Here is a 55,860-nt window from a genome sequence, read left to right on the forward strand (position 1 = left end):
ATTTAAAACGATAACGTAAAAACAGAGGCAGCCGCGTCAGCGGGGCCTCTGTTTACGTTGTCAGGCAGATGAGCTTTGAAGCCGTTTTTTTCGTTTAAAACCAACGGCAAGAGAGCCTCCGAATAGTCCGCCAAATAGAAGCAGAAGCGGGATGCTCAACTGAGCTAATGCGATGCCAAGTCCCATAATGCCGATTGTACCCGTACAAGCTAAAATGAAAAAGATAATATCAAACGAACGCATGTAAACGCCTCCTCTATTGGTTTAGTTTACGATAGATTGATCGGAAAGAAAAGCAGGCAGTTCAAAATACGAATCAGCGTTTTTCGTGTGAACAATATGTGAAGAAGTTAGGTCCCCTCTGGCAAATGTGCTATAGTATGGTAGGCAGTGATTTATATCTTAATATAGGAGTGTTATCATTATGCTTTTTGCCTCCCCAGAAGCGGCTCCTGCCCCTTCCATGACTCCGCTGGCGGAATTTTTAGGAGCGTCTGACCCCGAAAATTTTCTTACGGCCTTCCTTGTGCTGTATGTATTAACCAATGCTCTAAGTATTATTGTGTTTAATTTAGGTTTTGCCCGCAAGCTTCCGCTTTTAAAAAATGTCGTTATTTATGCACTAATGCTTTTCGGGAATATCTTTATTACATTTTTAGCTTTCACATTACCAATCATCGAATCCCTTTTTATCGCTGGCTTAGTGCTAGGTATTTATAAGCTTCAGCTTAGAAGACATAAAAAAGATGAAGAGGCACAACCGGAAGAGGACCGTAGCTGATACGGTCTTTTTTTATGGGCAGCATTCCTTACGACTAGAAATAATAAGCAAAACGTACCAGTCATCTCAAGCTTTACCGGTACGTTCTTTACTGATTTGACAGATACGCGTTGCCTGATTAAATATAATCATCTGTTTCTTCTGCAGCTTTATGCGAACGGAATTTACCTGTTTGATGGCGTTCCGCTGTCCGCTCCGAAATGCGGTCATGACAGTCCCGGCACATGTACGTGTGAATAGGACGGTTTCGCAGCTTCTTGGCTAAGGGGAGTGTAGAAGAGATCGTTTCAATTTTGTCACAAAGAACACATTTGACCCGCATGAAGTTCACCACCCAGTAATTTTTACTTGTTTAGTATACCATGCGTTTTCTATGAAAAATATGCGTTTGTCCGATTTGCAGGCAGGAAATTAGAGGTGAGTAAGCGAATAGAATGTAGTAAACGCGCTTAAGGCGCGTGTGAAGTGAGAAAAGGGGTGTTCACAATGGGAAACAGAATTGAGCAGGCACTTACTGAAGACCTGCTCCGGGAACTTCAGGAAGAACATTACGTAATGCTGGCGACGATCGATCAGGATACTAAAGGACCTAGCGTGAATGCAATATCCTGGATCTATGCTGTTGACCGAAATACCGTTCGTTTTGCGGTAGATCGGAAATCGAGAATTATTTCTAATATTTATGATAACCCTGCAGCCGTCATGACAGTGATTGCGGATGGTTCTACTTATGCGTTATCCGGCAATTCAAAAATGATCCAGGAAAAAATAGACGAAGTGCCGGTGAAGCTTTCTATGATGGAGCTTCATATTCAGGAAGTTAAAGACGTCATGTTTTATGGAGCAAGACTTACACATGAACCGAAGTTTGAAAAAACGTATGATGAAGATGCAGCAGCGAAGCTGGATAAACAGGTGATGGAAGCATTGCAGTCTGTTTAAACCAGCTGCGTATTTTGCAGTGGAGGGATTCATATGATCAAGACATATATCCTTGATACGAATGTGTTACTGCACGACCCTCTATCCATTCATTCCTTTGCAGAGAACAAGGTGGTGATTCCAGCCGTCGTGCTGGAGGAAATTGATACTAAAAAGAGATTGACGGATGAGATAGGCAGAAATGCCAGGGAGGTTGGCAGGCTCTTAGATAAGCTGAGGGAAACCGGCAAACTGCATGCGGGCGTACCGCTTGAGAACGGAGGCAGATTGACGGTAGAACTCAATCATAAATCAGCAGATCAGCTCGAAAAGCATGGCCTTGAAAAAACGAACGATAATCGTATTCTTGCTATTGCGCTGAATTTAAAGGAAGAGAGCGCTCACCCGGAATCGATCGTTCTCGTTACGAAGGATGCACTGCTCAGGGTCAAGGCGGATGCTTTGTATATAAAAGCGGAGGATTTTTTAACGGATCGCGTCGCACAGTTTGATCACATTTATAAAGGATACAGCGAAATGTATTTGGACAGCGAACTGATGAATGAGCTGTACGAAAAAAAATCTCTGTCCATCAAAGATGCCGGTACAGCTGAAACGTATCCTCATCACTTTTATTTGTTCAAAGATCCATCCCAGCCAAGTCGTTCAGCGCTCGGCATGGTGGATGAGCGCTCGCAGCGTGTAAATTTGTTTTTAGGCGATTCGGATGGTATCTGGGGGATCCGCCCCCGAAATGTTCAACAGCGTATGGCGATGGAATTGCTTACCCGCAAGGACATCCCGCTTGTTACGTTAGTGGGAAAGGCCGGAACTGGTAAAACGCTGCTATCTCTGGCGTGCGGTATGTTCCTGACAGAAGATGTTCAGGCCTATAAGAAACTGCTTGTAACGAGACCTGTCGTACCGGTTGGAAAGGATATTGGATATCTGCCAGGTGAAAAGGATGAAAAACTGCGACCGTGGATGCAGCCAATTTATGATAATCTGGAATTTTTGTTCAATACAAAAAAAGATACGGAATTAGAAGATATTCTGGCCGGCATGTCGTCTGTTCAGGTAGAGGCGTTAACGTACATCAGGGGAAGAAGCATTCCCGACCAGTATATTATCATTGACGAAGCGCAAAACCTGACAAAACATGAAGTGAAAACGATCATTACACGCGTTGGGGAAGGCAGTAAAATTGTTCTGATGGGCGATCCGAAACAAATTGATCATCCTTATCTGGATGAATACACAAACGGTCTTTCCTACGTCATTGAGCGAATGAAGCATGTCACCATATCCGGCCACATGAAATTTGAAAAAGGAGAGCGGTCCAGCCTGGCTCAGCTGGCTGCAGATTTGCTTTAAATACGAACAGGCGCCGGCAGTGAACCTGCCGGCGCCTGTTTAAATATGCTAATGTCACTCGGTTAAAACAGAGGTAACCTACATGACTTCAATTCGTTCAATGCCGGTGATTGGCTTTTCGCGGTTGGAGCCGTCGCTGAAAAAAAAGTGAACGGGTCCGTCCTCTGTAAGCGGACTGCCTTTATGAGAAAACTGAAGGATGCCGTTGCTTGCTTCGGTTAACGTCAGGTGAACCTCATCGCCTGAAGAGCGGATAAGCCTGACGGATTCAGCCTCATCATGAGGGGAGCTGTTCTGTAAAAAAGGACGGAGTCGTATGCCGAAAGATTTTTCTTTCATGTCCTTTTTACTGACCGTAATTTTATTTGTTTGCTGCTGGGGCACTGCTCCTTCTGTGCGCTGTCTATCAAATGCTTTTCCGAGCGCTGCGTAAGACTCGCTGCTGTCTTGTTCTACAGCCTGATCAAACGCTTTTTCCATGTCAATTCGACGCTCGTCAAATATCCATGTTCCGGGATCCAGCATCACAGGGTGCTTCACATTGCCTACTATTTTCACGAGCATTTCTGCCATAAATAGTCACCTTCCTTCTAATTCATAGTATAGCTTCCATATTAGAGCGTGTCATCCATCGATTCGCGAGTTGCATTTTTAGTGAATAACCGATAAGATAAACGTAAATCATGAATCGGTATATTCGGTCCGTGATCGTTCATATAGAGGAGGGATTCGCGTGTCAACTGAAATCCTGCCTGGTCAGAGTGAGAAGGCTTTTGCACTTCTGAAAGAGGATGCAGATAAAATAGTAAAACTAATTGAGGTTCAAATGAAAAACCTGACGATGCCTCAATGTCCGCTTTATGAGGAAGTTCTCGATACCCAAATGTTTGGTCTTTCACGGGAGATCGACTTTGCCATCCGGCTTGAATTAGTGTCGGAGGAGGAGGGGCGCCGTCTGCTTTCCCAGTTGGAGCAGCAGCTTTCTTCTTTGCATGAAGCAACGATGAAGGCTCGGGGCGGCAGCGTATAAAAAGGTGATGAACACTTTCTAAGGCGTAATAGCTGATTGAAAGTGTTTTTTTATGCAGGGAATTAGTGCTCCATCTGCAGCATGTTTGGTCCTTATTCCATAAGGGAACAGATACTAGTGTAAGACATAACGAATAGGAGTGAATGGGAACATGGCACACAAGCAGACTACCGAAATCTTAAACAGGCACGTAGCAAACTGGAACGTTATGTTCGTAAAGCTTCATAATTATCACTGGTATGTATCCGGGCCTAATTTTTTTACACTGCATGAAAAGTTTGAGGAGCTTTATGATGAGGCTCAGGAGCACATAGATGAGCTTGCTGAAAGGCTTCTTGCACTAAAAGGACGTCCGGTTGCATCAATGAAAGTATATCTGGAAACGTCTACGATTAATGAGGCGGAAGGGGAGCAGACTGCTGAAGAAATGGTGGAAGCTTTAGTCCATGATTTCACACAGCTCTCCGATGAGCTGAAAGAAGACATTGAAACGCTGGAGGATGACGCTGACGATGAAGCAACGGCTGACATGCTGATTGAAATCAGGCAGTCTGTTGAAAAGCATAATTGGATGCTCCGCGCATTTCTCGGAAAAAAATAAGCATGTAAAAGCACCGGTTCCAAATGGGACCGGTGCTTTTCATGATGTTGAAAAAGTCTTTCAACTTAAATGTTTATTCGTTTGATTGTATTTTTCTCTGCTTACCTAGCCTGCCGTGGGCTGGCCTTCAGCGATTTTCTCAGGGTGACCCAGTATGAAGGGAAGAAAGGCACGGCTTCACTCGGACTCAGGCTTCTTACAAGAAGCCTTCAAGACCCAGTCCGGCTCCGCTCGCACTTGTCATGCCGTTTAAGTTCGAACGGCTATGAGGCTTCACTCGGACACAGGCTTCTCACGAGAAGCCTTCAAAAGCCAGTCCGGCGCCAAAAGAATGACTTTCATCATCATTTTCGGGTGATACGAAGGCCGTCCATTGCGTGTATAACATGCATCAAAGGCTTCTTCCGGTATAGGTTCAATGAGATCATTTACCGCAAAGGCCACATCATGTTTTGGTAATGGAGAGGATAAATCCATCGGCAGAACGAGCTGATCCATGTTAAACTCTTTAAACAAAAGGATACCTCCGGTTTTGTTATGACTTGGTCGTTCTAACTTAACCTGAAGGTATCCTTTTTTTTATCGGGAAATCAAGACCGTACGGTCCTGATCATGGGTTGATCGTGAAAAGACAAGAGACGCCTGCGGGAAAAGCAAGGGCTGAAGATCCACCGCCGCTGTTTTTGCGGCGGTTAGCTGAAGCCTTGCCCGCGGCAAGCGATTGGCATTGGAAGGATCAACCCCCTCATACAGAAAGCCCTCACCAAAAATGGTAAGGGCTTCTTTTGATGCTGGTTTTGTCCCAGCCTCTTTTACATGTTAACGAATGCTGCTTCTGGAAGCAATGACCGCCATGTAGCTTAGCGATCCGAATAAAAGGCTGACAATCACAGCGTGTGCCATAGTCGCGTAGAGCGTAAATCCAGTGAAAATAACGACAGCTCCACTGGCAACCTGAGCAGTAATAAACATCATCGTGAGTACGCCGCTGTATAACAAAGGTTTGTTATTGAGGTGTGATTTTAACAACCTGATAAACATCATCAGAATGGTGATAAAGAGCAGTCCTGCTGCAACTCGATGTCCAAATTGAATACCGGTGCTTCCTGTAAGAGACGGAATCAGACTGCCGTTACACAGCGGCCAACCTGCACAGGCACCGCCTGAACCTGTATGTTTGACATATGCTCCAGTATAGACCACAGCATATGCGAAAATTAAATTACCGATCAGCGACCATCTTAAGCCTTTTGTAATTAAAGGCTTGGTTAAAGAAGCGGGCTTGCCATCTTCGAACGCCAAAATAGTCAGCAGCAGGACACTGGCAAATGAGATGAGGGAAAAACCAAAATGAAGCGCCATGACCGCGTCAGATTGTCCCCACACGACGGCAGCCGCACCAAGCAGTCCCTGAAAAATAATAAATGTTACCGCAAGAAATGCAAACAGCTTCGTCTCTCTTAAATGTCCAATAGTGCGCCAGCTCCAAATGCTGAGAGCAATAACCATTATGCCAAGTATTCCGGATACGAGCCGGTGCGTGTATTCAATTAACGTTTCTACAGCTGGATTTTCAGGTATCAGCTGTCCGTAACAAAGCGGCCATTCGGGACCGCAGGCGTCGCCTGAACCGGTTTGAGTAACGAGAGCGCCTTGGATAATAACGAGAAGCATTCCAAGAGTGGTAATGATTCCAAAAAACTTTAACATGCGATGCATGGTGTTCACCGTCTTTCCAATACAAAAATAAACAGCCACTTTGCTATGTCGGAATAATAAATTAGCGCGGCAGCCTAGCACATTCCTGTCTATCTTATCAAAATGAGGCCCTTAACAGGTAGCTTTCTTTCATAATAAATCAAATTATTAGCGATAAAATCAATTTCACATAATTGTCACAAAGCATGTGATAGATTTAGTAACAACTAAAAAATGTGATGAAAAAGAATAGGCGTTCCTTTATAATGTGATATGAACGGTGCAAACTGTCATCTTTTTTGTTATGCGTACGTTTTCAGCTTAACGAGCTGAAGCCGGACAGCATCTTGCATTCTTATTCTTTTTTTAGCGGATGCAGAAAAGGTGGCCAATACAGGGGGTGAACTAAAGATGAGTAAACTCAATGCAATTTCTTCAGCGGAGTCTGTGGCTGGTATAAAGGAATCAACAGAGTCAGCCGTTACGTGGAGAGACTATGTATCGATTTCAAAAACGGGTATTGTAATGTCCAATCTGATTACCGTGTTTGCAGGTCTCTATCTGGCTGCCTATTACACAGGGGCAACGCTTGCCGAGAGCTTCCTGCCTGCGTTAATGGCTGTAGCTGGATCCGCGTTGATCATTGCCGGTGGATGTGCGCTGAATAACTATATTGACCGGGATATTGATCACCTAATGGAGCGGACGAAAGACAGGCCTACTGTCAGCGGCAGGCTGACTGGAAAGCAGACGCTTACATATGGTCTAGCACTATCAATCGCCGGTACCGCGGCTCTTGCAGCGGCTTCATTAACAGCTGCTATGATCGGGGCTGCCGGTCTTATCATTTACGTTGTTCTTTATACAATGTGGACGAAACGGACGACGACGCTGAACACGATTGTTGGAAGCTTCGCCGGTGCTGTTCCACCGTTGATCGGGTGGGCAGCGATTGACCCTGGTCTCCATCCATATGCCTGGACGCTGTTTCTGATTATGTTTATCTGGCAGCCGCCGCACTTTCTGGCGCTGGCGATGCGCCGAAAAGATGAATATAAAGCGGCAGGTATTCCTATGCTGCCGGTAGTGGCTGGCAATGCATTAACAAAACGTCAAATCATCTGGTACGTAGCCGCACTGATTCCAGTTTCGCTTTTGATAGCTGATTTTGGAATTATCTACACAGCTGCTGCCGTCATGTTAGGCGGAGGATGGCTTGTTTACGGCCTGATCGGGCTGCGGACGAAAGATGACATGAAGTGGGCAACCGGTATGTTCATCTACTCCCTGAATTATCTCACGATCATGTTTGTGCTGATGGTTCTTGTACACATGTTCTAAAACTGGAAAAGAAAGCGGGGGTTATGACGCGATGAAGCACATGCTAAAACTGCTTCCATTCTCACTTATTCTGCTGCTGGCAGGATGCGGCATGGAAAATCTCTCCGCACTGGATCCGCGAGGACCGGTTGCCGAGATGCAGCTGTCTCTCATTCAGCTGTCACTTTACATCATGATATTTGTTATTGTGATCGTGTTTTCCATCTACGCATTTGTACTTATCCGCTTCCGTGAACGACCGGGTGATACCCATATCCCTAAGCAGGTTCACGGGAACAGGACGCTTGAATTTATCTGGACGACAATTCCAATCTTACTGCTGCTTCTTCTGGCAATTCCGAACGTTATGGATACGTTTACACTTGCAGATACCGGTATTCCGGATGAGGGTGTAGATGAAGAGCTGCTGGATGAAGACGAAGAGGTAGAAGATTACGTGGTAATTGAAGCCCACGGGCATCAATTCTGGTGGGAATTTATCTATCCTGAGCTAGGTGTAAACGCCGGGCAGGACATGTATATCCCAACAGACACGCGAGTTATCGTTGAACTCGAAGCAAGTGATGTTATTCATTCCTTCTGGGTGCCGGCACTTGCTGGTAAGCAGGATAACGTACCGGGAATTACAAACGATCTTTGGTTTGAAGCACCTGAAGAAGGAATTTACATGGGTAAATGTACAGAAATCTGCGGTCCGTCTCACTGGCTTATGGATTTCAAAGTCGTAGCTGTAGACCCTGATACATTTGACTCGTGGGCTGAAACAATGGCTGAACCTCCGGAAGAGCAGCTTGAGCCGGAAGGCGAAGTAGCGGTGGAAGGCCGTGACATCTTCGTAGAAAACTGTATTGCCTGTCACGCAATCGGTGATGAAGGTGGTAATACAGGGCCTAACTTCACGAATTACAGCGAACGAACAGTTGTAGCCGGCTTCCTTGAGTACTCGGATGACAATCTGCACGACTGGATCCGTGATCCTGATTCGCTCAAGCCGGGTAACGAAATGCCTGGATTCGGAGAAGAAGCCATCTCAGATGATGAAATGGATGCGCTGATTGAGTATATCAATACCCTGTCAGTGCTCGATGAATAACGCTTGAATAAAAGGGAGGTTACTATTCGTGGCGAACAGCTCACCTGCCAAAAAGAGCGTTCTCTGGGACTGGCTTACTACAGTCGACCATAAGAAAATCGGTATCATGTATTTTCTTGCGGGTCTTTTCTTCTTCGCTGTAGCAGGGCTGGAAGCGATTTTAATGCGCATCCAGCTCATGTTCCCGGAAATGAGCTTTTTAGGCGAACAAACATATAATGAATTATTAACCATGCACGGGACGACGATGCTCTTCCTTGCAGCAATGCCATTATTCTTTGGTTTTATGAACTTTGTTGTACCGCTTCAAATAGGAGCGAGAGACGTTGCATTTCCTTTCATCAACTCTCTTGGTTTCTGGCTGTTCCTGTTCGGGGGAATTATCCTGAACGTCAGCTGGTTTACAGGCGGTGCACCTGATGCAGCCTGGACATCTTATGTTCCGCTGTCGTCTGATTCACCCGGTCATGGGGTCGACTATTATGTAATGGGTCTTCAGGTCAGCGGTGCCGGTACACTCATGTCGGGGATTAACTTCCTCGTTACGATTGTTAACATGCGTGCTCCTGGTATGAGCATGATGAGAATGCCGCTGTTTACATGGAGTACATTTGTGACATCCATGCTGATTCTGTTTGCATTCCCTGCTCTTACTGTTGGGCTTCTGCTGCTCATGTTAGACAGGATATTCGGCGGGGCCTTCTTCGATGTTGCCATGGGTGGTAACGTCGTTATCTGGCAGCACTTATTCTGGATCTTCGGACACCCGGAAGTGTACATTCTTATTTTACCGGCATTCGGTATCTTCTCAGAGGTTATATCAACATTTGCGAAAAAGCGTTTGTTCGGATACTCTGCGATGGTCTTTGCAACGCTCATCATCGGTTTCCTCGGATTCATGGTATGGGCGCACCACATGTTTACCGTTGGTATGGGGCCGGTTGCGAATGCGATTTTTGCTGTAGCAACGATGGCTATTGCAGTACCGACTGGTATTAAAATCTTTAACTGGCTTCTGACATTATGGGGCGGACGAATCCGCTTTACGGTTGCCAATCTGTTTGCTCTCGCCTTCATCCCATCCTTTGTTATGGGCGGGGTTACGGGCGTCATGCTTGCAACAAGTGCTGCGAACTACCAGTTCCATGACACATACTTCGTTGTGGCACACTTCCACTATGTCATTATTGGTGGTTCTGTATTCGGTATTTTCGCAGGAACATTCTACTGGTGGCCGAAGATGTTTGGCTATCGCCTTAGCGAAGCTCTAGGAAAGTGGTTCTTCTGGTTATTCCTGATTGGCTTCCACATGACGTTCTTCGTGCAGCACTTCCTTGGTCTGATGGGGATGCCGCGCCGAGTGGCATCATACCTGGATGGTCAGAATCTTAACGACCTGAACTTCATCTCAACAATGGGTGCCTTCATGATGGGAACAGCGTTTATTCTTCTTGTTATCAACGTGTTGATTTCCAGAAAAAACACGGACAATACTCAAGATCCTTGGGACGGGCGCACGCTGGAATGGGCAACTACTTCTCCAGTACAGGAGTACAACTTTGCTCAGACACCGCTCGTCAGAGATCTTGATGCATTTTTCTACGAGAAAATGAATGGGGACGGCCGTATGAAAGCGGCGGAGCCATTAGGTGATATTCACATGCCAAACGGTTCAATTCTGCCGATCTTTATTGCACTGGGACTTTCCATTGCGAGCTTTGGCGTCATCTATTATTCATGGCCGGTCATTATTGGCGGTCTAGTCGTTACATTCTTCACGATGATGCTCCGCTCAGTTATTGAAGATCATGGCTATAACATCCCTGTTTCTGAAATTACCGGCGAAAAGGGGGAGGACAAATAATGGCTGATAATCAAGTAGTGGAGCCACAGGTTCTTCCGCCGAATCCCGAAAAAGCGACGCTGGAAGGCCGAAACAAGTTTTTAGGTTTTTGGTTTTTCCTTGGTGGTGAGACGGTTCTCTTCGGCTCCCTCTTCGGAACCTATCTCGGTCTGCGTACAAGCACCGAGGGAGGTCCTGGACCAAGCGAACTTTTCCACCTCGATCTCGTTTTTATTATGACGATGATCCTGTTAACAAGCTCACTTACGAGTGTGTTTGCCATCATCAATATGAAGCGGGGTAATTTTAACAAGCTTTTAATCTGGATGTGGGCAACTGTAGCACTCGGTGTTGCATTCCTTTCATTTGAGATTTATGAGTTCTACGATTATTATTTTAATTACGGACTCGGCTTTACTGTAAGTGCTTTTGCGTCCTCCTTCTATACACTGGTTGGGACGCACGGCGCGCACGTTGCGTTCGGTGTTGGCTGGATCACAACGCTTTTGATCCGCTACCGTAAAGCAGGCATTACGCTTGCGAACGCACCTAAGTTTTACACAGCGGTCCTTTACTGGCACTTTATCGATGTCGTATGGGTTTTCATCTTCACCGTTGTTTATCTTCTTGGAGCGGGGGGTTGATTAAATGGCACATGTAGATCCAAGTGCTCCGTTGGAAGGCAGACCTTCCAAGGAGACTGAACGGAAGCTGAAACGCGAATCTCGCACGCAGATTGTTTCATTCGTGTTTATGATTTTCATCACGTCAACGGCATTTCTAACGATTGCCAGCGACGCTATTCCTACAGGATTCGCAATTCCATTTATCCTTCTGCTGGCAGCAGTTCAAGTCGTCATGCAGCTTTACTACTTCATGCACATGAACGGCAAAGGCACCGGCTGGGTAAATGCAATGATCTGGTCCGGGCTATTCGTTGCTGCTATGACAGTGGCTGCTCTTATGCTGCTTATCGGTATTGTGAAATACTAGTTTTCACATTCAGGAGAGCGTGCCGCTACAAGCGGCACGCTCTTTCTTAAGCGTCTGCTCGGCAGCAGCTAGACATGTTTATCTTTGGAAGGAGCAGGCTGATGGCAACATTTTTACCATTTGTAAGTACCATTTTTATTGCACTGAGTGCCGTATTTGTAGCAGTAGGCTGGATACTGGCCGCCCAGCGACGCATTGCCGCGCACCAGACTGTCATGTTTTGGGCAGCCGTCCTTGCAGTCATCTTTTTTATTACGTATCTGTCGAAAACGTTCTTTATCGGTTCCACCTCTTTTGGAGGACCAGACAGCGTAGCCCTGTACTATACAGTGTTTTTGTTGTTTCACATTACGATGGCGACGATTGCAGCTGTTCTCGGTATTATTCAGCTGATTTCCGGGTATCGGGACAACCGGCGGCTTCACCGTAAACTTGGGCCCGTTACTTCCTTAATTTGGTTTGTATCAGCATCTACTGGGATTGCGGTGTATCTGCTGCTTTATGTGATCTATCCTCCTGGAGAGACCACAAGGCTGTTTGATGCAATCCTCGGAATCGTTATTTAGAAAAAACCGCCTGCCAACCGTTTTTACGCGGTCAGCAGGCGGTTTTTTGCCTGAACAGCTACTGCTATACTTTTACATTCATTTTTATCAGTCCAGCTTCTCTGGCGCTCGTAAATAAAATAACGGTGAGCGGACCGAGAATGAATCCGATAGCGCCAAAAAGCATGAGACCAATGTACAGCGAGATCAGCGTGGCAAGCGGTGAAAGGCCGATATGATGACCCATCACTTTCGGTTCTACTGTACGGCGGATCGTAAGCAGTATAACGGCAAGCACGATCAGCTGAATGCCCATTGCCGTGTCTCCTGCAAAGAAGTGGTAAAGTGCCCATGGAGCGAGTACAACGATCGAACCAATTATCGGGATGAAGTCAATCAGCCAAATGATGATAGACATGATAAGCGCTACTTCCGGTGCTATCAGTAGGAGACCGATAAAAGTCACGATAAATATAATAATACTTACCAAAAACTGAGCTTTAAAAAAGCCTAAAATAACATAAGAGAGGCGGGAGGTCATAAACTGGACCTTTTCTGCCGTTTCTTCTTTGAAATAGGCGTACGTTTTTTGGCGAAGCCTTGGCAAATCGAGCAAGAAGAGATAGAGCGCAATTAAATAAACGAGCAGAGAAACAATATAAGATGGAATGCTGATTATCACATTGGTTACCCAGCCGATTACGTTCATTTCCTGAAGGTTTGTTCGAAGTCCCGAGAGCAGGGTGGTTACTTCAGCATCGATCGTATCCACGATATCCTCACTCAAATGGTCGAACTGTCCACGCAGGTTTTCCAGCAAATTCATCCAGGCCAAATTAATTTCGTTGATCATCATCGGCAGGTTTTCAATAAACGCATTAAGTTGCGTCAGAGCCCTCGTCAGCAGGAAATAAGCCAACAGAGCTATAATCGCTGTAAACAGAATGAAGACGATAAAGACCGCGAAATTACGGGATAAGCGTGTTTTCTGGTGGAGCGTCCGAACTGCCGGCGATAAAAACAATGCGGTAATAAACGCCAGGATCAGCGGTACAGATACCGGCAGAATAAAATAAAGGATCGCAGCCGCAGCAGCCACACCTAGTCCGATAAATAGATATTTTTTCAGTTGTGGGGACAATGCTGGTCTCCTTTCCGCTTGATGAGAGTATGTATCGATAAAAAAACTTCCGATCCCGTGGGCATAGCCGTCAGAGATCGAAAGTTTCCAAGGTTGCTCAGCCTACTGCAGAAGCACTGAGTTTTTCACGGACCTGTTCAATCTTTTTCTTGCATTTCTCCACGATACGCTCAGGAAATACTTCGTCGTATTCAACGCCGTGTGGATAATAATGCTTGCCGAGGTAAGGCTGAAGCAGACGTACTTTGGATGACTCTTTTGGAAATTCGCCTTCGTGCACCACTCCTGGAAAACGGAAGTAGTAAACATCATCCTTTACTTCATCAAGAATCTTATAATCATACGTGCACCGTTCGTAGTCCCATTGGGCGTCAAAGCCGGCTTCTTCCATAATTTCACGGAAGTCGGCAAACGGTACAATTTTGTCTTCCAAACCTGACTGTTCAAATTTCATAGTTTCCCTCCTACAGACGATATAACTGTTCCATTACTAATCATATTATGAAATGTTTCCCGTTGCAATGAAGAGAAAAAGATTTAAATGGAAGTTCACAGAATAACCACACTTTCTGTCTGCAGACTTCCCGTGCTATACTGACACTATGGAGGTGGCGCGGCCATGATGATCATGACAGATATTTCGCTGGTGGAGGAAGCGCAGGACCTCAGTGAAATGATTACGCAGTCTGAGCTGTTTAACCAGTACACAGAGGCAAAGCTTGCCGTTCAATCTAACCGGGAGCTTCAAAGGCAGATCATGTCTTTTCAGGAGCTCAAAGATAAATATGAAGATGTGCAGCGTTTTGGTAAATATCACCCTGATTTCAGAACAATAACGAAGGAAGTAAGGGAATACAAGCGAAAGCTGGATATGCACCCCGACATCGCAGCGTTTAAAGAAGCTGAAACAGCTTTGCATGAACTTCTGAGTGAAATCAGCCTGCTGATTGCCGGGCAGGTCTCAGTTAATATTAAGGTGCCGACCGGTAATCCGTTTTTTGATGCCCAGCAGTCTTCCTGCAGCGGCGGATGCGGATCGGGCGGAAGCTGCGGATGCGGGTAAAGGAGGTCCTATACATGAAAGACCGGATTGGACTGGCTGTTTATATTCAGTCACTAAAACAAGTCAAGCAGTTAAAACGGTTTGGCCACGTACACTACGCATCCAGGCGAATGAAATATGTTATCTTATACTGCGACCTTGAACAGGTGGATGAGACCGTTTCAAAAATAAAAAAGATGCCGTTTGTTAAGCGTGTAGATCGTTCCATGCGTCCGTGGATAAAAACGGAATACCAAGGATTGACTAAAGAGCCCGTGAAAAAAGAAGATTACCATATGGGCTTGTAACCAGCTGCTGACGATACATTTGGGTGATGGTAACGCTACGTGCTTCAGGACGCGACGTCGTCCTGAAGCATTTTTTGCCTGCGGGATAAGTCATAAGAGGGGGAGAACAATGAGGATTATCAGCGGTGAATTTAAAGGCAGACAACTGAAAGCAGTGCCAGGCATGAACACGCGGCCAACTTCCGATAAAGTTCGTGAAGCATTTTTTCATGGAACCGGTCCTTATTTTAACGGAGGATGGTTTTTGGACCTTTTCGGAGGAAGCGGTGCGGTAGGGTTGGAAGCGCTGTCCAGAGGGTTTGAGCGTGCGGTATTTGTGGAAAGAAACGGTAAAGCCTTCTCCGTTTTAAAAGAGAACGTGAACAATATCGGTGCGGGAGACCGGGCAGAACTTTATCGAAGCGAGGCTGGCAGAGCGCTTAAGGCGGCTGCCGGAAGAGACCTTGTTTTCGACATGATTTACATGGATCCGCCTTACGATGATGATACGTATGAAGAGAAGATCAGGTACATAGCCAGTCACGGGCTTCTTGCTGCGGATGGGATTCTCGCAGCGGAGCACCGAAAAGAGAAACAGCTTCCAGAAGAGATAGACGGACTCCGGACGATTCGAAGAATGAACTACGGCAGTACAGCCTTGACCCTATTTGGTCATAAAAAGTAGTTCCAGGCAGCTGCCTAACAGAAAATCTGTCTGTAACCGGTGATGAATGAAAAAATATGCTGATGAAAGAGGCTGAATACGATGACGACTGCGATAATACCAGGAAGCTTTGATCCTGTTACAAATGGTCACGTTGATATCATGCAGCGCAGTACACAGATGTTTGATCGCGTGATTACAGCTGTCATGCATAACAGCAGTAAAAAACCACTGTTTTCACTTGAAGAAAAGCTTGAGCTGCTTCGTATAAGCACAGAGGGGATAGACAATCTCGAAATTAAAACGTTCGATGGCCTTTTAGCGGAATTTGCCAGAAAAGAAGGAGCCACTGTGCTAGTGAAAGGGCTGCGTTCAGTTACTGATTATGAATATGAAATTCCAATGGCAGTTATGAATCGGGAAATAAATACAGAGCTCGAAACTATATTTCTGCCTACATCACCGCAGTACCGGGTGCTCAGTTCATCTATCATTAAAGAAGTAGCCCGCTTTGAGGCAGTACCTAACGGCTTTGTCCCGCCTGCGGTTGCAGAAGCGCTTAAGCAGAAGCTATCAGAGCGCTGAAAGCAGACTGCTGTAAATCTGTGCGCTGATCCTGTATGTTAGAACTATATAAATGAAGCTGCAGTATAGGCTCAGCGATAGAGGTGTTAATGAATGAATGAAACCGGTCGGCAACCCCGCAGAAATAAAGGATGGATTAAATGGGTAGTGCTGGTAGCCGTATTACTTGCTCTGAATTTTGTACAACTCCCTTATTATTTCTCCATGCCAGGAGATGCGCAGCCGCTGACGGACGTGATCGAGGTGGAAGAGCGTAATGACTATGAGGGAAGCTTTTCTCTTACGACGATACGGATGGGGCAAGCGAATCCCGTTAACTTCATATGGTCCTACTTCAGTGACCAGCGCGAGTTGATGCCGGCTGAAGAAGTCCGGCCGCCTGGGGAAACAGACGAAATGTATCAGCATCGGCAGCTGATGATGATGGCGAGTTCTCAGGAGCAGGCGATTCTCGTTGCTTACAATGCTGCCGGGTTTGAAGCCGAGTTTGAGGAATATGGGGTACTAGTTACGGCTGTTATTCCCGGAATGGATATCGAGGGCAAGCTGGAGCCGGGAGATCGAATTACGGCTATTAACGAAACCGACGTGTTATCGATTGAAGAAATGTTTGCAGCATTGGAATCTGCTGAGATTGGAGATTCTGTTGATGTGACGTTTGAGCGGGAAGATGAAGAAATGCAAGAAACCGTAGAGGTGCAGGCGTTCCCTGAAGAAATTGGGGCTGAAGAGGGAGCAGGAGGCCTTGGCGTTTCTAATCCGGTGACGGACCGGGAGTTGATCCGTGATCCGGAAGTAGAAATTGATACGAATACAATCGGCGGTCCTTCAGCTGGATTAATGTTTGCATTGGAGATTTATAATCAGCTGACAGAAGAAGACATCACGCGAGGGTACAATATAGCTGGCACTGGGTCTATCGATGAAGATGGAAACGTTGGAAGAATCGGTGGAGTGAAGCAAAAGGTTTACGCATCCGACGAAGACGGAATTGACATCTTTTTCGTTCCCGTAGAAGAAGGCCGTGAAGATTCTAATTATCAAATCGCGATAGATACTGCGGAGACGATTGGATCAGATATGGAGATTGTGCCTGTAGGAACGTTTGACGAAGCGATGGATTTTTTAGATTCCCTCGAGTGATTGGGTGTGGAAACAGAATGTTGCGTATGAAAAAACCGGTCGTTCTGCTGTCAGTGGAACGACCGGTTTTTATAGTTTCCCCTGCATGTATCTGCTTATACCATCCTGGCGAACTGTTTAAAGGCTGACGAGCGGCTGTGAGTCGGAAAAGCTAGCTGATGCACATCGTAGGCCGAAGCACTGAGTGGATCAGTTTTCCATTGACTGCTTCCCTTTACAGTCGGATGAATGTCTCTTTGTCGCAGTGTGCGAAGGTGCTTTCTGCCGCGCTCAGTGGCTGCCAGAAGATGCAGCGGCGGCTCGTTCTCGAACGTATCTTTTATTTCTGTCTTAGAGGTATTTGTCAAAATATGCGTGCATAATCTCTGCAGACTCGTCCTCGTATACCGCTTTGTTTTAACGTGCTTAATAAAGCTTGCAAAATCAGGCTCGAATACTGCAGCTTTTAATCTATGCTCGATCCCCTCCCGGCATTCAGCTGTTGCAGCAAGGTCTTCCGGTGAAGCGGTTAAAATACGGTACTGCAAAAGAGAATAATAGGTTTCCCAAATAGGAAGTACACCAGTTTGCTGAAGCTGCTCGGTAACAGAGGCAGCTGAATCATCTGGCATATACGCTTGCGCTTCACCAATTCGCTTCGAAGTGAGCATGTGCCGAATCGAGGTTGCACTTGCAATGCGGGCATCCGTTGGCTCGACATCATGGTAGCCTGCAGCCCGGCGCTGAATTGTCGCTGCCTCAAGCTGCAGCCGTTGAGCAGCTTTCACATAATGCAGCCCCAGAATGTTATTTGGCTGCTTCACGTCTAAGGAATGATCAGGCGAGAGTGATGCAGCAGCTTTTGCATAAGCGGAAGGAAAACTCATGCCGGCACCAAGGTTTTTATGCAGCAGTGTGTGAAGCTGAGCTTGATGTGTTTTCTCTAGGTCTGCCTGGTACAGGAATGGATCGATACTGCCTTGCTCGCTTCCGAAGCAGACGGCGGTTGCTCCGGCTGCCTTCAACAGTTTAACAGCTCCTTCAGCAAACCGATCTGCAGACTGGACAGCAAAAGCATATGGCAGCTCAAACACGAGGTCAACGCCCATTCTGGCTGCGACCGCGGCCCGTTCGTAACTGGAAAGCACGGCTGGTTCACCGCGCTGGAGAAATGAACCGCTCATAACTGCAACAGTCAGATCAGCTTTTGTTTTTTCCTTCGAGGCCTCGAGATGGAAGGCATGGCCATGATGAAAAGGGTTATATTCAACAACGACTCCAAGTATATTCATCTTCCTGCGCTCCTTTCGGCAATAGTATAGCATATGACAGTTGCACAGAGACGAACAGTATGTTTACATATCAATAAGGCAAAACAGCTGATGCATGCTGTGTCCGCCTTAGGTGTGACGGTATTTTTTATGTAAAGAGATTACCTTGACATTTATTTTTTGCAGCGATATAATTACATTTGTTGTCTTGAGGTGAAAACTAATGAAATGGTCGATACAGCAGCTGCAGGCCTTCCGCAGAGATGGTCTGGAGCTTGATGAAACAGTCGACGTCTCACAGGTAAAAGAAGGCGACCGCGAAATTCGTGAAGTAACGCCTGTGCATGTAAAGGGCACAGGGTCAATATCGAAAGATCTTGCGACGTTCGCACTCACAATTGAAGGGAGCATGACGCTTCCTTGTGCCCGTACGCTGAATGACGTAGAATTTCCTTTTACGATTCAAGCGATTGAATCGTTTAAATTATCGGAGTGGGCCACCTTCGACGAGGAAGAGGAAGATGACGTTCATGAAGTAGAGGGCAACACGGTCGATCTAATGCCTTATGTGCGCGAGCGGATTCTGTTAGAGAAGCCGCTGCGTGTTTTCAGTGATAAGCCAGAGGGTCCGGCACCTGAATCTGGAAGCGGCTGGGAGCTTCAGGCTGAGGAGCAGGAAGCCGCAAAAGAGAAAAAGGTGGATCCGAGATTGGCGAAACTGAAGCAGTTATTTGATAAGGAATGATTTCAAGGAGGTGGGACTGAAATGGCAGTACCATTCAGAAGAACGAGTACAACCCGTAAAAATAAGCGTCGTACACACCTGAAGCTGCGCGTGCCAGGCATGAATGAGTGCCCGGATTGTGGAGAAATGAAGCTTTCTCACCGTGTATGCAAATCTTGTGGTTCCTACAAGGGCCGCGACGTAGTATCCAAGTAAGACTGGGCAGGGATTTATTTCCCTGCTTTTTTTGTTTTCCATCAAGCAGGAAGGTGCCGGAAGATGTCGAAATAACAGTTGGGACAGTGTATAACCTGGAGAGGGCGTGCGGGATATGAAAGTAGACATAAGTCTGGTGGACGGCGTGCTCCACGTTCAGCTTAATCGGCCTGAACAAAAAAATGCAGTTGATTTCGATGTGATCAACGCATTAGCTGAAGCTCTTGAGGAAGCTGAAACGAATCGGCATATTCACACGTTTTTGATCAAAGGCCATCGGGGTGCTTTTTGTTCGGGAGGAGATGTGCAGGCTTTTCATTCGTTATATACAAAAGAAGAAGCGCTTACTATGCTTCGGCCAATGAATGAAAACCTGATCCGTCTTAGAAAGCTGCCTTGTGTGAGCGTGTGCTACATTGATGGGCCGGCTGTAGGCGGCGGTGCCGAACTCGCAGCTGCCTGTGACAAAGTTTACATATCAGCAGAGGGAAAAGCTGGCTTTATCCAAGGAAGACTGGCCCTGTCAACAGGCTGGGGCGGAGCTGCGTGTTTAAAGCAAAAAATAGGCGCGAAAAACGCCTTTCACATGCTGACAAGCGCATCTGTCTACGATGCTGAACGTCTTTTATCGATTGGGTTTGCTGATGAAAAAGCAGAAAGCCTCGATGAGGTGCTGAGAGACCTGAAGCCTGTTACGATCCCGGGTGAGGCGGTTACAAGCTACAGAGAACCGGTGAATGCTTCCGCATTTTATAAAGAGATGAGAATGGAAGCAGACCGCTGTGCTTCGCTTTGGGAATCAGAAGAACATCACAAGCAGGTAGCGTTCTTTCTTAACAGAAAGCAATAATCCGATCAGGTAACATAAAAGCCGCCTCAGACGTGCTGTCTGAGGCGGCTGAAGGCGGTATGGACACGGGGTTACTTTTGCTCCCCGACACCTTTTGGAAACCATACATACGTATTTTCACCACGGTCACGAGCCGGGTCATACGTGACCGGTTCAAAGCCCTGCTTCGTCCAGAAATCATCTGAACGCTGACGCGCATTTGTTTTGACAGGCAGTCCCTCAGATTTAGCAAAATCGACCATCACCTTGCCGATTCCTTTACCTTGAAAGCCCGGCAGAACTTCAAGTTTCCAAAGCTCAAAGTAATCCTGCGGCGGATCAAAATAGCGGTCATACTTTGCATCAATCCGATAGAGACTCATTCTGGCAACAAGTTTATCGCCGAAGTAAACACCGTAAAATGGAGATTCACTGTCGTTCTCCACAATGTTGTCCTGCAGATCTTCCTTCATGGATAGTTCCTGAATTCCGTATTCTCGAAAGTTTTCAAAGTGCTCGAGTGTTTTAAAATTAATTTTTAATCTTTCTACTTCGTACTGATCCATGTACAGTCCCTCCAGTATCTGAAATCAATCTTTAGAGCTTTCCTGTATTGAAAGCGCTGTCTCTATTATACCGGAATACCAATTTAGATGGAAGGCTCTCCCTGTTGAACGATCAGATGATTTTCGACCTGCGGCTTTCAGGCAGCGCCACTTATGATAAACTTATGCAAGGAAAGAGGTGAACGAGCAGTGAAGATAGGTATTGCGGGAGGAGGGGCACTGGGACTCCTCTGCACGGCGCATTTGATGGCTCAAGGACACGATGTGTTTTTGAAGCTGAGAAATAGGGAGCAAATTCAAAAAATTGAGGATGAAGGTATCTGTCTCGAGCAAGAAGACAGAATGTATCAATACAGGCCCAGAGCGGGCCGTGAATCCACTGAGGAGCCGGATCTTTGGCTCTGCACGGTGAAACAGCATCACATAAGCGAATTATTTGATAATTGGAAGCCGGCAGCGCCAATGCTGATGCTGCAAAATGGCATCGGTCATATGGACATCATCCCTGAAGGAGTAGAAGCGTATCCAGCAGTAGTAACGCACGGGGCTCTGCGTACATCGCTTCATGAAGTACGGCATACAGGAGATGGCATGATCGCAGTGCCGCTGACAGGAAAAAGAGAAGTAGAAGAGCTTATTCGACAATCTGGTAAGCTTAACGTATCAGAAGTTGCGGACATCAAAACACGAATACATAAAAAACTGATCATGAATGCGGTCATAAACCCGTTAACGGTCCTGTATGAAAAGCCAAATGGATATCTTTTAGAAAACCCTGAAGCAGAAGAGGAAGCGCAGAAGCTGTGTATAGAGGCGGCCGCCATTCTCGATATGGAAAAACTCATTTGGGAAGACGTGAAGCAGTTGATTCGGATGACGGCTCGCAATCGGTCGTCTATGCTTGCTGATTACGAAGCAGGCCGGCCTCTTGAGCTTCAGGCAATAAATGGTGCGCTGATCACGATGGCCGGAGTTAAAGGAGCTCCGCATCATGAGCGCATTGTTTATCTTGTACGCAAAAAGGAGGCAGAGCGATGATGGATTTTGCTGCAGGGGCCGCCGCCACAGCCGTAACAGTCCCGCCGCTTGTATTTGTCTTCCTGTTTATTACCGTTAACAAGCTTATAGGGAAACCGGGACGATCGCTTCGACTATCTGCAGATATGACGGCCCTGTTGTTTATGATAAGTGTATACTTTATGATCGAACTGTTGTGGGGGGTGGGAACCGGCTGGTTTATGCTTATTGGTTTTCTAACAGTCGCCTCTCTGTTAACTATTCTGCAATGGTATGTTATCGAAGAAGTCAGGATGTGGAAGGTGTTAAAACAGACGTGGAGATTTCATTTTCTCGTATATGCCTGCATGTATACGGTGCTGGCCTTCACCGGATTGTTTATCATCTAGCGGCGCTAAAAAAAGCGCTTGAACTATTGGAAGCCTGTTCATCGAGGCAGAAGACGACTGTGCAGCTTCCTGCAGGCAAGCAGGTGACTGAAGTCTCTTCGGTTTAGGACAATGCCTTCTTCTGCTATACTAAACGGGATATTGTAAGGAGAAAGGTTGGCGGACATGGACGTATTTTGTGAATCTTTACCATCTGAAGGGACCCCGGCGGCTCTGTACGAGCGAAGGGATCCGGCTGTGACGGCCAGATATGATTACATACCCGGCCGGGAAAACGAAAGATTAGCGGAGCTGCTCACCCGATCTTTTAAGCGGAAAGAATTGGCTGATATTCTTACTTCGTTTCATAAAACCTATTTTCCCTGTCCAGCTTCCTTCCGGCAGATTGCACGGCTGAGAGATGAAGAGGCCGTAGTTGTTGCGGGCGGTCAGCAGGCAGGATTGTTTCTAGGTCCGATGTATACGGTGAATAAAATCATATCGATATTGCTAGAAGCGGAATTACAGGAAACGAAGCTTCAGCATCCTGTGGTCCCGGTGTTTTGGATTGCAGGAGAGGATCATGACATAGAAGAAATTAATCACGCCTATATCCATCATCATTCAGGAGTTAAAAAAATAAAAAGTGCCGGAACGAACAAGTGGAAGCGGTCTGCTTCAGAAACAAGCATCCCTGTGGAAGAAGCAGAAGCCGCTGTAAGAGAAGCTGTCGCCTGGCTCGGAGAAACAAAGTGGACGAAGCAGATGTATGAGGAGCTGCTTGAGTCGATTAGGGAGGGGATGAGCTACACAGAGTGGTTTGCTGTGTTAACCGGGAAGCTGTTTGCAGGAACCGGACTGGTCCTGATCGATGCTCATGACCCGGAGATTCGCAAGCTGGAGCAGGAAAGCTTCAGGCGCTTGCTTACGCATACTGAAATGCTGCAGCACACTGCCGCTGATGGAGCTGGTTTTTTCCAACAGGCAGCCGGAACGGAGCCTATAGATCCACCGGATTTTACTGCACATTTGTTTGTACATGAAAACGGAATTCGTCAGCAGCTGTTTTTCAAAGGCGGCCGTTTCTTTACAGAACATAATCCGGCTGGTTGGAGTGAACAGGAGCTTGTAGGAATGCTGGAGCAGCAAACGGTCGGCATGAGCAATAATGTCGTGACGCGCCCGTTAATGCAGGATATGCTTTTGCCGGTACTGACTTTTACAGCTGGAGCAGGTGAGCTCGCTTATTGGGGCACCCTTCGCGAAAGCTTTCATCTTTTTGATATTCGCATGCCGGTCGTCAAGCTGCGCCATTCTATCACGTTTCTTTCCAGAAGGACTCAAAAAACAATGAAACGATATGATCTTCGATTTGAGGAGCTGCAGTCTGGAGCCGCGATGCAAAAGGCGGAATCATTACAAGTCGGACTGAAGTCTCCCGAGGAAGACGCCGTATTTTCGGAGGCATATGAAAGGCTGGAGGCGCTTGCTGCACATGCAGCCGATGCGTATGGATTACGGAGAGATTTTAACAAACGCTGGGCGGCCAGGTTTCATGCGATGCTTCATTCCTTTGAAGAAGCAGTAGTGGCAAAGCAGAAGGAAGACATTGAAGCAGATCTGCGGCGGTTAACAGAAGCGGATGAAGAAATTCTTTTAAAGGGGAGCACCCAGGAACGGTGGGTATCGGTATTAAGTCTTTGGAATCGCTATGGCCCATCAGCGGCGATCAAGCTTCTGCAAGCACTCCGCAGCCAGCAACATGAAAATCCTGTTCATTTTGTCATCAGCGAGTAGCCTTTTGATCGTTTGCTCTTTAACAGGAGCAGGCCTCAAGCAAAGGTGCGACTCTTATGATTGAATAGAGGCTGCTTTGAAATCGGTAATCTAAAGAATATATGATCGTTATTATGCTGAAGAGACGGTACATGTGCCGTCTTTTTTTGTGTTGCACGTAAAATGATGAACGAGGAAGGAAGCCCTGGTTGATTAACAGAACCAGCTTTGGGACACATCATGAATCCAGGTTGATACACCTTACGCAAACATCAATCGAGTAACATGAGCGACGCTTGTTACAGAAGGGAGCTATTGATCGTAGATGACGCTGTATAGGACCCCCCCAGAAGTGTTTCTTCGCAGTATGCCCTCCTCAGTACTCATTTATCCCCATTTGACGGTTTAATGAACGTCCGTTACGCAAGAGGCCTAGACAAGCTTTATTGAAAGAAGGTGAGAGCGCTTAACTATATAAAATTGTGACAGTTCCAGAAAAAATTCAGAATATTTATCAATGATTTCCAAAATGAGTGGTAGAGAGTGGGGAGATGTGGTAGATTAGAATTAAGAAGTGGGAGAAGGGGTGGAACTGGCATGTTCATCGGCGAATTCGAGCATCAGATGGACACAAAGGGACGTATGATTATTCCGGCTAAGTTCCGTGAAAACCTCGGATCCGGCTTTGTCGTTACTCGGGGGATGGATCAGTGTTTGTTCGTCTACCCGCAGGAAGAGTGGCAGAAGATGGAGTCCAAACTACGCGAGCTTCCGTTTACGAAGAAAGATGCCAGAGCATTCACGAGATTCTTCTTTTCTGGAGCGACTGAATGTGACCTGGACAAACAAAATAGAATCAATATTCCTGTTTCACTGCGGAATTATGCAGGATTGGAAAAAGAATGTGTCGTTATTGGAGTATCTTCCAGAGTGGAAATTTGGGATAAAGCGGCTTGGGATTCCTACATGGATGAATCCGCTGATGCATTTGCCGAGCTGGCAGAGGGTTTATTTGATACATAATGGAAGGGGAGGGCAGACGTTGTTTGAGCATGAAACGGTAATGAAAGAAGAGGCGGTCGACGGGCTGCTTATTAAACCGGACGGCACGTATGTCGATTGTACACTGGGCGGCGGCGGACACAGCAGCCGCATTTTAGACGAACTGACTGAAGGCGGGCGCCTGTTTGCATTTGATCAGGATGAGCATGCGCTGCAGGCAGCTGCAGATCGATTAGAGGGAAGGCCTGTGACGTTTATTCAGGATAACTTCCGAAATCTGAAGCACCGTCTGGAAGAGCAAAACGTAACAGAAGTGGATGGTGTTCTGTTTGATTTAGGCGTATCTTCTCCCCAGTTCGATGTTCCGGAGCGAGGATTCAGCTACCGGTTCGACGCCAGACTTGATATGCGAATGGATCTTTCAAGTGAGCTGTCGGCTTATGAGGTAGTGAATGAATGGAGCTTTCAGGATCTTCATTATATTATTCATACATACGGGGAAGAGAAATTTGCCAAACAGATCGCGCGTCAAATTGAAAAAAGAAGAGCGGTTCGGCCAGTGGAAACCACGTTCGAGCTAGTCGATATCATTAAGGAAGCGATACCTGCTCCGGCAAGACGAAAAGGCGGACATCCAGCGAAGCGGACGTTTCAAGCTTTACGAATTGCCGTTAACGATGAACTGAAGGTATTTGAAGAAGCGCTCAGTCAGGCAGTAGATATGTTAAAGCCAGGTGGTCGTGTAGCGGTTATTACGTTTCACTCACTGGAAGATCGTATTTGCAAAGTGTTTTTCAAGAAAAAAAGCAGCATGCCGGAACTTCCAAGAGGGATGCCGGTTATTCCAGACGGAATGGAACCGGAGTTGAAACTGATTACGAGAAAACCGGTCACAGCTGGCAAGGAGGAGCTTGAGAACAATAACAGAGCTCATTCCGCCAAATTGAGGATCGCAGAAAAGCGAGCATAACAGGGGAGGATTAACATGAGTCCACTAGTGAAGCAGCACAATCCGGCTCCGGTACGTAAAACGAAGACGGTTGTCAGACGAGTACATAAGAGCGGAATCACAAAAGGAGAGAAGCTGCTTTACGGGCTTGCTGTACCGCTCATCATAGCAGCAGCTTTCATGATCGTATCAAACTACGCTTCGCTCTATTCGCTTAACTATGATGCACAGGGGAAAGAGGCAGCGATTACGGAACAGACAAGTGTAAATGACGGTCTTACTCTGCAAGTCAAAGAATTATCCGATCCGGATCGCATTTTAACGATAGCGCAATCCGAACTTGGCATGTCTTTGCACGATGAACAAGTGAGAGTACTTCATCAGCAGGATTAACGTCGTCTTTCTACCAAAAAACTTTTTCGGTCTGAGCGTTCCGAAAAGGTTTTTTCTGCTGTTGAACCCGTTTAGTGAAGGAAGCAGGAGGAGAGTATATGGAAGCGGATAAACAAAAAGTCATTACTCGCAGAGCGCTGTATATTTTGATGATTTTTGCAGCGGCTATCTTGATCATGTTCTCACGGTTTGCGTATATACAGGCGTCTAAAGAAGTGCAGGAAGTAGATCTTGAAAATCTGCTGGAGCGACGCTGGACGCAGACAATGGAAATTGATGGAGAGCGGGGTTCCATTCTCGATCGAACAGGGGAGGTACTCGCCGAAGAGATTCCTTCTTATACGATTGTAGCTGTACTTGATGACAGCCAGTCCTCTTACGTGGAGGACCCTGGATATACGGCGTCCCAGCTGGCTGAAGTGCTCGAAGTGGATCCGGCGTTCCTCGAAGCGCAGTTGTCCAGAGAGTCCCACCAGGTCGAGTTAGGTCCTGCAGCGAAAAACATGAGCTTTGAAAAAATGCGGAGGGTTGAGGAGTTAGAGCTGCCGGGTATCGTTTTCCGTGAAGATCCTCGCCGTTACTACCCGATGCAGACTTTTGCATCGCATGTTATTGGCTATACAGAGCGCGATATGTCAGAAGCTAGAATGGGACTTGAAAACAGCTTGAATGAGTATCTGCGGGATGAACCAGGAGAAATCTCTTATCAGCAGGACGGCCGCGCTGTACCGCTTGCTGGAGTAGAAGAACGTATTCAAGAGCCAGTAAACGGAGCTGATGTGTCACTCACGATAGACGCTCGAATTCAAACGGCGATGGAGCAGACGATGAATCAGGTAGACGAGCTGTATGAGCCGGAGCGGATGATGGCTGTTGCTGCACATGCAGAAACTGGAGAGATCCTTGCGCTGTCAAACCGGCCCAGCTTCAACCCGAATGAATACGAAGATATCGAAAACTTTACGAACTATGTGATATCATCCAGGTTCGAGCCTGGCTCCACCATGAAAATTTTTACGCTGGCTGCGGCAATTGAAGAAGGAGTGTATGAAGGAGACGAAGAGTTTACGTCTGGTTCATATGAAATTTTCGACCGAAGGATTCACGATCATAATAATGGAGAAGGCTGGGGAGACATCACATTTAACGAAGGAGTGCAGCGTTCATCCAACGTTGCATTTTCAAAAATTGCTATGGAAATACTGGGACCTGAAAAGCTGTATGAATATGTGACAGAGTTTGGTTTTCGAGAGCCTACAGGCATTGATCTTCCAAATGAGGTCAATGGCGGGGACGTTGCGGAGACCTATCCAATTGATGCAGCGACCACAGCTTTTGGTCAGGCGACCTCTGTTTCTCCGATGCAGCAGGTAAAAGCAGCAACTGCAATCGCAAACGATGGAAAAATGATGAATCCGTATATTGTTTCTGCCATTACTGATGGTACGACAGGTGAACCAGTGTACGAAGCGTCTCCTGAAATTGCAGGTGAACCGATTTCTGCTGAAACAGCAGCAGAGGTCCGGGACATCATGAAAACAGTAGTGACCGAAGAAGCCGGTACAGGAAGGGCTTATGCCATTGACGGATTTGACGTTGCCGGAAAAACCGGAACAGCCCAGATCCCTGCTGAAGAGGGTGGAGGATATATGTCTGGACACGGGAAGAACATTTTTTCTTTCATCGGCATGGCTCCGGCGGAAGATCCGGAAGTCATTGTCTATGTAGCCGTTGACCGTCCGGAGCTTGAACCTAGTCAGCTTGGAAATGAACCAGTTTCAATGATCTTCAGACAGGTAATGGAACAGAGTCTGCAGTATTTAAATATTGCTCCAACCGAAGAATCTCAGATTGATGGAGACGGCGGGACTGAGATAACCGTCGAAGACTACAGCGGTGCGCAGGCTGAAGACGTTTCTGAACAGCTGATTACAGAAGGCTTGGATGTTTACGTGCTTGGAGACGGCGGAGAGATCGTTGGTCAAAGTGCTGAAGAAGGTGTGACTCTCGCCCACGGGACGAAGCTTTTCTTGAAGACAGAAGGGGATGCATCGATGCCGGATATGTCCGGATGGAGTCTGCGTTCAGTTCAGCAGGCAGCGAGTCTTATGGATATGCAGGTGGAGTCGGAAGGCCAGGGTTTCGCAGTCGATCAACGACCAGAGCCAGGGAGCTCTACGTCAGGAGCTGGAACAATTCGGATTCTGCTCGATATGGACGAGCCGGGTGAGCAGGTGGAAGAGGAAACAGATGAAGATGATAACGAAGACGAAGATGAAGACGATGAAACTTTCTTCATGGATTAACGTCCAATTCATTCGGGGAATATCATAATTCTTAGCAGCGATGATGCCGAAGGGTGATACTAATGACTACAACACTATACAAACTAGCTGAACGGCTTCCAATTAAGCATGTGTACGGAAGTGATGTTGCCATCACAGGAATGGAGATGGATAATCGCAATCTAAAGCAAGGCGATTTGTTTTTCTGTATTCCAGGATATACGGTTGACGGGCATACATTTGCTGAATCTGCTAAGGAGGCCGGAGCTGCTGCGATCGTGACAGAGCGAAGGCTCAATATCGGACTGCCGGAAATCGTAACAGGCAGCTCACGACGGGCCATGGCTGTACTGGCGGCAGACTTCTACGGACACCCAAGTGCCAAGCTGACGATGATCGGAGTTACCGGGACGAATGGAAAAACATCGGTAACTCATTATATCGAACAGCTATTGGAGATGAGAGACAAAGCGTGCGGCGTTATAGGTACAATGTATACTCGTTATGCAGGAAAAACAGTAGCGTCAGCGAATACAACGCCGGAATCAATTACGCTGCAGAAATTGCTTCATAACATGAGCTCGGCAGGAACTGAAACGGTAGCAATGGAAGTGTCATCGCACGCGCTGGCAGGCGGAAGAATCCATGGTACGGCGTTTCAAACGGCAGTCTTTACGAATTTATCTCAGGATCACCTTGATTATCACAAAGATATGGATGACTATGCACATGCAAAGAGTCTGTTGTTTTCGCAGCTTGGTTCTTCGTTTAACCGATATCCGCTTCCGGTTTCGGTCATAAACAGCGATGATCCGTATGCGTCTGTCATGATAAGAGCTTCAGCAGTACCAGTTGTTACCTACGGTATTCACTCTGAAGCAGATCTGCAGGCATCAGATTTGAAGCTGGACCCATCAGGCAGTCAGTTTCGCTTGAATGGTTTTGGCGAATCGTATCCAATCCGCATCTCTCTTCCCGGACGATTTTCTGTCTACAACGTCCTTGCCGCTGCCGGAGCTCTTTATGCTCAAGGCGTTGAGCTTCGTACAATCGCGGCAGACCTCGAAAATCTGAAAGGAGTCCGAGGCAGATTCGAACCGGTGGAATCCGTTCACCCGGTGCACGTCATCGTCGATTATGCACATACTCCAGACAGTCTCGAAAATGTACTGGATACAATCAAGGAAGTTTCAACCGGCGATGTTATTACGGTCGTCGGGTGCGGAGGGGACCGCGATAAGACGAAGCGTCCGCTCATGGCTGCAGCGGCAGAAGCGAGAAGTTCGCTGACGATCCTTACATCTGATAATCCAAGATCTGAAGATCCGGATGCTATTCTTGAAGACATGAAGCATGGGATGAGTTCAACTGACTTTCTTGTGGAGTCTGACCGTCGAGAAGCAATCAGAAAAGCAGTTTTGCATGCTAAAGCAGGTGACGTTGTGCTGATTGCGGGTAAAGGGCATGAAACGTACCAGGAAATTAATGGAGTCCGCACCGAGTTCGATGACAGGAAAGAAGCTGAAACCGCGCTGAAGGAGTGGGGCTATTGAGTATTTTTGTGACGCCGGAACTGTTGTCTGCATATGCTTCATCGCAAAGAGGAACTACAGATGTTCAGGAGTTTGCAAATGTTACAAGCAGTATTTACGAAGTGGTGGAAGGCAGTCTGTTTGTGCCTGTGAGCGGACCCCGCTATGATGGCCACCAGTTTATTGAAGCAGCGGTTGAAGGCGGGGCAGCAGCTGCTTTATGGCGTAAGACCGAGCCGGTGCCGGATACAATCCCGGAACATTTTCCACTGTTTATGACAGACAGTCCGGAACAGGTATGTAAAGACCTCGCAGCTTATTACCTGCAGCATCATAAAGCAAAGGTTGTGCTGGTAGAGGGGGATTATACGGCAGGTGTGATGCTGAGAATGATGACAGCATGGATGAAAGGAAGGAAAACAGCGGTTTTAAATGAGCGTCAGCTGGAGTCCGCGTCAGATGCCGAGCTGATTCTGTCGCTTGATACAGATACGGAAGTTGTCTTTTTGCATATCGAAGAAAATGAAAAACGGAGAGAATCTTTAGCAGGCCTTTTGAAACCGGAAATATCGCTGGTTTGTACTGTAGATGCCGCTTATACAAAAGCGTCAAATGATGCTGGAACAATTGTGACTACCTTGTTTCCGCCGTCTCCTTCTGCAGACCGGAACGACCTGCCGGATTGGCTGGCCGTCTATGCGCCGCTTATTCAAACTGCTGAAAACAGCTATAGAAGACTTACCGGAAAAACACACCCGCCAGCCTCGTTTTTGCGTCCGGAGGTATTTGGATTCCAGGTCATGCCTGCGATGAATGGCGGTTATGTGCTGTTTGAGTCTGAGGCTATGGAGGAGGCAGAGCTCGATTATTCATTAGGCTGGCTGTCCCACACAGGCAATTATGACCGCAGGTACTTAATTATTGATGAAGGTTTCCAGTCTGACAGATATCACAAGGCGGTGCACGAGCTTTTTGCAAAGCATATTACCATTGCTATAACAGATGTGATTGCTGTTGGCGAGAAAGCTTTCTGGGTGCATGATGCACTGGAGAGAGCGCAGCGTGACGATGTCATCTCGTTTTACTATAAAACGCATGTAGATGCCATCGATAAGCTGAAAGAAGCACTCGTCGGCAATAATTTAATTATGTATAAAGGCGCAAACAGAGAAATGATTTACGAAATTTTGCACGAATTGAACAGAGATTAGAGAGGGGTACTACCGCATGTTTGACACCGGGCTGATTCCTGCCTTGATTTTAGCATTTACTTTAACGGTGATAAGTTCACCATTTATTATTCCATATTTACGAAGACTGAAGTTTGGACAAAGCATCCGTGAGGAGGGGCCTCAGTCCCACCAAAAAAAGACGGGAACTCCGACGATGGGCGGTTTGATTATTCTTGGAGCCGCAGTTGCCGCTTCAGCAGCAGCATCAGGATTTTATTACGGCATCAACATTGAGCTGATTCTTATCTTCATTGTGCTGTTAGGCTTTGGCCTGCTCGGGTTCCTGGATGATTACATTAAAGTAGTAAAAAAACGTAATCTAGGTCTTACATCGAAACAGAAATTTTTAGGGCAGGTAGGGATCTCAACTCTTGTTTACATCATCCTGCTTGCGACAGGCTTGTCTACAGAGATCAGCGTACCCGGGACAGAGCTCGCTGTTGATGTCGGCTGGCTTTATTTCCCGCTCATTATTGTGATGCTCGTTGGAGCGAGCAACGCGGTCAATTTAACCGACGGCCTGGACGGACTGGTAGCGGGTACCGCTGCTGCAGCCTTTACGGCCTTCGCTTTCATTGCTTATGCAGCAGGTTTGTTTTCAACCGCAGTGTTTGCGATGGCTTTGACAGGAGCACTTTTAGGTTTTCTTGTTTTTAATGCACATCCTGCTAAAGTATTCATGGGCGATACCGGTTCGCTGGCGATCGGTGGAGCGCTTGCCATGACGGCAGTGCTGACAAAAACGGAGCTGCTGTTGATTATAATCGGCGGTGTATTCGTAATCGAAACTCTGTCCGTTATCTTGCAGGTGGCTTCCTTTAAATTAAGAAAGAAACGAATATTCAAGATGAGCCCGATCCACCACCATTTCGAACTTTCCGGCTGGAGTGAGTGGCGGGTGGTCGCGACATTCTGGACCATCGGTGTGCTATGTGCAGCTGCCGGTATTATGCTGGAGGTATTATAATGTTTTCAAAAAACGATTGGAAAAACCGGCGCGTTCTCATTTTAGGACTTGCACGGAGCGGGACAGAAGCAGCCTATCTGCTTCACCAGCTCGGTGCTGATGTAACTGTTAATGACAGCCTGGCATTTGATGAAAATGAACTTGCGCAAGAACTTCAGTCGCTGGGAATACGGACGGTCTGCGGAAGTCATCCTCCGGAGCTGATTGAAGAAAAGCCGGAAGTACTCGTGAAAAACCCGGGTATCCGGTACGATCATGAACTCGTTCAAAAAGCGGTGGAAGCAGGCATACCGATTATTACAGAGGTAGAGGCTGCTTACGATGCCGCTCCCTGTGACATGATTGGAATCACGGGATCTAACGGTAAAACAACTACGACCACCTATATTCACGAAATGCTGAAGGGCAGCAGCCGTCAGCCGCTGCTCGCTGGAAACATTGGAGAGACCGCATCAAAAGTTGTTCGGCAGGCATCAAGCGATCATGTGATGGTAACGGAACTTTCCAGCTTTCAGCTGATGGGTACAGTTAATTTTCGTCCAAATGTGGCGGTGCTATTAAATATTGCCGATGCTCATTTGGACTATCACGGTTCGAAAGAGGCTTACATAGAAGCGAAAGCAATGCTTTTCCGTAACCAGACAGAATCAGATACGCTCGTCTACAATGCGGATGACCCGATTGTCTGCAGCATGGTCGAATCAGCACCTTCCATAAAAATTCCATTTTCAACAAAAAAAAAGCTGGCAGACGGTGCTTGTCTATTTGATGGCTGGCTCTGGCTCCACGGAGAGAAATTAGTGCGCGAAACAGACTTTTCACTGCCGGGAAGCTATAACATCGCTAACGGTCTTGCTGCAGCCGCAGCTGCAGCTGCAGCTGGAGCTGAACTGGAACAAATTAAATCTGTTCTTCGCCAGTTCGGCGGCGTCGAGCATCGTTTGCAGCATGTCATGGTCTGGAAAGAAAGAACCTTTTTTAATAACTCCAAGGCGACCAATGTTCCTGCAGCAGTCACCTCGCTTCAGGCGTTTACACAGCCAGTTATCCTTATTGCTGGAGGACTCGACCGCGGGCTTTCTTTTGATGGACTGATTCCGGAAATGTCGAACGTTCATGGCCTGATTTCATATGGAGAAACAGCATGCAAACTGCTTGAAGCAGGAGAATCAGCCGGCGTACCAGAGCGGCATCAGACTGAAACGCTCGAAAAAGCAGTAGAGCTAGCGATTGATGTGTCTCGTGAAGGGGATGTGATCCTGCTTTCACCCGCTTGCGCCTCCTGGGACCAGTTTTCTACCTTCGAAGAACGAGGGAGAACATTTATCCACGCAGTTGAGCAGGCAACTGGGAAGAAAGCGGGGAATCATACATGAGAATCGCAGTATCAGGCGGAGGGACGGGCGGTCATATTTATCCGGCTCTGGCGCTTATTCGCCACTTGCAGCAAAAAGAAGAGACCGATGTGTTGTACATCGGAACTGAGCGGGGGCTCGAATCAACGCTGGTTCCAGATGCAGACATTTTATTTAAGAGTGTGCATATTACAGGGTTCAAGCGCAGCCTATCAGTTGAAAACGTTAAAACCGTCTTTCGTTTTGTTAAAGCAGTCCATCAATCAAAGGCCTATTTAAAAGAATTTAAGCCGGATGTTGTTGTCGGCACTGGGGGCTATGTTTGCGGGCCGGTCGTTTATGCTGCAGCAAAGCTTGGAATTCCGACACTTATTCACGAACAGAACAGCGTGCCAGGCATCACGAATAAATTTCTCGCCAGATACGCCGACCGGGTCGCAGTATGCTTTGATGAAGCTGTAACGAGGTTCCCGGAGAAAAAAGTGGTCTATACAGGAAATCCACGTGCATCAGAAGCAGTAGAGGCAGAGGATACGCCTGCGATTCTGAAGGAATATGGACTTAATCCGGATCAGCCTGTTTTCGTCATAGCCGGTGGAAGCCGAGGCGCGGCTCCAATTAATAAGGCAGTATTACAAGCATACAGCGAGCTGGCTGAAAAAGAGTACCAGGTTCTCTATGTAACGGGGAGCGTTCATTATGATGCTATCCAGCAAGAGCTCCCTGAAAAGAAAGCCGACTCTATTATTACCGTCCCGTACGTTGAAAACATGCCGGCTCTGTTAAGACAGGTCCGTGGAGCTGTGGGGCGTGCCGGAGCGACTTCTATAGCAGAATTGACAGCGCTAGGTGTACCTGCAGTGTATATACCAAGTCCGTATGTAACAGAAAATCACCAATTTCATAATGCGGATGCTTACGTAAAAAAGGGTGCTGCCTTGATGATCGAAGAGAAAAATCTGACTGCAGAAACCCTTGTCGCGGCACTGGATTCTTTATTTGATCCGGAAACAGCAGCAGCCATGAGTCAAAAAGCGAGGGAAGTTGGCATGCCGCAGGCAGCAGCTTTACTCTCGGAAGAGCTGCACGCGTTAAAACGCTCATAAATAAAGGAAGAGGAGGGGGAAAATGAGCAGGGACAGAGTGGTCGACCTTGAGCATAAACTGCCAAAGCTTCAAGCTGACAGAAAGAGACGGGCACGCAAACGCTTCCTGCTCTATCTTTCCGTTTTGCTGCTGTTGATTGGTACTGCAGTTTACCTTCAAAGCAGTCTGAGCGATGTACGTTCAATCCATGTAGAAGGTGCAGCGTTTACAGGGGCCGAGGAAATAGAAGCTGTATCAGGTATTGAACGAGGTATGAAGATGTGGGGACTTGATCTTGATGAGCATACGGCTTCTATTCTCTCTCACGAAACGATAGAAGATGCATCGATTCGCAGGACGTGGCCATCAACGGTGCGGATCGAAGTAGAAGAGTACAGGACTGCAGCATATGCATCAGCAGGAAGCTCTTATAATCCGGTTTTAAGCAACGGTAACATTGTAGACATGGAACGTCCTCCAGGGGATGCTCCTGTCCTGCATGGTTTTGAAGAGGGAGAAATGCTGACTAAACTGGCTCAAGAAATAAACCGCATGAGTACTTCCGTCCAGTATGCCATTTCCGACATCATTCACGATCCGGTGGAAAATGACCCGGAGAGGCTGACTCTTTATATGAATGACGGGAATGTCGTCAGCACAACGGTTTCATCGTTTGCCGACCGTATGGAGCCTTACGCAGCAGTTGCAGGTCAGCTCGACAGCAGTGAAGAGGGTATCATTCATATGCGTATCAACCCATACTTTGAATCATTTGCCGAAATTGATGAAGAAGAAGAGCCCATGGAAGGAGAAGAATCCGGCGGCGGTATCGTTGATGACGTTCCTCCGGAGGAATCCGCCGATGAGCCGGCAGAAGAGGATACAGCGGGAGACGGGGAGGCAGCGGACGCGGATGAAGTGGATTAGTGCTGCGGCTGTCTTTTTTGTCAGTCTGCTGGCGGGACTGGCCATTAGCAGCTCGATAGAGTCAGAGGAAGGATTTGTTAGTGATGAAGCAGAAGCTGCAGCACTTCAGATAGAAAATGAATTGCTGGAGGAGCAAGTTGAAGGACTTCAGCGTTCTTTAAGGGAGCAGGAAGAAATGTCAGCTGCGCAGGATGCGTCAACCGTAACCGAAGAGCAGCTTATGCGGCTTCGAATGCTTGCCGGAGACGTAGCTGTAAAAGGCGAAGGTCTGCGTGTAGAACTTGATGATACAACTACAGACAGCGATAACCCTTCAGCTTTTCTTGTTCATGAGCAGCACGTCCAAAGGGCGGTAGACGAGTTGTTAACCGCAGGAGCAGAAGCGGTCGCTGTCAATGGAGTCAGGCTCAGTCAGTCCTCTTACATCAAATGCATCGGTCCAGTGATCGAAGTGGACGGGATCCGTTCAACAGCTCCGTTTGTCGTTGAAGCAATCGGAGACAGCAGCGTTCTGGAAGCGTCCATGGAATTGCGTGGCGGTGCAGTTTATGAGCTGTTAGCGGATAATGTTCAGGTACGGATGGAAACGTTGAATGAAATCATTATTCCTGAAGTACGCACTGGAGGCGAGGCCGGATGAAGCATGTGCTTATTGGGACGGCGGTTTTCTTGTTTACAGCGGTATGCAGCCATGCCTTAGGCAGCTCACTCACTTCTTCTCCAGCTTATGAAGATGAAGGCAGCTTGCAGCAGCTGCTCTTGTATGAAGCTGAAAGGCAGGAAGAACTGCTCGCAGAAGCTGCGATGCTCGAGCGAAGGCTTGCACTTCTGGATGAACCAGACAGCACGCCCGCAGCTGATTCTGCAGTAAAGCGACTGGAAGCAGCGGCCTCGCTGACCGAGATCTCAGGAGACGGAATCGTTCTTACAGTATTTGATCCGAATGATGAGGGGATCCACTTGCCGCCGGATTTGCTGAGGCTCTTATTGAACGACAGCTTCCAAGCTGGAGCTGAAGCTGCGTCGGTCGGCCAAGAACGTATTACAGCCCGGACGTCGATCCGGGAAGTAAATGGCCGCACGCTGGTGGATGGGCACAGTGCTGGCTCGCTCCCGGTTGCTATTTCCCTCACTGCTCCCTCACCGGAGCTCGCAAAAGATCGAATCAATGCGTCAGAGGCAGCCATGCTGCTGAAGTCAGAAGGATTTGAGCTGACGCTTGAGCTCAAGCAAGTTGATGTACCGGGATTTGATGGTTCGTACAGGCTTCAGATGGCAGAGCCGGCCGAGGAGGAAGACGAGTGAAATTGGTTGTAACACTTGCCGTCGCAGTGTGTGCAGGGATAATAACTGGAGTGTTTTATCAAGGGGAACTGCCAGGTGGCTACGAATCTTATGCAGCGGTTTGGATTCTAACATTATTACTAAGCATAACCGGCGGAATGAAAGCGTTTGTCGAACGTGTGTTTTGTGAAAAAATGTTTTTTTACGGATTTGTAACGAATCTGATTTTAGGTACGATAATCGCTTTTCTAGGACACCAACTTAGTGTAGACTTGTACATAGTCGTTTCCATTGTATTAACATTACGAATATTTCGCGATGCCTCTGATATAAGGAAGCAACTTTTTAACCGTTGACTGTTTTTTTCTAGGACTTTACGGCAGGACTTTCAGCAGTGAGAACGAACTAGTTTATATAGAAACTGAATTAATCTTATTGAATGGATAACCGGGGGAGGTGCCTGATTGAATGAATTATGAGCATACATATGTAACGCTTGATATTGGTACATCGAATGTACGGGTGGTGATCGGCGAAGTGTCGAGCGGTGCCCTTAACATTATCGGAGTCGGCGAAGTTCCATCATCCGGTCTCCGTAAAGGAGCCATCGTGGACATTGATGAAACTGTCCGATCGATTAAAGAGGCAGTTGAAAAAGCTGAGCGTATGATAGGTATGGAAATTCGCAACGTGATCGTCGGTGTCACGGGCAATCACATCAAATTACAGCCTTGTCACGGAGTAGTGGCTGTTTCAAGTGAGCACCGTGAAATTGGTGATGAAGATGTAAAGCGTGTCATTGATGCCGCGCAGGTGATGTCCATCCCACCTGACCGGGAAATCATTGACGTAGTACCGAAGCAGTTTATCGTAGACGGACTCGATGAGATCAATGATCCGCGGGGAATGATCGGAGTCAGGTTGGAAATGGAAGGACTGATCGTGACGGGTTCTCGCACGGTGCTTCATAACCTGCTCCGATGTGTGGAAAAAGCAGGCCTCACAACAGCAGATATTGTGCTCGAGCCGCTTGCGGCTGGCGCCATTGCTCTTTCTAAAGATGAAAAAGGACTCGGAGTCGGCCTTATCGATCTTGGAGGAGGTTCCACGACGATTTCTGTATTCCAGCATGGTGCCCTTCAGGCAGTGAGGCAAATACCGGTAGGCGGTACGCACATTGCAAATGATATTTCCGTTGGACTTCGGACATCTACTGAAGAAGCTGAGGAAGTAAAGGTACAGTTCGGTCATGCTCTTATTGAAGAGGCTTCAGATGATGAGATGTTTGAAGTATCCGAAATCGGCAGCGACCAGCCGCAGGAATTTTCACAGTGGCAGCTGGCGAATGTGATTGAACCGCGGGCAGAAGAAATCTTTATGCTCGTGGAGCAGGAGCTTCGCCGAATGGGATACGATGATCTTCCGGGAGGATTTGTATTGACCGGAGGAAATGCCAAGATTCCAGGTATGCTTGACCTTGCCAGAGATATTTTTCAGCAGAACGTACGGATTTCGGTGCCGGATTACATCGGCGTCCGCGAACCTCAGTATACGAACGGCGTCGGTTTAATCACGTTTGCCCACAAGAACGCCCGGGTGCAGGGAAAAGATCTTGATGCAGGACTTGAAAGTTCACCAGTTGCAGCAGGCGTTCAGGACGAACCGAGACGTGAACGGGAAAGACCGCGTCCGCAGGCGAAAAAGCCGGCAAAGACAGGCCCAGGACTGAAAAAACGGGTCTCTAGCATGTTTAAATCGTTTTTAGAATAGGCTGACCCGGACAGGTTCCGGCATAATCGGATTGGAGGATCGCTACTATGTTAGAGTTTGAAATGGAAACAGAATCACTCGCAACGATAAAGGTAATTGGCGTCGGCGGAGGCGGCAGCAATGCTGTCAACCGTATGATTGAAAACGGACTTCAGGGTGTGGAGTTTATTGCCCTTAATACAGATGCACAGGCGCTTCAAATGTCACAAGCCAGCGAACGTCTTCAGCTTGGCGGCAAGCTGACACGAGGTCTTGGCGCAGGGGCGAACCCTGAAATTGGCAAAAAAGCTGCTGAGGAAAGCCGTGACCAGCTCGAAGAACATATGCAGGGTGCTGATATGGTGTTTATCACAGCCGGAATGGGCGGCGGCACGGGAACCGGTGCTGCTCCGGTTATCGCTGAAATTGCCAAGGATGCTGGTGCTTTAACAGTAGGCGTTGTCACACGTCCATTTACTTTCGAAGGCCGGAAGCGGATGACGCAGGCAGCAGCCGGAATCGAAGCATTGAAAGAAAAAGTCGATACGCTGATCGTCATTCCAAATGATCGACTGCTTGAAATAGTCGATAAAAACACTCCGATGCTGGAAGCGTTCCGTGAGGCCGATAATGTTCTGCGTCAAGGTGTTCAGGGCATTTCAGATCTCATCGCTGTTCCGGGTCTGATCAACCTTGACTTTGCCGATGTAAAAACCATTATGAGCGAAAAAGGCTCTGCACTGATGGGAATTGGTGTTGCCACAGGAGAAAGCCGTGCAGCGGAAGCTGCCAAAAAAGCTATTTCCTCTCCGCTTCTTGAAACGAGCGTAGATGGTGCACAAGGCGTACTCATGAACATTACAGGCGGAGCGAATCTCAGCCTGTTTGAAGTACATGAAGCAGCAGAAATTGTTTCATCCGCATCGGATGAAGAAGTCAACATGATTTTCGGTTCGGTCATCAACGAAAACCTGAAAGACGAGATTGTCGTGACAGTAATCGCTACGGGATTTGATGAAAAAATCCAGCAGCGCACCCAAGTGAAGGCGGGACGTACATCACGACCACAGCAGGCGCAAGCCGGCAAGGAAGTTCCAAAACAGGAGCCGCAGCCGCAGGCAGAGCACCATGAGCCTGAACAGGAGCAGCAGGAAGAGGCTCTTGATATCCCTGCTTTTCTGCGTAACAGAAGGAAGCGCTGATCTGTCCAGCTGCTCATGAGCCCGGGAGAAGCTCTCCCCGGGCTCATTTTCTGTAACTGCTGAGCTTCAACGGGCCTTTCATTAGGAAGAAAAGATTGCCTGTTACCCTTATTTTCTTTATGATTATAGGTACAAGAGTCAAGTGGGAGGTCGACAGCAGTGTCCGTTTCAGAACAGTTAGCAGTTGTGAACGAGAAGATTCGAGCTTCTTGTCAAAAAAGCGGAAGAGATGAGAAAGATGTGACCATCATAGCAGTTACCAAGTACGTGTCGATTGAACGGGCACGAGAGGCGGTAGCAGCAGGCATAACAGATTTTGGAGAGAATCGTCTTGAAGGTGCAATGGAAAAGTATGAAGCTCTTGGCGATCACGTCAACTGGCACTTTATTGGCAGCCTTCAGTCGCGCAAGGTAAAAGATCTGCTTCATGCATATCGCATTATCCATTCACTGGACCGGAAGTCACTCGCAAAAGAAATACAAAAGCGCTCAGAAGATGGAATGACTACTGATTGTTTCATTCAGCTTAATGTAAGCGGAGAAGAATCCAAAGCAGGTATTCGAGCAGATGAGCTGCCAGGCTTTTTGGATATGCTTCAACATTATCCAGCCGTAAGAGTGATTGGTTTAATGACAATGGCCCCTTACACAGACGATCCGGAAGAAGTCAGACCTTACTTTCAAAAGCTTCGAGAGCTGCGCGATGAAACAGCAGCGAAAAAGCTGCCCCATGCTCCTTGCACGGAGCTGTCGATGGGCATGTCGAATGACTATCATATTGCAGTCGAAGAGGGAGCAACGTATATCAGGCTCGGTTCATCTCTCGTAGGGTCTCAATAATCTTCTGATCGAAAGGAGACAGCCATGACGTTTAAAAATAAACTTAAGCGGTTTTTCGACATGGAAGATGAGTACGAAGAAAAGGAAATTGTTGTCGAAGAAGAACCGGAAGAGTACCAGCCGCCTGCCAGAATTAAAAAATCGAAGAAGCAGGAGCGTCAGAACGTGGTCAGCCTCAGCTCCGTGACTTCACAGCAAGGATCAAAAGTGATGCTGCTTGAGCCGCACTCGTATGATGAAGTGCAGGATATTGCTGATGAATTAAAGAACAGGAAAGCAGTGGTCATCAACCTGCAGCGCCTTCCCCGTGATCAGGCAAGGCGGATCGTCGATTTTTTAAGCGGAACAGTTTATGCTATTGGCGGGGATATTCAAAAGCTGGGTGAACAAATTTTCCTTTGCACCCCTGATAACGTTGATGTCAGCGGCAGCATTTCTGAAATGCTTCACGAATAACAAGGAGAGTGGCACAAATGGCACTGCTCGGAGATATTGTCGTACAAGTGTTAAACTTGTACTGGATCGTCTGCATTATTTATATTTTCATGTCCTGGTTCCCCAATGCCCGTGAATCTGCGTTTGGACAGGCCATCGGCCGTATTGTAGAGCCCTTCTTTGCACCATTCCGGCAAATGATCCCTCCGATTGGCATGTTAGACATTTCCCCGATCGTTGCGCTGATCGGTCTGCGTTTTGCCATTCGGGGAGTAGAATTTCTGTTTGGATTGGTCGGGTGAAGAAGTAGATGAGTCTGTATGAACATTTCCGGAAAGATGAGCATCCGTTTATCGACCAGGTTACGGATTGGCTAGAGACTGTTGAAAATGAGTATCGAACTAAGCTGACAGATTTTCTCGATCCTCGTCAACAGTTTATCGTGACAAGTTTGACCGGTCAGGGAAGCGCTGTGCGCTGTGCTTTTTTCGGCGGAGCTGATAAGGCCGAACGCCGCAGGGCGCTCCTATATCCGGATTACATAGAACCTGAAAAATCGCTGTTTGAACTAGCTGCTTTTGAACTTGATTTCCCATCAAAATTTGTTCGCATGACCCATCCGCAAGTACTGGGTGCTTTACTCTCGCTCGGTTTGAAACGGGGGAAGTTCGGAGATATTATGATTAGCAGCAACGCGGTTCAGTTTGTTACGTGTGCAGATACGGCTGATTATGTCGAGCAGCATTTTCGTGAAGCAGGTCGTGCTCCGGTGCTGCCAAAACGAATTGAGCTGTCAGAGCTCAAGCTGCCCGATGAAGAAACGACGGATGTACAGGTAACTGTCTCCTCTCTCAGGCTGGACACGGTGACATCAGAGCTTTACAGGCTTTCACGTGCCAAAACAAAGCCATTGATTCAGCAGGAAAAAGTGAAGGTGAACTGGAAGATCACGGACGATCCTTCGTTTCGGATCGAAGAAGGCGATATGATTTCGGTCAGAGGAATGGGGCGTTGTAAAATAGTAGCGCTTGGCGGTACGACAAGAAAAGGAAATACAGTGCTCAAGGCTGAAAAAATCGGTTCTTCGAGCTGAGAAGGAAATTTGCTTCGCATGTCGAATTCATGCATATACAAACATTTTATGTGGAGGTGCCTTACATAATGCCATTAACACCGCTTGATATTCATAATAAAGAGTTCACGAGAGGGTTCAGAGGCTATGATGAAGATGAAGTCAATGAATTCCTTGACCAGGTCATAAAAGATTATGAAACGGTGACGCGAGAGAAAAAAGAACTCTTTGACAGGGTGAATGAGCTGGAGCAAAAGCTGAGTCATTTCTCTAACATTGAAACGACATTAAATAAGTCTATTCTTGTTGCGCAGGAAACTGCAGAGGAAGTAAAGCGAAATGCAGACAAAGAATCTAAACTTATCATTAAAGAATCGGAGAAAAATGCAGACCGCATTGTAAACGAGGCTCTTTCCAAATCTCGTAAAATTGCTTTGGAGATTGAAGAGTTGAAAAAGCAGGCAGCAGTTTACCGCACCAGATTCAAGATGCTCCTCGAAGCACAGCTGGAAATGCTGCAGACAGATGATTGGGAAGAAATCATCGATTCTCATGATGAAGCGCACTACGAGCCGCAGGAAGAGCGTTCTTGACGAAGAAAGAAACGTCGCTTATACTGATAGTTACTTTCATATAGGCTTAGACAGGGACGAGTAGCTTTTAGACTCTGCTGACCAGCGAATCGGGGACGGTGAAAGCCCGAGAGCAGGCTGAATGTGAAGATCACCCTCGAGCCGCAACCTGAACCTGCTTTCAGCAGCATTAGGGAAGCCGGGTCATGACCGTTACCTCATGCCTTAGAGAGCAGTTTGATAACTGCAGCTGGGTGGTACCGCGGGTTTTACGCCTCGTCCCTGTTTTCAGGGACGGGGCTTTTGTTTTTATCATGCAATTTACTTTTTCAGGAGGAATGAAACATGGATTATAAACAGACGCTGCTCATGCCGAAAACGGATTTTCCAATGAAGGGGAACCTTCCAAATAAAGAGCCGGCTATGCAGCAGGACTGGCAGGAAAAAGACATGTACGATAAAGTTCAGGAGCGTACGAAGGGGCGTCCACTATTTGTACTGCATGACGGACCTCCTTACGCCAACGGAGATATTCACATGGGTCACGCGCTTAACAAGATCCTGAAGGACTTTATTGTGCGGTCTCGTTCCATGATGGGATGGCATGCGCCTTATGTACCCGGCTGGGATACGCACGGTCTGCCAATTGAGACGGCACTTACAAAAAAGGGGAAAGTCGACCGAAAAAAGCTGAGCATTGCGGAGTTTCGTCAAAAGTGTGAAGAATATGCGCTCGGTCAAATCGACAGCCAGCGTGAGCAGTTTAAACGCCTGGGTGTACGCGGCGACTGGGAGAACCCGTACGTCACGCTCACACATGATTATGAAGCACAGCAAATTAAAGTGTTTGGTGACATGGCTAAAAAAGGATATATTTATAAAGGAAAGAAACCAGTTTACTGGTCGCCCTCTTCTGAATCCGCATTGGCAGAGGCGGAAATCGAGTACCACGATAAGCGTTCCCCTTCCATTTATGTGACGTTCGATGTTACGGAAGGGAAAGGAATTCTGCTGGGAGATGAGAAATTCGTTATCTGGACAACTACTCCTTGGACCATTCCTGCAAACCTTGCGATTGCGCTGCATCCTGAGCTGGAATATGCTGTCGTAAAGGAAAAGGGAGAAAAATATGTAGTAGCTCTTGGACTTTTAGATGAATTGAAGCAAGTGTTTGAATGGGAAGAGGCAGACATTGTTAAAACGTTCCGTGGTCAGGAACTTGAAGGCGTCCGCACGAAACATCCGCTTTATGACAGAGAATCTCTTGTTATTTTAGGAGACCACGTCACTCTTGATGCTGGTACTGGATGTGTACACACAGCACCGGGACATGGGGAAGATGACTATATCGTCGGTCAGCGCTATGACCTGGACGTTCTTTGCCCAGTTGATGATAAGGGTGTATTTACAGATGAAGCACCGATGTTCGAAGGACTTTTTTATGATACTGCCAACAAGCCGATCACGGAAAAACTTGATGAAGCTGGCCACTTGCTGAAGCTGACCTTCTTTACGCATTCCTATCCGCATGACTGGCGTACAAAAAAACCGGTAATCTTTCGGGCAACTGCACAATGGTTTGCTTCAATTAAAGATTTTCGGGAAGAACTGCTGCAAGAAATAAAAGAAGTAAACTGGCTGCCTGAGTGGGGGGAAACCCGCCTCTATAATATGGTTCGAGACAGAGGAGACTGGTGCATTTCCCGCCAGCGCGCTTGGGGCGTGCCAATTCCTATTTTTTACGGCGAGAATAACGAGCCGATCATCACGGACGAAACGATTGATCACGTTTCGAATTTATTTCGGGAGCACGGATCAAACATCTGGTTCGAATGGGATGCAGGTGAACTGCTGCCGGAAGGGTTTACTTCCGAGCATAGTCCGAATGGAACATTTACGAAAGAAACAGATATTATGGATGTCTGGTTCGACTCTGGCTCTTCGCACCAGGCGGTTCTTGAGGAGCGAGAAGATCTCGCCCGTCCGGCAGATGTTTATCTGGAGGGATCTGATCAGTACAGAGGCTGGTTCAACTCCTCCCTTTCAACATCTGTAGCCGTTACCGGCAAGGCCCCGTTCAAGTCCGTCATCAGCCACGGCTTCACGCTGGACGGCAAAGGCAAAAAAATGAGTAAGTCACTCGGCAACGTTATTGTACCTGATAAAGTCATGAAGCAGCTCGGCGCTGACATTCTGCGATTGTGGGTGGCATCTGTAGACTATCAGGCAGACGTGCGAGTATCAGATGATATTTTAAAGCAGGTGGCAGAAGCTTACCGCAAAATTCGGAACACGTTCCGCTTTCTGCTTGGCAATCTGCATGATTTTAACCCTGAGCATCACTCTCGTGCTTTTCACGACTTATCTGGAGTCAATCAATTCATGACGGTAAAGCTGCACGATCTCATCAAAGATGTGAAAACAGCTTATGAAACCTATCAGTTTTCAACGGTTTTTAACAAGGTACACAATTTCTGTACGATTGAACTAAGCTCGTTCTTTATGGATATTTCCAAGCATTCGCTTTACCTGGAACACGCTGACCATGAAGAACGGCGGGGGATCCAGACAGTGATGCATGAAACGCTCACGTCGTTAGTGAAGCTGATGAGTCCGATTCTGTCACACACTTCTGAAGAAGTCTGGGCGCATATTCCCGGCAGCAAATCAGAAGCAGTACAGCTGACAGACATGCCTGAGCCGGCTGCATTCCCTGGAACGGAAACGCTCGTATCCGAGTGGGATCGATTCATGGACCTGCGGGACGACGTGCTGAAAGCGTTGGAGCTTGCAAAAAATGAAAAAGGCATAAAGCGAAGCCTTCATGCGGCAGTAACCGTATATGCGGGGGAAAAAGATAAGCTCATGCTTGATAACACGGCTGATCTGCACCGTTTATTTATCACCTCCAAGGCTGTCGTAAAGCCGCTTTCCGAAGCACCTGAAGAAGCGTTTACAGGTGATGAAGCTAAGGTTCTTGTAGAAGAAGCAGAAGGGAATACGTGTGCACGCTGCTGGCACGTTCGCAGCGATATCGGCACACACGCCGATCATCCGGAACTATGCCCGGAGTGTGCGGAAACAGTGGAAACGTATTACGCAGATAAAGTCTAAACCCGGATACAGGGGGCCGTCAGTGTGAACTGCCGGTCCCTGTTCAGGGGAAAACGGAGGAAATGCGCTTGATTTATTACGTGATCGCAGCAGTTATTATCGGCGCTGACCAGCTGACGAAATGGCTTGTTATCGACCGAATGGAAATTGGACAGAGCATTGAGCTGATCGAAGGTTTTCTTTATTTAACCTCTCATCGGAATGCCGGCGCTGCTTTTGGTATTTTGCAAGGACAAATGTGGCTGTTTTACATCGCTACTGTCGTCGTGGTTGGAGTCATTATCTATATGATTCAGGCGAAGCTGGACGGCAGCCGCTGGTACGGAGTTGCGCTCGGTTTAATTCTCGGCGGTGCACTTGGAAACTTTATCGACCGGGTATATGCTGGAGCCGTTGTTGATTTTATCGATGTATACATCTTCACGTATAACTTCCCTATCTTTAATGTAGCAGATAGTGCACTTGTTACCGGTGTTATAATGGTGATACTGCATGTATTTATAGAAGAAAAACGTCAGGAGACGAATGCGACATGATTGAACATGAATTTCAGCCGGAAGAAACCGGCATTCGATTGGACAAATGGCTGAGCGATCATACCGATTGGACGAGAAGCGCTGTTCAGGACTGGGTGAAGTCTGGATACGTTAAGGTAAATGGCAGCCAGGAAAAAAGCAATTACAAGTTGAAAGCAGGAGATCTTATTCACGTGCAGGAGCCAGAACCGGAAGAGCTGGAGCTTGTTGCAGAGGATCTGCAGCTGGACGTCATCTACGAAGATCAGGATGTTATCGTCGTGAACAAACCTCGCGGAATGGTCGTTCACCCGGCTCCTGGACATCCGTCAGGTACGCTCGTAAACGGTCTGCTTCATCACTGTACTGACTTATCATCTATCAATGGTGTTGTCAGACCAGGTATTGTACATCGTATTGATAAAGATACATCCGGTCTGATTGTTGCTGCTAAAAACGACCGGGCACACCAGTCACTAGTCGAGCAGCTAAAAAATAAAACAACGAAAAGACGATACGAGGCTATTGTAGCCGGGATTGTTCCTCATGATAAAGGCACAATCGATGCTCCAATCGGGCGTGATCCGGAAGACCGTCAAAAGATGGCAGTTACCGACCGTCATTCCAGAGAAGCTGTGACTCACTTTCAGGTTATTCACCGCTACTCCAGGCATACGCATGTCAGCTGTGAGCTTGAAACGGGAAGAACGCATCAAATTCGCGTTCATATGAAGTATATCGAGTTCCCTATTGTCGGCGACCCAAAATACGGTCCAAGAAAAAAACACGACTTCCCAATCGAAGGTCAGGCGCTTCATGCAGCACTCCTTGGTTTCCGTCATCCTGTTACAGATGAAGAAATCCTTTGCGAAGTGGAGCCTCCGTCTGATTTTAACGCCTGCCTGACACATGCTGCTTCTTTTTAAGTTGACAAGTAAAACACGGTATGACATACTTTTTAAAGATGAATAAAGCCTTTAAATCAGTTCAGAGAGACTGGTAAGGAACGTTTCGGAGTCCATGGACTCCGTATATCCTCCTGCCTAGTTTCCTGGGCAGGAGTTTTTTGTGCTGGAGGTGGAAGTTGGTAATGACAAAAGAATTAATGGACGATCAGGCGGTGAGACGAGCCCTTACCCGCATTGCTCATGAAATTATCGAACGCAACAAAGGAATCGAAGACTGTGTGCTTGTTGGTATCAAAACACGAGGCGTTTTCTTGGCGCAGCGGCTGGCTGAACGAATCGAATCGATTGAAGGCGCAGCTGTAAAAACTGGTGAAATTGATATCACTCTTTACCGGGATGATCTGACGCATAAGCGTCATGATGAAGAGCCGGAAGTTCACGGTACGGAAATAACAACGGATGTGACAGACCGTAAAGTGATTCTTGTCGATGACGTGCTTTATACCGGACGGACAGTCCGGGCTGCTTTGGACGCAGTCGTCGATCTGGGCAGACCTGCACAAATTCAGCTTGCCGTTCTCGTAGATCGGGGCCATCGGGAGCTCCCAATCAGACCGGATTACGTTGGGAAAAACGTACCGACGGCTAAATCTGAAATTGTCGAAGTAAAGCTTCAGGAATCAGATGGGGAGGAAGGCGTCAGCATCCTCTAACCACCGAATATATACTATCAGCAGAAACCTCCCTTTTAAAGCGGGCCTGTGAGCCTGAAAAGGGGTGTGTTTTCTGAAAGCCTGTTCGTTACGGGCCTTTTCAGTAAACAGACCTCTTAGGGAGACTAAGAGGTTTTTTGCTGTTCAGGAGGTCATATTATGGAATCAAACACAGTAGGAATAAGAGAAGTACCTAGACTTGATAAATGGCTGATGCTCAGCATTCAACATTTGTTTGCCATGTTCGGTGCAACGATTCTGGTACCGCTTCTCACAGGATTAAGTCCTGCAGTAGCTTTAGTCAGCAGCGGACTGGGCACCTTGGCTTATCTCGTCATCACGAAAGGACGAATTCCCGCTTATCTAGGTTCTTCGTTCGCGTTTATTGCTCCGCTGATAGCGGCGGTCGGCATTGGAGGCCCCGAAGGCGCCATGATCGGAAGCTTTTTTGCAGGGATTTTGTATGGAATTGTAGCACTTATCATTCAGGCTACAGGTGTAAGCTGGCTCATGAAACTTCTTCCGCCAGTTGTGATTGGACCGGTTATAATGGTAATTGGACTCGGGCTCGCAGGCGTTGCGATTGAGATGGCGATGGAGAACCCCGCTACAGAAAGCTACAGCGGCACGCATTTTAGCGTAGCAATGATCACACTCGCAATAACCATTACAGCCGCAATCTTTTTCCGAGGATTTTTCAGCCTTGTACCGATTCTTACAGGAATTGTCGGAGGGTATACCACGGCCTGGTTTTTTGGACTTGTCGATTTCAGTGCTGTCCGGGAGGCAGCCTGGATCCAGTCACCAGAATTTCTCATTCCCTTTGTCACATACGAGCCTTCCCTAAACTGGACGATTGTAGCAATCATGGTACCGATCGCAGTTGTGACGCTCAGTGAGCATATAGGAGATCAGATGGTTCTCAGCAAAGTAGTGGAGAAAAACCTTGTAAAAGAGCCGGGACTGCATCGCTCCATTATGGGGGACGGGGTCGCAACTGTCATCAGCTCCCTTCTCGGAGGTCCGCCGAATACAACATACGGTGAAAATATTGGTGTCGTCGCTTTGACAAGAGTGTTCAGCGTTTTCGTCATAGGAGGCGCCGCTGTCGCTGCGGTACTGTTCGGTTTTGTCGGGAAGGTTTCAGCTCTAATTACCACAATTCCGACAGCTGTCATGGGAGGCGTATCCATCCTTCTTTTTGGAATTATTGCTTCAAACGGACTGCGTATGTTGATTGACAATCAAGTGGAAATTGGTAAAAAGCGCAATTTAGTTATCGTATCCGTCGTTTTGGTCATCGGCATTGGAGGCGCCTTTATCCAAGTATCAGATGATGTGCAAATTGCTGGTATGGCGCTCGCAACGATTGTCGGCATTTTACTTAACCTTATTTTACCGGGACGGGATCCTGTTAAAACGAATGAAGAAATGTTTCACGATATGAGCCGTAAAAAAGACGGCTCAGCTGCATAAGCAACACCTTTTAAAGCAGGTCAGTGAACCGGCAAAGGGTGACTGCTTCCGGTCTCTTTCCGGAAGCTCAGGCACCCGTGCATCGTCAACGGGTGTCTTTTTTTGCCAGTAACCTGCAGCGCTCATTTTCAAAGGAGGTATTCGATGAAATCATTAACGTCACTGCAGCACCTGTCGGATCAAGCTATTTTATCAATTCTCGAGCAAGCGGACGGAACCGAATTTCCGGACTTTGCTAATCGAATGGCAGCAAACGTTTTTTTGGAGCCGAGCACACGAACGAGGTGCAGCTTTGAAATGGCAGAGATGAATCTCGGAATGCGCTCGCTTTCGATTGATGAAGCCGGATCGAGCCTCCAAAAAGGGGAAACGCTCTACGATACGGTTAAGACACTGGAGGCGATCGGCGTAAGTGCGGTCATTATCCGCAGTAAAGAAAAAGCATTTTATAACGAGCTGCAGGATGTTCATATTCCCATCATCAATGCGGGAGACGGATCTGGTGATCATCCGACACAATCGCTGCTGGACCTGTTGACGATTAAACAGGAATTTGGTTCGTTCCGCAGTCTGCAGATTGTGATCAGCGGAGATATTCGTCACAGCAGGATTGCTTCTGCCAATGCATCAGTCTTGAAGCGGCTCGGGGCAGAAGTTTGGTTCAGCGGTCCTCAGGAATGGATGCCGGATGGGATCACGCCGATTTCAGCAGATGAGGGGTGCAGACAAGCTGATGTGTGGATGTCGCTCCGAACACAGCTGGAACGGCACGATGCGATGGAGCCGGTGTTTCCGAACTACCTGGAACAGTTCGGATTGACGCCTGAGCGTGCTGAAAGGTTTAAGCCGCATACGATCTTAATGCATCCAGGCCCTGTGAATCGCGGAGTGGAACTGCATACATCACTCGTTGAAGCTCCTTTTTCCCGGATCTTTAAGCAGATGGCAAACGGTGTAAAGGTTAGACAGGCTGTTCTAGCTGAGGTGTTGAAAACAAAGGAGGAAAAACGCTATGAAAAAGCTGTATAAAGGTGCACAAGTTTATCAAAACAGAAAGCTGGTCAGACAGGATATTGTGGTTTCCGAGGAAACCGGGCTGATTGAACAGATGGCTGGAGAGCTTTCACCAGACACAGCGGATCAAACAGTCGATGTGAGCGGGCTGATAATTAGTCCAGGCTTTATCGATGTACATGTTCATCTTCGTGAGCCAGGCGGTGAACAAAAAGAAACAATCAGCTCCGGGACGAAGGCAGCAGCTAAAGGTGGATACACAACAGTGTGTGCGATGCCAAATACGAAACCGGTGCCGGATACGAAGGAGCAGATGGAAGCACTGCAGAACATGATCAGCCGCAATGCGCACATCCGTGTGCTGCCGTACGGTTCCATCACGATCCGTGAAGCTGGCAAGGAGCTTACCGATGCCAAAGCATTAAAGCACGGAGGCGCTTTTGCGCTTACTGACGATGGAGTCGGTGTGCAGTCGGCCGGTATGATGTATCGAGCTATGCAGCAGGCTTCAGAAGCCGGTATTCCTGTCGCTGCCCACTGTGAGGATAACAGCTTGCTATTCGGAGGGCATCTTCATGCAGGGATAAAAGCGGAAGAGCTTCACATTAACGGGATTCTTTCTTCAGCAGAATCTGTACATATTGCAAGAGACGTGCTGCTTGCAGAAGAAACTGGAGCACATTACCATGTCTGCCACGTCAGCACAGAAGCATCCGTCAGAGTAATCCGGGATGCAAAACGAGCCGGCATTCACGTGACAGCTGAAGTGTCCCCGCATCACCTGCTGCTAAACGAAGAGGATATTCCAGGAGATGATGCTCAATATAAAATGAATCCGCCGCTTCGGAGCCGCAGAGACCAGCTTGCATTAATAGAAGGACTTATCGACGGTACTCTCGATTTTATCGCGACTGATCATGCACCGCATACAGAAGAAGAAAAATCCGGGTCTATTCAGCATGCGCCTTTCGGTATAACAGGCTTGGAAACGGCCTTCCCGCTGCTGCACACGTTTTTTGTGAAAACGAAACAGTTTAAGCTGGAGGATCTGCTCGGTTGGATGATTGATAAACCAGCTTCTGTCTTTAACCTGCCTTACGGAAAGCTGGCTCCTGGACAGCAGGCTGAATTTACGGTGCTGGATTTGGAGAAACAGCGAACGATTGATTCCTCCAGCTTTGTCTCGCGCGGGAAAAACACTCCATTTAACGGATGGGTAACAGTTGGTCAGCCAGTGATGACAATATTTAATGGAAAAGAAGTTTGGAAAGAGGGGAAAGCATAATGCGGAAATTAGTACTGGAGAATGGAGCAGTCTTTAAAGGGAAGGCGTTAGGCAGTGATCGGGCAGGGCAAGGAGAAGTTGTTTTCAATACGAGTATGACGGGCTACCAGGAGATAGTAACAGATCCATCGTACCGTGACCAGATCATATGCATGACCTATCCGCTGATTGGCAATTACGGCATTAACCGCGATGATTTTGAAAATATAATTCCACACTGCGCTGGTATGATTGTTAAAAAAGCGGCAGCGAATCCGAGTCATTTTCGCCAGGAACGGACGCTTGATGAGTGGTTACATCACCACAACATTCCTGGTATCCAAGGCATCGACACACGCAAGCTGACGAGAATCATCCGTACAGGTGGAACGATGAGAGGGGTGCTTTCAGATAGTGCGGAATCTGTGGAAGAGGCACAGATACGAGCGGCGGCTGTTCATAGCAGTGATCAGGTTCGTCAAGTTTCAGCTTCTCAGCAGTACTGGTACCCGGGGCGCGGGCGGCACCGGATTGTCCTTATTGATTACGGGGCGAAAAAAGGCATTATCAGCCATCTGCTCCAGCAGGAATTTGAAGTCATTTCGGTGCCATGGAATACGACAGCAGAAGACGTCCTCTCCCTTTCACCGGACGGCGTCATGTTAAGTAACGGCCCCGGAGATCCGCAGGATATTCCGGAGGCGGTGCAGCACGTTCGAAAACTGGCCGATGTCCTGCCGGTGTTTGGCATTTGCCTCGGGCATCAGCTGCTGGCGCTTGCTTTTGGGGCGGACACAGAAAAAATGACGTTTGGACACCGGGGCGGGAACCACCCTGTCCGCCATCTTGAAAGCGGAAGAGTAGCGATCACCTCTCAAAATCATAGTTATACGGTAAGAAAAGCATCGCTTTCCGGAACGGGACTTCATGTATCGCATGTCAACGTCAACGATGGTTCAATTGAAGGATTGAAACACGAGACGCTTCCAGTATTCAGCGTACAGTATCACCCGGAGGCCGCTCCTGGACCGACGGAATCCGCTATTTTGTTTGACCAGTTCAAAGCGCTCGTACATGAGCAGACAGGGGGAACGATTCATGCCTAAACGAACAGATATTCAAAAAATCCTCGTAGTAGGGTCCGGACCAATTATTATCGGTCAGGCGGCTGAATTTGATTATGCAGGGACACAGGCTTGTCAGGCTCTGAAGGAAGAAGGATATGAAGTTATTCTCGTCAACTCTAATCCGGCTACGATTATGACCGATGCTGCAACGGCTGACAGTGTCTATATTGAACCCCTGACCCCTGAATTTGTCACTTCAGTGATCCGCAGGGAGCGGCCGGACGGCATCATTGCGACGCTTGGGGGACAAACTGGTCTGAACCTTGTCATGGAACTGGAAAAGCAGGGGATTCTCGAGCGTTACAGTATTGAACTTCTGGGAACCGACTTGGATGCGATCCGCCAGGCAGAAGACAGAGAAGCATTTCGTGAATTAATGCGCACTATATCTCAGCCTGTGCCGGATAGTGAAATTGTTCATACAGTTGAAGAAGCAGAAGTATTTGCCAATGCGATCGGACTTCCAGTTATCGTGCGTCCTGCCTATACGCTCGGCGGTACGGGCGGAGGAATGGCGCACACAGAGGCACAGCTTCGAGAAATCACGGCTCAAGGACTTTACGCGAGTCCCGTTAACCAGTGCCTGATCGAAAAAAGTATCGCCGGCTTTAAAGAAGTGGAATATGAAGTGATGCGCGATAAAAGCGGGCAGTCGATAGTGGTCTGTAATATGGAAAACCTCGATCCCGTCGGCGTACACACAGGAGATTCTATCGTAGCAGCTCCCAGTCAGACACTCTCAGACAGAGAGTATCAAATGCTGCGCACCGCTTCACTGGATATTATTTCTGCACTTGGCATCGAAGGCGGCTGCAACGTTCAGTGTGCCCTTGATCCTCACAGTGAAGATTATTACATCATTGAAGTGAATCCGCGTGTGAGCCGCTCATCTGCCCTCGCTTCCAAAGCAACAGGATATCCGATCGCCAAGCTTTCAGCTAAAATCGCCGTCGGTTACAGATTGGATGAACTGCAAAATCCGGTTACTAAAAATACATTTGCAAGCTTTGAACCTGCCCTGGATTACGTTGTTACAAAATGGCCAAGGTTTCCTTTTGATAAGTTTGATTCTGCCAATCGCACGCTCGGCTCGCAAATGAAAGCGACTGGAGAGGTGATGGCAATCGGCAGAACCTTGTCTGAATCTTTGCTGAAGGCTGTTCGGTCGGCCGAGATCGGGTTGTTTCACCTGATGCCGGAAGATGCGGATCGAACGGATCTGCGTGGAAAGCTTGCAGCACAAGATGATGAACGCCTTCTTTATTGCGCAGAAGCGCTTCGCGAAAGATGGACGCCGGAAGACATTCACGCTGTTACTGCTGTTGATCTTTACTTTCTTTATGAAATTCAGGAGATCGTGAAGCTCGAACAGAGGCTTGAAACAGAACCATTATCGAGTGAACTGCTTCAGGAAGTGAAAGAAGCAGGGTTTTCGAATCAGGCAGTCTCCCACTTTTCCGGAAAAGAGATCGAGGCAGTCGAAGCGATGCAGGAAACACAGAAGCTGTACCCCGTTTTTAAGATGGTGGATACGTGCGCAGGAGAGTTTGCATCTGCTACACCTTACTATTACAGTACATTCGAAGAGGAAAATGAATCGATTGTAACTGCGAAGCCTTCTATTCTGGTGCTGGGGTCCGGGCCAATCCGGATCGGCCAGGGGATCGAATTTGACTACGCGACTGTACACACGGTTAAAACGATTAAGGAAAGCGGCAGGGAAGCCATTATCATGAACAATAATCCCGAGACTGTTTCGACGGACTTTGAAATATCAGACAAGCTTTATTTTGAGCCGCTTACCATTGAAGATGTAATGAATGTGATTCGGCACGAAAAGCCGGAAGGAGTCATTGTCCAGTTTGGTGGCCAGACGGCTTTGAACCTCGCTGGAGAATTGGAAAAGCGCGGGGTGCCAATTATTGGGACTTCCCTTGAGTTTCTTGATGCGTGTGAAGATCGGGATAAGTTTGAAGCCACTCTGCAAAAACTAAATATTCCACAGCCAGAGGGAAGAACGGCCGTATCGGTGGATGAAGCTGCAGCCATTGCGTCCGGCATCGGCTACCCGGTCTTAATCAGACCCTCCTACGTTTTAGGAGGAAGAGCCATGCAGATTCTTTATCATGAGTCAGAGCTTGTCACGTATATGAAAAAAGCTGTCAAGGTTAATCACAACTATCCGGTGCTTATTGATAAGTACCTCGTCGGGAAAGAAGTGGAAGTCGATGCCGTTTGTGACGGCGAGACAGTTGTTATTCCAGGGATTATGGAGCATATAGAGCGGGCCGGGGTACATTCCGGAGATTCCATTGCTGTCTATCCGCCTCAGAATATCAGTGACCTTGTCAAAGAAAAACTGATAGACTACACGATTAAACTGGCAAAAGGGTTTCAAGTAAAAGGACTTATGAATATTCAGTTTGTCATTCAGGAAGATGATGTCTATGTACTGGAAGTAAATCCACGCTCCAGCAGAACCGTTCCGTTTCTCAGTAAAATTACGGAGATGAATATGGCAGAAGCGGCGGTAAAGAGCCTGCTTGGTCAATCACTTAAAGAGCAAGGCTTTATCTCCGGCCTGCTGGATGAGCCGGAGGAAGTATCCGTTAAGGTACCTGTTTTCTCCTTTCAAAAGCTGCGCAGCGTCGACATAACGCTCGGACCTGAAATGAAATCAACAGGAGAGGTAATGGGACGCGATCATTCTTTGGAAAAGGCTCTATATAAAGGACTGGTAGCATCAGGTATGGACGTGCCGCTGCACGGCAACGTGCTCTTTACAATCGCCGATCAGGACAAAGAGGAAGCAGGGATTCTTGCTCAACGATTTCATCAGCTCGGTTTCGATATCACTGCAACTCCTGGCACAGCGGCGTATTTGAGAGGTTTAGGTATTCCTTCCGAGACGGTTTACAAGGTCGGCGGAGGAAAGCCGGATATGCTGGACCTAATTTCAACTCGCCAAGTACAATACATTGTAAACACACTGACGACTGGCAAAAAGCCCGCAACGGAT

General features: G+C 47.5%; 61 protein-coding genes and 1 other annotated feature (2 of these 62 only partly in view). Of the genes, 52 read left to right on the top strand and 9 right to left on the bottom strand.

Features of this window, described 5'->3' with window-relative positions; translation table 11 throughout:
- Nucleotides 1-14, top strand: the 3' portion of a protein-coding gene (locus tag ACFO4L_RS02635) for an inositol monophosphatase family protein (protein ID WP_377908094.1). It extends 757 nt beyond the left edge of the window; 14 of the gene's 771 nt are visible here — the last part of the coding sequence; its start codon lies beyond the left edge, outside the window; it ends in the stop codon at nt 12-14.
- Nucleotides 15-60: 46 nt separating this feature from the next.
- On the opposite strand, the gene ACFO4L_RS02640 is transcribed toward ACFO4L_RS02635, so the two are convergent.
- On the bottom strand, nt 61-243 hold the full coding sequence (locus ACFO4L_RS02640) for a hypothetical protein (RefSeq protein WP_377908095.1): 183 nt from the start codon (nt 241-243) through the stop codon (nt 61-63).
- 181 nt (nt 244-424) lie between these two features.
- On the opposite strand from ACFO4L_RS02640, the gene ACFO4L_RS02645 reads away from it, so the two are divergent.
- Nucleotides 425-781: a YlaH-like family protein gene (locus ACFO4L_RS02645; protein WP_377908096.1), complete on the top strand. Its 357-nt coding sequence runs from the start codon at nt 425-427 to the stop codon at nt 779-781.
- Between the two features lie 118 nt (nt 782-899).
- Here the strand turns inward: ACFO4L_RS02645 and ACFO4L_RS02650 are convergent, their stop codons facing one another.
- Nucleotides 900-1,103: a YlaI family protein gene (locus ACFO4L_RS02650; protein ID WP_377908097.1), complete on the bottom strand. Its 204-nt coding sequence runs from the start codon at nt 1,101-1,103 to the stop codon at nt 900-902.
- A 164-nt stretch (nt 1,104-1,267) separates the two neighbouring features.
- Between ACFO4L_RS02650 and ACFO4L_RS02655 the strand changes: the two genes are divergently transcribed.
- On the top strand, nt 1,268-1,723 hold the full coding sequence (locus ACFO4L_RS02655) for a pyridoxamine 5'-phosphate oxidase family protein (RefSeq protein WP_377908098.1): 456 nt from the start codon (nt 1,268-1,270) through the stop codon (nt 1,721-1,723).
- 33 nt (nt 1,724-1,756) lie between these two features.
- The gene (locus tag ACFO4L_RS02660) at nt 1,757-3,076 is read left to right on the top strand and encodes a PhoH family protein (RefSeq protein ID WP_377908099.1); all 1,320 of its coding nucleotides are present in this window, start codon (nt 1,757-1,759) and stop codon (nt 3,074-3,076) included.
- A 78-nt stretch (nt 3,077-3,154) separates the two neighbouring features.
- Here the strand turns inward: ACFO4L_RS02660 and ACFO4L_RS02665 are convergent, their stop codons facing one another.
- Nucleotides 3,155-3,649: a peptidyl-prolyl cis-trans isomerase gene (locus ACFO4L_RS02665; RefSeq protein WP_377908100.1), complete on the bottom strand. Its 495-nt coding sequence runs from the start codon at nt 3,647-3,649 to the stop codon at nt 3,155-3,157.
- A 160-nt stretch (nt 3,650-3,809) separates the two neighbouring features.
- On the opposite strand from ACFO4L_RS02665, the gene ACFO4L_RS02670 reads away from it, so the two are divergent.
- Together ACFO4L_RS02670 and ACFO4L_RS02675 are read left to right on the top strand one after the other, a co-directional pair.
- Nucleotides 3,810-4,106 carry an Fpa/YlaN family protein gene (locus ACFO4L_RS02670; protein ID WP_377908102.1) on the top strand — a complete coding sequence of 99 codons (297 nt, stop codon included), beginning with the start codon at nt 3,810-3,812 and terminating at the stop codon, nt 4,104-4,106.
- Between the two features lie 151 nt (nt 4,107-4,257).
- Nucleotides 4,258-4,707: a Dps family protein gene (locus ACFO4L_RS02675; RefSeq protein WP_377908103.1), complete on the top strand. Its 450-nt coding sequence runs from the start codon at nt 4,258-4,260 to the stop codon at nt 4,705-4,707.
- A 273-nt stretch (nt 4,708-4,980) separates the two neighbouring features.
- On the opposite strand, the gene ACFO4L_RS02680 is transcribed toward ACFO4L_RS02675, so the two are convergent.
- Together ACFO4L_RS02680 and ACFO4L_RS02685 are read right to left on the bottom strand one after the other, a co-directional pair.
- On the bottom strand, nt 4,981-5,205 hold the full coding sequence (locus tag ACFO4L_RS02680) for a transposase (RefSeq protein ID WP_377908104.1): 225 nt from the start codon (nt 5,203-5,205) through the stop codon (nt 4,981-4,983).
- Nucleotides 5,206-5,526: 321 nt separating this feature from the next.
- Nucleotides 5,527-6,426, bottom strand: coding sequence for a COX15/CtaA family protein (locus tag ACFO4L_RS02685; RefSeq protein WP_377908105.1), 900 nt, complete (start codon nt 6,424-6,426; stop codon nt 5,527-5,529).
- A gap of 390 nt (nt 6,427-6,816) precedes the next feature.
- Here ACFO4L_RS02685 and cyoE point away from each other — a divergent pair, with 390 nt between their 5' ends.
- From cyoE to ACFO4L_RS02715, 6 genes are all read left to right on the top strand, one after another.
- On the top strand, nt 6,817-7,746 hold the full coding sequence (gene cyoE / locus ACFO4L_RS02690) for a heme o synthase (protein WP_377908106.1): 930 nt from the start codon (nt 6,817-6,819) through the stop codon (nt 7,744-7,746).
- A 31-nt stretch (nt 7,747-7,777) separates the two neighbouring features.
- Nucleotides 7,778-8,839 carry a cytochrome c oxidase subunit II gene (gene coxB / locus ACFO4L_RS02695; RefSeq protein ID WP_377908107.1) on the top strand — a complete coding sequence of 354 codons (1,062 nt, stop codon included), beginning with the start codon at nt 7,778-7,780 and terminating at the stop codon, nt 8,837-8,839.
- Between the two features lie 28 nt (nt 8,840-8,867).
- Entirely contained in the window at nt 8,868-10,703 is a 1,836-nt protein-coding gene (gene ctaD / locus ACFO4L_RS02700; RefSeq protein ID WP_377908108.1) for a cytochrome c oxidase subunit I, read from the top strand.
- The gene (locus ACFO4L_RS02705) at nt 10,703-11,326 is read left to right on the top strand and encodes a cytochrome (ubi)quinol oxidase subunit III (protein WP_168004755.1); all 624 of its coding nucleotides are present in this window, start codon (nt 10,703-10,705) and stop codon (nt 11,324-11,326) included. The genes ctaD and ACFO4L_RS02705 overlap by 1 nt, the downstream gene beginning before the upstream one ends.
- A gap of 4 nt (nt 11,327-11,330) precedes the next feature.
- Nucleotides 11,331-11,675: a cytochrome C oxidase subunit IV family protein gene (locus ACFO4L_RS02710; protein WP_168004754.1), complete on the top strand. Its 345-nt coding sequence runs from the start codon at nt 11,331-11,333 to the stop codon at nt 11,673-11,675.
- Between the two features lie 101 nt (nt 11,676-11,776).
- Nucleotides 11,777-12,241, top strand: a complete 465-nt coding sequence (locus ACFO4L_RS02715; protein WP_377908109.1) for a DUF420 domain-containing protein — start codon at nt 11,777-11,779, stop codon at nt 12,239-12,241.
- Nucleotides 12,242-12,305: 64 nt separating this feature from the next.
- Here ACFO4L_RS02715 and ytvI read toward each other — a convergent pair whose 3' ends face one another.
- Both ytvI and ACFO4L_RS02725 read right to left on the bottom strand, forming a co-directional pair.
- Nucleotides 12,306-13,361 carry a sporulation integral membrane protein YtvI gene (gene ytvI / locus ACFO4L_RS02720; protein ID WP_377908111.1) on the bottom strand — a complete coding sequence of 352 codons (1,056 nt, stop codon included), beginning with the start codon at nt 13,359-13,361 and terminating at the stop codon, nt 12,306-12,308.
- A 97-nt stretch (nt 13,362-13,458) separates the two neighbouring features.
- Complete coding sequence (locus ACFO4L_RS02725; protein ID WP_377908113.1) at nt 13,459-13,815, bottom strand: YugN family protein; 357 nt, start codon at nt 13,813-13,815, stop codon at nt 13,459-13,461.
- A gap of 165 nt (nt 13,816-13,980) precedes the next feature.
- Between ACFO4L_RS02725 and ACFO4L_RS02730 the strand changes: the two genes are divergently transcribed.
- From ACFO4L_RS02730 to ACFO4L_RS02750, 5 genes are all read left to right on the top strand, one after another.
- Nucleotides 13,981-14,424: a YlbF/YmcA family competence regulator gene (locus ACFO4L_RS02730; protein WP_377908115.1), complete on the top strand. Its 444-nt coding sequence runs from the start codon at nt 13,981-13,983 to the stop codon at nt 14,422-14,424.
- 14 nt (nt 14,425-14,438) lie between these two features.
- The gene (locus tag ACFO4L_RS02735; RefSeq protein WP_377908116.1) at nt 14,439-14,711 is read left to right on the top strand and encodes a YlbG family protein; all 273 of its coding nucleotides are present in this window, start codon (nt 14,439-14,441) and stop codon (nt 14,709-14,711) included.
- Nucleotides 14,712-14,730: 19 nt separating this feature from the next.
- Nucleotides 14,731-15,375: a 16S rRNA (guanine(966)-N(2))-methyltransferase RsmD gene (rsmD, locus tag ACFO4L_RS02740; protein ID WP_377908117.1), complete on the top strand. Its 645-nt coding sequence runs from the start codon at nt 14,731-14,733 to the stop codon at nt 15,373-15,375.
- Between the two features lie 81 nt (nt 15,376-15,456).
- Nucleotides 15,457-15,939: a pantetheine-phosphate adenylyltransferase gene (coaD, locus tag ACFO4L_RS02745; protein WP_377908118.1), complete on the top strand. Its 483-nt coding sequence runs from the start codon at nt 15,457-15,459 to the stop codon at nt 15,937-15,939.
- Between the two features lie 93 nt (nt 15,940-16,032).
- Nucleotides 16,033-17,082 (top strand): SepM family pheromone-processing serine protease, encoded by a 1,050-nt coding sequence (locus ACFO4L_RS02750; protein ID WP_377908119.1) that lies wholly within the window; start codon nt 16,033-16,035, stop codon nt 17,080-17,082.
- A 95-nt stretch (nt 17,083-17,177) separates the two neighbouring features.
- On the opposite strand, the gene ACFO4L_RS02755 is transcribed toward ACFO4L_RS02750, so the two are convergent.
- A complete protein-coding gene (locus ACFO4L_RS02755; protein WP_377908120.1) occupies nt 17,178-18,353 on the bottom strand; it encodes a nucleotidyltransferase in 1,176 nt (391 codons plus the stop codon).
- 202 nt (nt 18,354-18,555) lie between these two features.
- Between ACFO4L_RS02755 and ACFO4L_RS02760 the strand changes: the two genes are divergently transcribed.
- From ACFO4L_RS02760 to ACFO4L_RS02770, 3 genes are all read left to right on the top strand, one after another.
- A complete protein-coding gene (locus ACFO4L_RS02760) occupies nt 18,556-19,077 on the top strand; it encodes a YceD family protein (protein WP_377908121.1) in 522 nt (173 codons plus the stop codon).
- A gap of 21 nt (nt 19,078-19,098) precedes the next feature.
- Nucleotides 19,099-19,272, top strand: coding sequence for a 50S ribosomal protein L32 (gene rpmF, locus ACFO4L_RS02765; RefSeq protein ID WP_168004743.1), 174 nt, complete (start codon nt 19,099-19,101; stop codon nt 19,270-19,272).
- 115 nt (nt 19,273-19,387) lie between these two features.
- Entirely contained in the window at nt 19,388-20,122 is a 735-nt protein-coding gene (locus tag ACFO4L_RS02770) for an enoyl-CoA hydratase/isomerase family protein (RefSeq protein WP_377908122.1), read from the top strand.
- Between the two features lie 71 nt (nt 20,123-20,193).
- Here the strand turns inward: ACFO4L_RS02770 and ACFO4L_RS02775 are convergent, their stop codons facing one another.
- On the bottom strand, nt 20,194-20,667 hold the full coding sequence (locus tag ACFO4L_RS02775; RefSeq protein WP_377908123.1) for an N-acetyltransferase: 474 nt from the start codon (nt 20,665-20,667) through the stop codon (nt 20,194-20,196).
- A gap of 189 nt (nt 20,668-20,856) precedes the next feature.
- On the opposite strand from ACFO4L_RS02775, the gene ACFO4L_RS02780 reads away from it, so the two are divergent.
- The 32 genes from ACFO4L_RS02780 to carB form a co-directional block, all read left to right on the top strand.
- A complete protein-coding gene (locus ACFO4L_RS02780) occupies nt 20,857-21,705 on the top strand; it encodes a ketopantoate reductase family protein (RefSeq protein ID WP_377908124.1) in 849 nt (282 codons plus the stop codon).
- On the top strand, nt 21,702-22,073 hold the full coding sequence (locus tag ACFO4L_RS02785; protein WP_377908125.1) for a DUF3397 family protein: 372 nt from the start codon (nt 21,702-21,704) through the stop codon (nt 22,071-22,073). The genes ACFO4L_RS02780 and ACFO4L_RS02785 overlap by 4 nt, the downstream gene beginning before the upstream one ends.
- 165 nt (nt 22,074-22,238) lie before the next feature.
- Nucleotides 22,239-23,849, top strand: a complete 1,611-nt coding sequence (bshC, locus tag ACFO4L_RS02790) for a bacillithiol biosynthesis cysteine-adding enzyme BshC (protein WP_377908126.1) — start codon at nt 22,239-22,241, stop codon at nt 23,847-23,849.
- Nucleotides 23,850-24,425: 576 nt separating this feature from the next.
- Nucleotides 24,426-24,851 (top strand): division/cell wall cluster transcriptional repressor MraZ, encoded by a 426-nt coding sequence (mraZ, locus tag ACFO4L_RS02795; protein ID WP_377908127.1) that lies wholly within the window; start codon nt 24,426-24,428, stop codon nt 24,849-24,851.
- A gap of 19 nt (nt 24,852-24,870) precedes the next feature.
- Entirely contained in the window at nt 24,871-25,800 is a 930-nt protein-coding gene (rsmH, locus tag ACFO4L_RS02800; RefSeq protein WP_377908128.1) for a 16S rRNA (cytosine(1402)-N(4))-methyltransferase RsmH, read from the top strand.
- Nucleotides 25,801-25,815: 15 nt separating this feature from the next.
- Entirely contained in the window at nt 25,816-26,172 is a 357-nt protein-coding gene (gene ftsL, locus ACFO4L_RS02805) for a cell division protein FtsL (RefSeq protein WP_377908130.1), read from the top strand.
- Between the two features lie 98 nt (nt 26,173-26,270).
- On the top strand, nt 26,271-28,478 hold the full coding sequence (locus ACFO4L_RS02810; RefSeq protein WP_377908131.1) for a penicillin-binding protein: 2,208 nt from the start codon (nt 26,271-26,273) through the stop codon (nt 28,476-28,478).
- Between the two features lie 62 nt (nt 28,479-28,540).
- The gene (locus ACFO4L_RS02815; protein WP_377908132.1) at nt 28,541-30,010 is read left to right on the top strand and encodes a UDP-N-acetylmuramoyl-L-alanyl-D-glutamate--2,6-diaminopimelate ligase; all 1,470 of its coding nucleotides are present in this window, start codon (nt 28,541-28,543) and stop codon (nt 30,008-30,010) included.
- A complete protein-coding gene (locus ACFO4L_RS02820; protein WP_377908133.1) occupies nt 30,007-31,200 on the top strand; it encodes a hypothetical protein in 1,194 nt (397 codons plus the stop codon). Before ACFO4L_RS02815 ends, ACFO4L_RS02820 begins: the two co-directional genes overlap by 4 nt.
- Before the next feature lie 16 nt (nt 31,201-31,216).
- Nucleotides 31,217-32,188 carry a phospho-N-acetylmuramoyl-pentapeptide-transferase gene (gene mraY / locus ACFO4L_RS02825; RefSeq protein ID WP_377908134.1) on the top strand — a complete coding sequence of 324 codons (972 nt, stop codon included), beginning with the start codon at nt 31,217-31,219 and terminating at the stop codon, nt 32,186-32,188.
- Nucleotides 32,188-33,564 (top strand): UDP-N-acetylmuramoyl-L-alanine--D-glutamate ligase, encoded by a 1,377-nt coding sequence (gene murD / locus ACFO4L_RS02830; RefSeq protein ID WP_377908135.1) that lies wholly within the window; start codon nt 32,188-32,190, stop codon nt 33,562-33,564. The genes mraY and murD overlap by 1 nt, the downstream gene beginning before the upstream one ends.
- Nucleotides 33,561-34,649: an undecaprenyldiphospho-muramoylpentapeptide beta-N-acetylglucosaminyltransferase gene (gene murG, locus ACFO4L_RS02835; protein ID WP_377908136.1), complete on the top strand. Its 1,089-nt coding sequence runs from the start codon at nt 33,561-33,563 to the stop codon at nt 34,647-34,649. The genes murD and murG overlap by 4 nt, the downstream gene beginning before the upstream one ends.
- 22 nt (nt 34,650-34,671) lie before the next feature.
- A complete protein-coding gene (locus ACFO4L_RS02840; RefSeq protein ID WP_377908137.1) occupies nt 34,672-35,556 on the top strand; it encodes a cell division protein FtsQ/DivIB in 885 nt (294 codons plus the stop codon).
- Entirely contained in the window at nt 35,543-36,196 is a 654-nt protein-coding gene (locus tag ACFO4L_RS02845) for a DUF881 domain-containing protein (protein ID WP_377908139.1), read from the top strand. The genes ACFO4L_RS02840 and ACFO4L_RS02845 overlap by 14 nt, the downstream gene beginning before the upstream one ends.
- Nucleotides 36,193-36,861 carry a DUF881 domain-containing protein gene (locus ACFO4L_RS02850; RefSeq protein ID WP_377908140.1) on the top strand — a complete coding sequence of 223 codons (669 nt, stop codon included), beginning with the start codon at nt 36,193-36,195 and terminating at the stop codon, nt 36,859-36,861. Before ACFO4L_RS02845 ends, ACFO4L_RS02850 begins: the two co-directional genes overlap by 4 nt.
- A complete protein-coding gene (locus ACFO4L_RS02855; protein WP_377908141.1) occupies nt 36,858-37,196 on the top strand; it encodes a DUF1290 domain-containing protein in 339 nt (112 codons plus the stop codon). The genes ACFO4L_RS02850 and ACFO4L_RS02855 overlap by 4 nt, the downstream gene beginning before the upstream one ends.
- Nucleotides 37,197-37,308: 112 nt before the next feature.
- Nucleotides 37,309-38,610 (top strand): cell division protein FtsA, encoded by a 1,302-nt coding sequence (gene ftsA, locus ACFO4L_RS02860; RefSeq protein WP_377908142.1) that lies wholly within the window; start codon nt 37,309-37,311, stop codon nt 38,608-38,610.
- A gap of 47 nt (nt 38,611-38,657) precedes the next feature.
- Nucleotides 38,658-39,791: a cell division protein FtsZ gene (ftsZ, locus tag ACFO4L_RS02865; protein ID WP_377908143.1), complete on the top strand. Its 1,134-nt coding sequence runs from the start codon at nt 38,658-38,660 to the stop codon at nt 39,789-39,791.
- A 159-nt stretch (nt 39,792-39,950) separates the two neighbouring features.
- Entirely contained in the window at nt 39,951-40,631 is a 681-nt protein-coding gene (locus tag ACFO4L_RS02870) for a YggS family pyridoxal phosphate-dependent enzyme (RefSeq protein WP_377908144.1), read from the top strand.
- Between the two features lie 24 nt (nt 40,632-40,655).
- On the top strand, nt 40,656-41,087 hold the full coding sequence (locus ACFO4L_RS02875) for a cell division protein SepF (protein WP_377908145.1): 432 nt from the start codon (nt 40,656-40,658) through the stop codon (nt 41,085-41,087).
- 17 nt (nt 41,088-41,104) lie between these two features.
- Entirely contained in the window at nt 41,105-41,368 is a 264-nt protein-coding gene (locus tag ACFO4L_RS02880) for a YggT family protein (protein WP_377908146.1), read from the top strand.
- Nucleotides 41,369-41,376: 8 nt separating this feature from the next.
- Nucleotides 41,377-42,159, top strand: a complete 783-nt coding sequence (locus tag ACFO4L_RS02885) for a YlmH family RNA-binding protein (RefSeq protein WP_377908147.1) — start codon at nt 41,377-41,379, stop codon at nt 42,157-42,159.
- Between the two features lie 68 nt (nt 42,160-42,227).
- Nucleotides 42,228-42,731, top strand: a complete 504-nt coding sequence (locus ACFO4L_RS02890; protein WP_168004717.1) for a DivIVA domain-containing protein — start codon at nt 42,228-42,230, stop codon at nt 42,729-42,731.
- A gap of 38 nt (nt 42,732-42,769) precedes the next feature.
- Nucleotides 42,770-42,997 (top strand) — a binding site (T-box leader).
- Between the two features lie 58 nt (nt 42,998-43,055).
- Entirely contained in the window at nt 43,056-45,824 is a 2,769-nt protein-coding gene (gene ileS, locus ACFO4L_RS02895) for an isoleucine--tRNA ligase (RefSeq protein ID WP_377908148.1), read from the top strand.
- Nucleotides 45,825-45,892: 68 nt separating this feature from the next.
- A complete protein-coding gene (gene lspA / locus ACFO4L_RS02900) occupies nt 45,893-46,360 on the top strand; it encodes a signal peptidase II (protein WP_377908149.1) in 468 nt (155 codons plus the stop codon).
- Entirely contained in the window at nt 46,357-47,265 is a 909-nt protein-coding gene (locus ACFO4L_RS02905) for an RluA family pseudouridine synthase (protein WP_377908150.1), read from the top strand. The genes lspA and ACFO4L_RS02905 overlap by 4 nt, the downstream gene beginning before the upstream one ends.
- Nucleotides 47,266-47,429: 164 nt before the next feature.
- On the top strand, nt 47,430-47,960 hold the full coding sequence (pyrR, locus tag ACFO4L_RS02910) for a bifunctional pyr operon transcriptional regulator/uracil phosphoribosyltransferase PyrR (protein ID WP_377908151.1): 531 nt from the start codon (nt 47,430-47,432) through the stop codon (nt 47,958-47,960).
- Nucleotides 47,961-48,119: 159 nt separating this feature from the next.
- Nucleotides 48,120-49,436: a solute carrier family 23 protein gene (locus ACFO4L_RS02915; RefSeq protein WP_377908152.1), complete on the top strand. Its 1,317-nt coding sequence runs from the start codon at nt 48,120-48,122 to the stop codon at nt 49,434-49,436.
- A gap of 144 nt (nt 49,437-49,580) precedes the next feature.
- Entirely contained in the window at nt 49,581-50,465 is an 885-nt protein-coding gene (locus ACFO4L_RS02920; RefSeq protein WP_377908153.1) for an aspartate carbamoyltransferase catalytic subunit, read from the top strand.
- On the top strand, nt 50,449-51,735 hold the full coding sequence (locus ACFO4L_RS02925; protein ID WP_377908154.1) for a dihydroorotase: 1,287 nt from the start codon (nt 50,449-50,451) through the stop codon (nt 51,733-51,735). Before ACFO4L_RS02920 ends, ACFO4L_RS02925 begins: the two co-directional genes overlap by 17 nt.
- On the top strand, nt 51,732-52,820 hold the full coding sequence (locus ACFO4L_RS02930; RefSeq protein WP_377908555.1) for a carbamoyl phosphate synthase small subunit: 1,089 nt from the start codon (nt 51,732-51,734) through the stop codon (nt 52,818-52,820). Before ACFO4L_RS02925 ends, ACFO4L_RS02930 begins: the two co-directional genes overlap by 4 nt.
- Nucleotides 52,813-55,860, top strand: partial view of a carbamoyl-phosphate synthase large subunit gene (gene carB / locus ACFO4L_RS02935; RefSeq protein ID WP_377908155.1) — the 5' portion only. Its footprint extends 144 nt past the window's final position; only the first 3,048 of its 3,192 coding nucleotides appear in the window; its start codon is at nt 52,813-52,815; its stop codon lies beyond the right edge, outside the window. The genes ACFO4L_RS02930 and carB overlap by 8 nt, the downstream gene beginning before the upstream one ends.

This window comes from Bacillus daqingensis (genome assembly GCF_042654445.1).
Taxonomy (GTDB): domain Bacteria; phylum Bacillota; class Bacilli; order Bacillales; family Salisediminibacteriaceae; genus Alkalicoccus; species Alkalicoccus luteus.

What these genes read in the sequence shown, in the direction of transcription:
- ACFO4L_RS02845 (WP_377908139.1), top strand. Translation starts at nt 35,543, where the DNA reads ATGAAGTGGATTAGTGCTGCGGCTGTCTTTTTTGTCAGTCTGCTGGCG.
- ACFO4L_RS02810 (WP_377908131.1), top strand. Translation starts at nt 26,271, where the DNA reads ATGGAAGCGGATAAACAAAAAGTCATTACTCGCAGAGCGCTGTATATT.
- coxB (WP_377908107.1), top strand. Translation starts at nt 7,778, where the DNA reads ATGAAGCACATGCTAAAACTGCTTCCATTCTCACTTATTCTGCTGCTG.
- ACFO4L_RS02850 (WP_377908140.1), top strand. Translation starts at nt 36,193, where the DNA reads ATGAAGCATGTGCTTATTGGGACGGCGGTTTTCTTGTTTACAGCGGTA.
- ACFO4L_RS02755 (WP_377908120.1), bottom strand. Translation starts at nt 18,353, where the DNA reads ATGAATATACTTGGAGTCGTTGTTGAATATAACCCTTTTCATCATGGC.
- ACFO4L_RS02905 (WP_377908150.1), top strand. Translation starts at nt 46,357, where the DNA reads ATGATTGAACATGAATTTCAGCCGGAAGAAACCGGCATTCGATTGGAC.
- ACFO4L_RS02785 (WP_377908125.1), top strand. Translation starts at nt 21,702, where the DNA reads ATGATGGATTTTGCTGCAGGGGCCGCCGCCACAGCCGTAACAGTCCCG.
- ACFO4L_RS02655 (WP_377908098.1), top strand. Translation starts at nt 1,268, where the DNA reads ATGGGAAACAGAATTGAGCAGGCACTTACTGAAGACCTGCTCCGGGAA.
- pyrR (WP_377908151.1), top strand. Translation starts at nt 47,430, where the DNA reads ATGACAAAAGAATTAATGGACGATCAGGCGGTGAGACGAGCCCTTACC.
- ACFO4L_RS02685 (WP_377908105.1), bottom strand. Translation starts at nt 6,426, where the DNA reads ATGCATCGCATGTTAAAGTTTTTTGGAATCATTACCACTCTTGGAATG.
- ACFO4L_RS02925 (WP_377908154.1), top strand. Translation starts at nt 50,449, where the DNA reads ATGAAAAAGCTGTATAAAGGTGCACAAGTTTATCAAAACAGAAAGCTG.
- coaD (WP_377908118.1), top strand. Translation starts at nt 15,457, where the DNA reads ATGACGACTGCGATAATACCAGGAAGCTTTGATCCTGTTACAAATGGT.
- ACFO4L_RS02660 (WP_377908099.1), top strand. Translation starts at nt 1,757, where the DNA reads ATGATCAAGACATATATCCTTGATACGAATGTGTTACTGCACGACCCT.
- ACFO4L_RS02675 (WP_377908103.1), top strand. Translation starts at nt 4,258, where the DNA reads ATGGCACACAAGCAGACTACCGAAATCTTAAACAGGCACGTAGCAAAC.
- ACFO4L_RS02735 (WP_377908116.1), top strand. Translation starts at nt 14,439, where the DNA reads ATGAAAGACCGGATTGGACTGGCTGTTTATATTCAGTCACTAAAACAA.
- ACFO4L_RS02775 (WP_377908123.1), bottom strand. Translation starts at nt 20,667, where the DNA reads ATGGATCAGTACGAAGTAGAAAGATTAAAAATTAATTTTAAAACACTC.
- ACFO4L_RS02840 (WP_377908137.1), top strand. Translation starts at nt 34,672, where the DNA reads ATGAGCAGGGACAGAGTGGTCGACCTTGAGCATAAACTGCCAAAGCTT.
- ACFO4L_RS02920 (WP_377908153.1), top strand. Translation starts at nt 49,581, where the DNA reads ATGAAATCATTAACGTCACTGCAGCACCTGTCGGATCAAGCTATTTTA.
- ACFO4L_RS02640 (WP_377908095.1), bottom strand. Translation starts at nt 243, where the DNA reads ATGCGTTCGTTTGATATTATCTTTTTCATTTTAGCTTGTACGGGTACA.
- mraY (WP_377908134.1), top strand. Translation starts at nt 31,217, where the DNA reads ATGTTTGACACCGGGCTGATTCCTGCCTTGATTTTAGCATTTACTTTA.
- ACFO4L_RS02760 (WP_377908121.1), top strand. Translation starts at nt 18,556, where the DNA reads ATGAAATGGTCGATACAGCAGCTGCAGGCCTTCCGCAGAGATGGTCTG.
- ftsZ (WP_377908143.1), top strand. Translation starts at nt 38,658, where the DNA reads ATGTTAGAGTTTGAAATGGAAACAGAATCACTCGCAACGATAAAGGTA.
- cyoE (WP_377908106.1), top strand. Translation starts at nt 6,817, where the DNA reads ATGAGTAAACTCAATGCAATTTCTTCAGCGGAGTCTGTGGCTGGTATA.
- ACFO4L_RS02680 (WP_377908104.1), bottom strand. Translation starts at nt 5,205, where the DNA reads ATGGATCAGCTCGTTCTGCCGATGGATTTATCCTCTCCATTACCAAAA.
- ACFO4L_RS02915 (WP_377908152.1), top strand. Translation starts at nt 48,120, where the DNA reads ATGGAATCAAACACAGTAGGAATAAGAGAAGTACCTAGACTTGATAAA.
- ACFO4L_RS02750 (WP_377908119.1), top strand. Translation starts at nt 16,033, where the DNA reads ATGAATGAAACCGGTCGGCAACCCCGCAGAAATAAAGGATGGATTAAA.
- ACFO4L_RS02725 (WP_377908113.1), bottom strand. Translation starts at nt 13,815, where the DNA reads ATGAAATTTGAACAGTCAGGTTTGGAAGACAAAATTGTACCGTTTGCC.
- ACFO4L_RS02875 (WP_377908145.1), top strand. Translation starts at nt 40,656, where the DNA reads ATGACGTTTAAAAATAAACTTAAGCGGTTTTTCGACATGGAAGATGAG.
- ACFO4L_RS02770 (WP_377908122.1), top strand. Translation starts at nt 19,388, where the DNA reads ATGAAAGTAGACATAAGTCTGGTGGACGGCGTGCTCCACGTTCAGCTT.
- ACFO4L_RS02880 (WP_377908146.1), top strand. Translation starts at nt 41,105, where the DNA reads ATGGCACTGCTCGGAGATATTGTCGTACAAGTGTTAAACTTGTACTGG.
- ftsA (WP_377908142.1), top strand. Translation starts at nt 37,309, where the DNA reads ATGAATTATGAGCATACATATGTAACGCTTGATATTGGTACATCGAAT.
- ACFO4L_RS02885 (WP_377908147.1), top strand. Translation starts at nt 41,377, where the DNA reads ATGAGTCTGTATGAACATTTCCGGAAAGATGAGCATCCGTTTATCGAC.
- ACFO4L_RS02665 (WP_377908100.1), bottom strand. Translation starts at nt 3,649, where the DNA reads ATGGCAGAAATGCTCGTGAAAATAGTAGGCAATGTGAAGCACCCTGTG.
- ftsL (WP_377908130.1), top strand. Translation starts at nt 25,816, where the DNA reads ATGAGTCCACTAGTGAAGCAGCACAATCCGGCTCCGGTACGTAAAACG.
- ACFO4L_RS02890 (WP_168004717.1), top strand. Translation starts at nt 42,228, where the DNA reads ATGCCATTAACACCGCTTGATATTCATAATAAAGAGTTCACGAGAGGG.
- ACFO4L_RS02715 (WP_377908109.1), top strand. Translation starts at nt 11,777, where the DNA reads ATGGCAACATTTTTACCATTTGTAAGTACCATTTTTATTGCACTGAGT.
- ACFO4L_RS02710 (WP_168004754.1), top strand. Translation starts at nt 11,331, where the DNA reads ATGGCACATGTAGATCCAAGTGCTCCGTTGGAAGGCAGACCTTCCAAG.
- ACFO4L_RS02705 (WP_168004755.1), top strand. Translation starts at nt 10,703, where the DNA reads ATGGCTGATAATCAAGTAGTGGAGCCACAGGTTCTTCCGCCGAATCCC.
- murG (WP_377908136.1), top strand. Translation starts at nt 33,561, where the DNA reads ATGAGAATCGCAGTATCAGGCGGAGGGACGGGCGGTCATATTTATCCG.
- ACFO4L_RS02650 (WP_377908097.1), bottom strand. Translation starts at nt 1,103, where the DNA reads ATGCGGGTCAAATGTGTTCTTTGTGACAAAATTGAAACGATCTCTTCT.
- rpmF (WP_168004743.1), top strand. Translation starts at nt 19,099, where the DNA reads ATGGCAGTACCATTCAGAAGAACGAGTACAACCCGTAAAAATAAGCGT.
- ACFO4L_RS02815 (WP_377908132.1), top strand. Translation starts at nt 28,541, where the DNA reads ATGACTACAACACTATACAAACTAGCTGAACGGCTTCCAATTAAGCAT.
- mraZ (WP_377908127.1), top strand. Translation starts at nt 24,426, where the DNA reads ATGTTCATCGGCGAATTCGAGCATCAGATGGACACAAAGGGACGTATG.
- bshC (WP_377908126.1), top strand. Translation starts at nt 22,239, where the DNA reads ATGGACGTATTTTGTGAATCTTTACCATCTGAAGGGACCCCGGCGGCT.
- murD (WP_377908135.1), top strand. Translation starts at nt 32,188, where the DNA reads ATGTTTTCAAAAAACGATTGGAAAAACCGGCGCGTTCTCATTTTAGGA.
- ACFO4L_RS02730 (WP_377908115.1), top strand. Translation starts at nt 13,981, where the DNA reads ATGATGATCATGACAGATATTTCGCTGGTGGAGGAAGCGCAGGACCTC.
- ileS (WP_377908148.1), top strand. Translation starts at nt 43,056, where the DNA reads ATGGATTATAAACAGACGCTGCTCATGCCGAAAACGGATTTTCCAATG.
- ACFO4L_RS02645 (WP_377908096.1), top strand. Translation starts at nt 425, where the DNA reads ATGCTTTTTGCCTCCCCAGAAGCGGCTCCTGCCCCTTCCATGACTCCG.